At 40.7% G+C, this 57,671-nt stretch carries 48 protein-coding genes (2 of these 48 cut by a window edge); 24 read left to right on the top strand and 24 right to left on the bottom strand.

Translation table 11 applies throughout. The annotated features are described in order from the left end of the window. On the top strand, positions 1 to 1,919 hold the 3' portion of the coding sequence (locus IM793_RS12715; protein WP_193421878.1) for a SusC/RagA family TonB-linked outer membrane protein. 1,270 nt of this gene lie to the left of the window's left edge; 1,919 of the gene's 3,189 nt are visible here — the last part of the coding sequence; its start codon lies beyond the left edge, outside the window; it ends in the stop codon at positions 1,917 to 1,919. A gap of 12 nt (positions 1,920 to 1,931) precedes the next feature. After that, positions 1,932 to 3,287 (top strand): RagB/SusD family nutrient uptake outer membrane protein, encoded by a 1,356-nt coding sequence (locus IM793_RS12710; RefSeq protein WP_193421876.1) that lies wholly within the window; start codon positions 1,932 to 1,934, stop codon positions 3,285 to 3,287. A 37-nt stretch (positions 3,288 to 3,324) separates the two neighbouring features. On the opposite strand, the gene IM793_RS12705 is transcribed toward IM793_RS12710, so the two are convergent. The 3 genes from IM793_RS12705 to IM793_RS12695 all read right to left on the bottom strand — a co-directional run bounded on the left by IM793_RS12705 (position 3,325) and on the right by IM793_RS12695 (position 4,919). Beyond that, the gene (locus tag IM793_RS12705; protein WP_193421874.1) at positions 3,325 to 3,642 is read right to left on the bottom strand and encodes a hypothetical protein; all 318 of its coding nucleotides are present in this window, start codon (positions 3,640 to 3,642) and stop codon (positions 3,325 to 3,327) included. A 128-nt stretch (positions 3,643 to 3,770) separates the two neighbouring features. Next, entirely contained in the window at positions 3,771 to 4,208 is a 438-nt protein-coding gene (locus IM793_RS12700) for a MauE/DoxX family redox-associated membrane protein (RefSeq protein ID WP_193421872.1), read from the bottom strand. A 132-nt stretch (positions 4,209 to 4,340) separates the two neighbouring features. Then, a complete protein-coding gene (locus IM793_RS12695) occupies positions 4,341 to 4,919 on the bottom strand; it encodes a hypothetical protein (protein WP_193421870.1) in 579 nt (192 codons plus the stop codon). 979 nt (positions 4,920 to 5,898) lie between these two features. On the opposite strand from IM793_RS12695, the gene IM793_RS12690 reads away from it, so the two are divergent. The 12 genes from IM793_RS12690 (at position 5,899) to IM793_RS12635 (ending at position 19,883) form a co-directional block, all read left to right on the top strand. Then, positions 5,899 to 6,177, top strand: coding sequence for a helix-turn-helix domain-containing protein (locus IM793_RS12690; RefSeq protein ID WP_132402259.1), 279 nt, complete (start codon positions 5,899 to 5,901; stop codon positions 6,175 to 6,177). Positions 6,178 to 6,554: 377 nt separating this feature from the next. Further along, entirely contained in the window at positions 6,555 to 7,193 is a 639-nt protein-coding gene (locus tag IM793_RS12685) for a DUF6266 family protein (RefSeq protein ID WP_193421868.1), read from the top strand. A gap of 63 nt (positions 7,194 to 7,256) precedes the next feature. Continuing rightward, on the top strand, positions 7,257 to 7,631 hold the full coding sequence (locus tag IM793_RS12680; RefSeq protein WP_193421866.1) for a hypothetical protein: 375 nt from the start codon (positions 7,257 to 7,259) through the stop codon (positions 7,629 to 7,631). Further along, positions 7,550 to 8,113: a peptidoglycan-binding protein gene (locus tag IM793_RS12675; RefSeq protein WP_227256239.1), complete on the top strand. Its 564-nt coding sequence runs from the start codon at positions 7,550 to 7,552 to the stop codon at positions 8,111 to 8,113. Before IM793_RS12680 ends, IM793_RS12675 begins: the two co-directional genes overlap by 82 nt. Next, entirely contained in the window at positions 8,100 to 8,585 is a 486-nt protein-coding gene (locus IM793_RS12670; protein ID WP_193421863.1) for a hypothetical protein, read from the top strand. The genes IM793_RS12675 and IM793_RS12670 overlap by 14 nt, the downstream gene beginning before the upstream one ends. 249 nt (positions 8,586 to 8,834) lie before the next feature. Continuing rightward, a complete protein-coding gene (locus IM793_RS12665) occupies positions 8,835 to 9,302 on the top strand; it encodes a T9SS type A sorting domain-containing protein (RefSeq protein WP_193421861.1) in 468 nt (155 codons plus the stop codon). Positions 9,303 to 9,321: 19 nt separating this feature from the next. Continuing rightward, on the top strand, positions 9,322 to 15,897 hold the full coding sequence (locus IM793_RS12660) for an RHS repeat-associated core domain-containing protein (protein WP_193421859.1): 6,576 nt from the start codon (positions 9,322 to 9,324) through the stop codon (positions 15,895 to 15,897). Beyond that, positions 15,884 to 16,285, top strand: a complete 402-nt coding sequence (locus IM793_RS12655; RefSeq protein ID WP_193421857.1) for a hypothetical protein — start codon at positions 15,884 to 15,886, stop codon at positions 16,283 to 16,285. Before IM793_RS12660 ends, IM793_RS12655 begins: the two co-directional genes overlap by 14 nt. 46 nt (positions 16,286 to 16,331) lie before the next feature. Beyond that, positions 16,332 to 16,748 carry a hypothetical protein gene (locus IM793_RS12650; protein WP_193421855.1) on the top strand — a complete coding sequence of 139 codons (417 nt, stop codon included), beginning with the start codon at positions 16,332 to 16,334 and terminating at the stop codon, positions 16,746 to 16,748. 119 nt (positions 16,749 to 16,867) lie between these two features. Beyond that, on the top strand, positions 16,868 to 18,034 hold the full coding sequence (gene porV / locus IM793_RS12645; RefSeq protein ID WP_193421853.1) for a type IX secretion system outer membrane channel protein PorV: 1,167 nt from the start codon (positions 16,868 to 16,870) through the stop codon (positions 18,032 to 18,034). 529 nt (positions 18,035 to 18,563) lie between these two features. Then, complete coding sequence (locus IM793_RS12640) at positions 18,564 to 19,151, top strand: Crp/Fnr family transcriptional regulator (RefSeq protein WP_193421851.1); 588 nt, start codon at positions 18,564 to 18,566, stop codon at positions 19,149 to 19,151. A 66-nt stretch (positions 19,152 to 19,217) separates the two neighbouring features. Then, positions 19,218 to 19,883, top strand: a complete 666-nt coding sequence (locus IM793_RS12635; RefSeq protein ID WP_193421849.1) for a hypothetical protein — start codon at positions 19,218 to 19,220, stop codon at positions 19,881 to 19,883. 123 nt (positions 19,884 to 20,006) lie between these two features. On the opposite strand, the gene IM793_RS12630 is transcribed toward IM793_RS12635, so the two are convergent. The 8 genes from IM793_RS12630 to IM793_RS12595 all read right to left on the bottom strand — a co-directional run bounded on the left by IM793_RS12630 (position 20,007) and on the right by IM793_RS12595 (position 30,838). Next, positions 20,007 to 20,831 (bottom strand): glycerophosphodiester phosphodiesterase family protein, encoded by an 825-nt coding sequence (locus IM793_RS12630; RefSeq protein WP_193421847.1) that lies wholly within the window; start codon positions 20,829 to 20,831, stop codon positions 20,007 to 20,009. Then, complete coding sequence (locus tag IM793_RS12625; protein WP_193421845.1) at positions 20,828 to 22,120, bottom strand: metallophosphoesterase family protein; 1,293 nt, start codon at positions 22,118 to 22,120, stop codon at positions 20,828 to 20,830. The genes IM793_RS12630 and IM793_RS12625 overlap by 4 nt, the downstream gene beginning before the upstream one ends. A 24-nt stretch (positions 22,121 to 22,144) precedes the next feature. Next, positions 22,145 to 23,617: a SusD/RagB family nutrient-binding outer membrane lipoprotein gene (locus IM793_RS12620; RefSeq protein ID WP_193421843.1), complete on the bottom strand. Its 1,473-nt coding sequence runs from the start codon at positions 23,615 to 23,617 to the stop codon at positions 22,145 to 22,147. 11 nt (positions 23,618 to 23,628) lie between these two features. Then, positions 23,629 to 27,081 (bottom strand): SusC/RagA family TonB-linked outer membrane protein, encoded by a 3,453-nt coding sequence (locus IM793_RS12615; protein ID WP_193421841.1) that lies wholly within the window; start codon positions 27,079 to 27,081, stop codon positions 23,629 to 23,631. A 97-nt stretch (positions 27,082 to 27,178) separates the two neighbouring features. Next, complete coding sequence (locus IM793_RS12610; RefSeq protein WP_193421839.1) at positions 27,179 to 28,204, bottom strand: FecR family protein; 1,026 nt, start codon at positions 28,202 to 28,204, stop codon at positions 27,179 to 27,181. Positions 28,205 to 28,298: 94 nt separating this feature from the next. Further along, complete coding sequence (locus IM793_RS12605) at positions 28,299 to 28,856, bottom strand: RNA polymerase sigma-70 factor (protein ID WP_193421837.1); 558 nt, start codon at positions 28,854 to 28,856, stop codon at positions 28,299 to 28,301. A 1,173-nt stretch (positions 28,857 to 30,029) separates the two neighbouring features. Then, positions 30,030 to 30,584: an STM3941 family protein gene (locus IM793_RS12600; protein WP_193421835.1), complete on the bottom strand. Its 555-nt coding sequence runs from the start codon at positions 30,582 to 30,584 to the stop codon at positions 30,030 to 30,032. Positions 30,585 to 30,607: 23 nt separating this feature from the next. Continuing rightward, positions 30,608 to 30,838, bottom strand: a complete 231-nt coding sequence (locus tag IM793_RS12595; RefSeq protein WP_132402219.1) for a hypothetical protein — start codon at positions 30,836 to 30,838, stop codon at positions 30,608 to 30,610. Between the two features lie 334 nt (positions 30,839 to 31,172). Between IM793_RS12595 and IM793_RS12590 the strand changes: the two genes are divergently transcribed. Beyond that, positions 31,173 to 32,090 carry a GlxA family transcriptional regulator gene (locus tag IM793_RS12590; RefSeq protein WP_193421832.1) on the top strand — a complete coding sequence of 306 codons (918 nt, stop codon included), beginning with the start codon at positions 31,173 to 31,175 and terminating at the stop codon, positions 32,088 to 32,090. A 233-nt stretch (positions 32,091 to 32,323) separates the two neighbouring features. After that, positions 32,324 to 32,950 carry a DJ-1/PfpI family protein gene (locus IM793_RS12585; protein ID WP_193421830.1) on the top strand — a complete coding sequence of 209 codons (627 nt, stop codon included), beginning with the start codon at positions 32,324 to 32,326 and terminating at the stop codon, positions 32,948 to 32,950. 132 nt (positions 32,951 to 33,082) lie between these two features. Here IM793_RS12585 and IM793_RS12580 read toward each other — a convergent pair whose 3' ends face one another. After that, positions 33,083 to 33,634: a hypothetical protein gene (locus IM793_RS12580; RefSeq protein WP_193421827.1), complete on the bottom strand. Its 552-nt coding sequence runs from the start codon at positions 33,632 to 33,634 to the stop codon at positions 33,083 to 33,085. A gap of 430 nt (positions 33,635 to 34,064) precedes the next feature. Here IM793_RS12580 and IM793_RS12575 point away from each other — a divergent pair, with 430 nt between their 5' ends. The 3 genes from IM793_RS12575 to IM793_RS12565 all read left to right on the top strand — a co-directional run bounded on the left by IM793_RS12575 (position 34,065) and on the right by IM793_RS12565 (position 38,057). Continuing rightward, on the top strand, positions 34,065 to 35,237 hold the full coding sequence (locus IM793_RS12575; protein WP_193421825.1) for a glycoside hydrolase family 88 protein: 1,173 nt from the start codon (positions 34,065 to 34,067) through the stop codon (positions 35,235 to 35,237). A 22-nt stretch (positions 35,238 to 35,259) separates the two neighbouring features. Continuing rightward, a complete protein-coding gene (locus IM793_RS12570) occupies positions 35,260 to 36,726 on the top strand; it encodes a glycoside hydrolase family 30 beta sandwich domain-containing protein (protein ID WP_193421823.1) in 1,467 nt (488 codons plus the stop codon). A gap of 494 nt (positions 36,727 to 37,220) precedes the next feature. Beyond that, a complete protein-coding gene (locus IM793_RS12565) occupies positions 37,221 to 38,057 on the top strand; it encodes a VanW family protein (RefSeq protein ID WP_193421821.1) in 837 nt (278 codons plus the stop codon). 167 nt (positions 38,058 to 38,224) lie between these two features. On the opposite strand, the gene IM793_RS12560 is transcribed toward IM793_RS12565, so the two are convergent. Beyond that, complete coding sequence (locus tag IM793_RS12560) at positions 38,225 to 39,583, bottom strand: toxin-antitoxin system YwqK family antitoxin (protein ID WP_193421819.1); 1,359 nt, start codon at positions 39,581 to 39,583, stop codon at positions 38,225 to 38,227. A gap of 1,066 nt (positions 39,584 to 40,649) precedes the next feature. Here IM793_RS12560 and IM793_RS12555 point away from each other — a divergent pair. Beyond that, complete coding sequence (locus IM793_RS12555) at positions 40,650 to 41,465, top strand: hypothetical protein (protein WP_193421817.1); 816 nt, start codon at positions 40,650 to 40,652, stop codon at positions 41,463 to 41,465. Between the two features lie 234 nt (positions 41,466 to 41,699). On the opposite strand, the gene IM793_RS12550 is transcribed toward IM793_RS12555, so the two are convergent. The 8 genes from IM793_RS12550 to IM793_RS12520 form a co-directional block, all read right to left on the bottom strand. Continuing rightward, positions 41,700 to 42,209, bottom strand: a complete 510-nt coding sequence (locus IM793_RS12550) for a hypothetical protein (RefSeq protein WP_193421815.1) — start codon at positions 42,207 to 42,209, stop codon at positions 41,700 to 41,702. Beyond that, positions 42,209 to 42,334 carry a hypothetical protein gene (locus tag IM793_RS24975; protein ID WP_255512023.1) on the bottom strand — a complete coding sequence of 42 codons (126 nt, stop codon included), beginning with the start codon at positions 42,332 to 42,334 and terminating at the stop codon, positions 42,209 to 42,211. Before IM793_RS24975 ends, IM793_RS12550 begins: the two co-directional genes overlap by 1 nt. A 101-nt stretch (positions 42,335 to 42,435) precedes the next feature. Beyond that, positions 42,436 to 42,621 carry a hypothetical protein gene (locus tag IM793_RS12545; RefSeq protein ID WP_193421813.1) on the bottom strand — a complete coding sequence of 62 codons (186 nt, stop codon included), beginning with the start codon at positions 42,619 to 42,621 and terminating at the stop codon, positions 42,436 to 42,438. 252 nt (positions 42,622 to 42,873) lie between these two features. Next, the gene (locus tag IM793_RS12540; RefSeq protein WP_193421811.1) at positions 42,874 to 43,782 is read right to left on the bottom strand and encodes a hypothetical protein; all 909 of its coding nucleotides are present in this window, start codon (positions 43,780 to 43,782) and stop codon (positions 42,874 to 42,876) included. Between the two features lie 195 nt (positions 43,783 to 43,977). Then, complete coding sequence (locus tag IM793_RS12535) at positions 43,978 to 44,169, bottom strand: hypothetical protein (protein WP_193421809.1); 192 nt, start codon at positions 44,167 to 44,169, stop codon at positions 43,978 to 43,980. A gap of 68 nt (positions 44,170 to 44,237) precedes the next feature. Continuing rightward, positions 44,238 to 45,320, bottom strand: a complete 1,083-nt coding sequence (locus tag IM793_RS12530) for a TlpA disulfide reductase family protein (protein WP_193421807.1) — start codon at positions 45,318 to 45,320, stop codon at positions 44,238 to 44,240. 56 nt (positions 45,321 to 45,376) lie between these two features. Further along, positions 45,377 to 45,553, bottom strand: coding sequence for a ComC/BlpC family leader-containing pheromone/bacteriocin (locus tag IM793_RS12525; RefSeq protein WP_193421805.1), 177 nt, complete (start codon positions 45,551 to 45,553; stop codon positions 45,377 to 45,379). Positions 45,554 to 45,624: 71 nt separating this feature from the next. Next, positions 45,625 to 47,205 carry a vitamin K epoxide reductase family protein gene (locus tag IM793_RS12520; protein WP_193421803.1) on the bottom strand — a complete coding sequence of 527 codons (1,581 nt, stop codon included), beginning with the start codon at positions 47,203 to 47,205 and terminating at the stop codon, positions 45,625 to 45,627. 372 nt (positions 47,206 to 47,577) lie between these two features. Here IM793_RS12520 and IM793_RS12515 point away from each other — a divergent pair, with 372 nt between their 5' ends. After that, the gene (locus IM793_RS12515; RefSeq protein ID WP_227256238.1) at positions 47,578 to 48,282 is read left to right on the top strand and encodes a class I SAM-dependent methyltransferase; all 705 of its coding nucleotides are present in this window, start codon (positions 47,578 to 47,580) and stop codon (positions 48,280 to 48,282) included. Positions 48,283 to 48,972: 690 nt separating this feature from the next. Here IM793_RS12515 and mnmE read toward each other — a convergent pair. Further along, positions 48,973 to 50,331: a tRNA uridine-5-carboxymethylaminomethyl(34) synthesis GTPase MnmE gene (mnmE, locus tag IM793_RS12510; protein WP_193421801.1), complete on the bottom strand. Its 1,359-nt coding sequence runs from the start codon at positions 50,329 to 50,331 to the stop codon at positions 48,973 to 48,975. A 546-nt stretch (positions 50,332 to 50,877) separates the two neighbouring features. On the opposite strand from mnmE, the gene IM793_RS12505 reads away from it, so the two are divergent. Together IM793_RS12505 and IM793_RS12500 are read left to right on the top strand one after the other, a co-directional pair. Beyond that, entirely contained in the window at positions 50,878 to 52,002 is a 1,125-nt protein-coding gene (locus tag IM793_RS12505) for an AI-2E family transporter (protein ID WP_193421799.1), read from the top strand. Positions 52,003 to 52,494: 492 nt separating this feature from the next. Next, the gene (locus IM793_RS12500; RefSeq protein ID WP_193421797.1) at positions 52,495 to 52,917 is read left to right on the top strand and encodes a DUF5710 domain-containing protein; all 423 of its coding nucleotides are present in this window, start codon (positions 52,495 to 52,497) and stop codon (positions 52,915 to 52,917) included. Positions 52,918 to 53,133: 216 nt separating this feature from the next. Here the strand turns inward: IM793_RS12500 and IM793_RS12495 are convergent, their stop codons facing one another. After that, entirely contained in the window at positions 53,134 to 54,264 is a 1,131-nt protein-coding gene (locus IM793_RS12495; protein ID WP_193421795.1) for a BamA/TamA family outer membrane protein, read from the bottom strand. Positions 54,265 to 54,468: 204 nt separating this feature from the next. Here IM793_RS12495 and IM793_RS12490 point away from each other — a divergent pair, with 204 nt between their 5' ends. Then, positions 54,469 to 57,057, top strand: coding sequence for a phosphatidylglycerol lysyltransferase domain-containing protein (locus tag IM793_RS12490; protein WP_193421792.1), 2,589 nt, complete (start codon positions 54,469 to 54,471; stop codon positions 57,055 to 57,057). Between the two features lies 1 nt (position 57,058). Here IM793_RS12490 and IM793_RS12485 read toward each other — a convergent pair whose 3' ends face one another. Beyond that, a protein-coding gene (locus tag IM793_RS12485; protein WP_193421790.1) for an AcvB/VirJ family lysyl-phosphatidylglycerol hydrolase crosses the window boundary here: on the bottom strand, positions 57,059 to 57,671 show its 3' portion. It continues 62 nt past the right edge of the window; 613 of the gene's 675 nt are visible here — the last part of the coding sequence; its start codon lies beyond the right edge, outside the window; the stop codon is at positions 57,059 to 57,061.

The raw sequence follows: 57,671 nt of genomic DNA, 5'->3' as shown, positions 1-57,671 counted from the left end.
ATCCTCTGGCTATGCCAAAAGACAGGCGCCCTGTATTTTTTAATTCTATTGCCAACGGACTTCTGGGCGACTGGGCTTATTACCCGCTAACAGATAACAGGCATGTAACCAATAAAATCGCTACTACTGATCTGAATCTTAATTTCGGGTTTAATTATAAACTTCCGCTGGGCTTTTCGGTTGATTTTAAATACCAGTACGAGAATCAGGAAAAGAAGAATAGCCTCCTTTATGATGATCAAAGTTATTATGCCAGGTACCTGGTAAACGATTTTGCGCAGTTTTCAAACAACACTATTGTGTACAAAGTACCTAAGGGCGGCATTTTAGACAATACAAACAACTCGTTAATGGTCCATAATGTAAGAGGGCTGCTCAATTACATGCTGTTAAAATCAGATCATAGTATAAATGGGCTGCTCGGTGCTGAAACCAGGGATGTAAGGGGCGATGCAATCAGTTCAAGGCTGTATGGGTTCCGTGATGATATTATTACAGCGGGAAGCGTTGATTATACAACCCTTTATCCCTCGTTGATTACCGGGAACAGTTCATTCGTTCCCGATAGAAATGGGATTCAGAAGACGACAACGCGCTTTGTATCATTATTCTCCAATGTTGCGTATTCCTATAAATCAAAATATACCTTTTCGCTTAGTGGCAGAAGGGATGCCTCAAACCTTTTTGGGGTTTCTACAAACAATAAATGGAATCTACTATGGTCATCGGGTGTTTCATGGAATATTGAGCGCGAAAGCTTCTTCAAAGCTAGCTGGGTTTCATTATTGAAGGTTAGGGGAACATATGGCGTATCGGGCAACGTTGATCCCTCCATGTCTGGCCTTACCACAATAACCTATGCCGGTAATTCTATAAACCTGGGGCAGCCCTTTGCCCGTTTCAGTAATTATGCCAATCCATTATTGCAATGGGAAAGCTCAGCGATGCTAAATATCGGTGTCGATTTTTCAGTTTTAAAGGAAAGGATAACGGGGTCTTTTGAATTTTATAAAAAGAAGGGCAGGAATTTATTCGGCCGCGAGAGTTTAGATTATACAGGAGGTGTTGGGCAATCGATCGTTAAGAACGTAGCAGAGATGAGTGGAAATGGTATTGAGTTGCAGCTAAGTACCTTAAATATTTCAGGAGCGTTGAGCTGGAGAACTACATTTAACTATAGCCGTTACCATGACAGGATCGATAAATATCTGATTTCGATCGGGCAGGGAAGCAATTTTCTCGGCACCGCAGGTTCGCCGCCTATATCGGGGCTGGTCGGAAATCCTGTTTATTCCGTTTATGGCTACAAGTGGGCAGGTCTTGATCCCGTTAACGGAGATCCATTGGGGTTTCTTTCTGGCGAGGTGAGTAAAAATTACAGCAGTATTGTTGGTACCGGAACACACTTAAACGATCTGGTCTATTATGGTTCTGCTGTTCCACGGGTTTTTGGTACAATCGGTAATTCCTTTCGTTATAAGAATATAGAGCTTAACGTACAGGTTAGCTACAAGCTGGATTATTTTTTTCGCAGAAATTCTATCCAGTATTCCAACCTGTATAGCAATGGCCTTGGCCATGGCGATTTTGCTATGCGCTGGCAGAAGACTGGCGATGAGGCTTTTACGAACGTTCCCTCCGGTGTTTATCCTGCTGTCGGCGCAAGAGATAATTTTTACCGCGGGGCAGAAGTGCTGATATCAAAGGGAGACCATGTGCGCTTACAATATGTAAATCTAAGCTACTCGCCAACCCTAAGCGGCAAGTTATTGCGCGGCATTACGTTTTATGCTACGCTGTCTAACCTTGGCTTGTTATGGATGGCCAACAAACAAGGGATTGATCCCGAATATGAGATAAATGGCACCGGTATCGCTCCATCGAAAACAATTTCACTTGGGCTAAGGCTTGGGCTATAAATAATAAACAATATGAAAAATACAATAATATTTGCCCTTATGCTGTCATTAATGGCTTTCGGGTGTAAAAAATTTCTGGATGAAAAATCTGACGCAAAACTGGCTGTACCTCAAAGTCTGGAGGATTTACAGGCAATTTTAAATAATGAAAGTTCAATCAATGGTGTAGACCCAAGTGCACAGGAGGTTTGTTCTGATGATTACTATGTTTTGGATGCAGATTTGAACAGCCTCTTTCTGGAGCAGGAACGCAGGCTATACACCTGGCAAAAAACAAATCTTTTTGCAAACACTGGGGTGGCTAACGAATGGCAGGGCTTATATTCGCTCGTTTATGCCGCCAATACCGTTCTGGAAAATCTCGAAAAAATCGGGCGTACGCCAGAGAAGGTCAGGGAATTTGATAATATTAAGGGCCAGGCGCTGTTTAATAGGGCACGGGCTTACTATAATATCCTCCAGGTGTGGTCTGTAGGCTATAACAGGGAAATTGCCGGTAATGCACCGGGAATGGTAATAAGGACATCGACAGATTTTAATGAAATTTCTGTCAGGTCGTCCCTTCAGTTAAGTTATGATTATGTGCTTTCAGACCTTAAGGCTGCATCAGCTCTTCTGGCGCCTACAACTGTTAATCCTGTAAGGCCTTCTAAGCAGGCAGCCCTGGGTTATTTAGCCAGGGTATACCTGGGTATGAGCGATTATAAAAACGCATTCTTACATGCCGATTCGTGCATAAGGATGAAATCTGTCCTGTTAGATTATAATACGCTAAACAGCTCGGCAACTTTTCCGATCCCGCGTTTCAATGTAGAAGTAATTTATGATTGTGGGAGTATTTTACCGCAGATACTGGGCAACACACGTGCTAAAATCGTGCCGCTGTTATATAATTCGTACCATGATAACGACTTGCGTAAGCAGCTTTTTTTTAGAAATAATAACAATGGCAGTTTTGGATGGAGGGGTAATTACCGGGCAGGGCAGGGAATGTTCCCCGGACTGGCAATCGATGAACAGTTTTTGATTAGGGCAGAATGTAATGCAAGGCTCGGCAATCGGCAAAATGCATTAGATGATCTTAATTCACTGCTGATCAAACGGTTCAAAACAGGTACGTTTAAACCATATGGACTTGCCACCATTGCGGATTTAAATGAACTGATTATGTTGGAAAGGAGGAAAGAACTGTTAATGCGGGGTTTAAGATGGGCCGATCTGAAAAGGTATAATTTAGATGGGGCAAATATCGAGTTGTTAAGGACGGCAAATGGCGAAAACTATAGCCTGAAAGCCAATGATTCGAGGTATGCTTTGGAAATTCCGCAGGATGTAGTATTGCTTAGCGGTATAAAACAAAATCCCTGAATTAAAACAAATGGCCGGTTTTAGGCCGGCCATTTTATTATTGATATGGTGTTCTTCCGGTTGAAAGATCAAGAATATCATCACTGCTTTTACCAACAAAAAATGCCTGCAGTTCTGTTGGTGTATCGTACTCTTCCGGAACAGCTATCACACATGGAAGCGGTGCCTCCAGTTCCGTACATGATTCATCCGGTGTAGACGTATGAACATATTTTGTATAATCCAGTGCATTGTTCCCACTGTTCTGCTGGTATGCCCAGTTTGTTGTGGTTCTTGAGTTAAATGCACTGGTTGTAAAGATAAGACCGAACCCTAATACTAGGGCTACAAGGCCTAAATTGATTTTTTTTAACATGGTATTTAGTTTAAGTGTTCTCCCTTGCTTTTTTTTGGGGGAGGGTTGAAGATCTGATCTGGTGCTTTGGTCTGGCGATCGGTTGATTTTTTTTTCTATCGGGATATGACCGGTATCCATTGTGGCGATTACTCTTTGTCACGTACCTCCCGCTTTAGGTGAATAGTTAAGGTAATTATTGTTATTGCGGTGAATACAAGGTTGAAAATGAGGTGCGATTTCCAGCCAAGCATTTTTAGTACACCGCCACAACTGCAGGGCACTTTGCTGAAATAGCCTGCCAGGATGAGGGCGATGTAAAGGGCGAAAGCAGTAATTAACAGGAGCGATGCAATGAGGCCATATAACCTGGTTTTGTTAAAGGCAAGCAGGGTAGCGGCAATAAGTTCTGCGGCTGGTACGGCTATCAGTAAAAATGCAACTAAACTTTCGGAGAAAACCTGTTTGGCCAGTTCGGTTTTAAATTCCTCGAGGTTGCCTAATTTGCTTGCGGCGGTAGTGCCCCATAAAATAATCAACAGGAGGTAACCTATATGATATGCGCTTTTACTTAAACTTGCTTTCATAACCTGATCATTTTTAATTGAGATATTTTACTATCCTTTAAATCCGGTATAAAGTTCGGTTCAGTTTAGGCTAAGTGAAGGCTATATAAGTTACCAACTCGCAAATTCTTAATAGAATTGGGGTAATAAATGTTACCTTTTTACTGCTTTTGCCCTTAAACGGCTCAAAACTTTTGGATGGATGCCTAAATAATTTGCAATTATTTTGAGTTCGCAGAGGTTAAACAGTTCTGGTTTTGATTTCATCAGGTTGTTGAAACGGGCGGTGCTGCTCAGATGTGCCAGTGATGTGGCGTACAGGATTAACTCCGCAATCTGTTGCTGGTAAAGTTTGTTGATGAGTTCCCTGTATTCCGGGAACACTTTGTAAAGGTTGCCGGTATATATTTCTTTATATGCGATAATGGCAGAATCTTCCAGAAATTCTACATACATTTCTTTTCCCGCATATTCACCCAGCATTAACAGCGATGTAAGAAACCGGTCTTTTTGCCAGAACAGGATAGTCGTTTCCTCTTTTTCTTTAACAGCGTATAGCCTTAATGTGCCTTTACTGATGAAGATTAGGGGAGAGCTGTATAACTCAGACACCTTAACGGTTTGTTTCTTATTGAACCTGCGCTCATGAAGAGAATGGTTTAGATAACATTTTAGCACATAAGAGGGTTTTAAGTAACATTCAATTTTTTTAAAATAGCTTTCATTTTCCATAATATATTTTTAGGGCAAAGAAAGAAGCTTTCGTGCTGTCGTCAAGTTGCTGGCTTAGCAACCCTGGCAACCCTGACCAAATCTGGGAAGTAATTGTTTTTGATAAAATTGCTAACTAAATTTAATGGCGCCTGTTTCTGCCTTTTGTGCTGAAAAGATTTTTTACGGCAATTAGACCGGAGGGTTTAACAAGTAATGAGCATTTGGCCGGTTAAAACGGATGAAGGGAAATGGATATTTAGACAGTTATGTTTTAATAAAATTGAATGTTATACTGCCTGGTGAGATAGATGAGTGAAATATTTTTAATATACCAGGCTTGCTGCCCGGGCAACTTTCAGGCAAATAACAGGTATGGGCTAAATTGTTTTATTTGCCTGCATAAGCTGTTTTTTTTGCCAGGCTCAAATTTTTAATGTTCCGTTTGTATTGACATTAAAGCCGCCTGGCTGCAATAGATTGCTGTTTTTGATATACGATTCGATATAAATTGCCGTTATACATGGCATTAAACGTAATAATACTACGTCTTTAATTACTGATAAAAATTACACATGATGGAAAAATTAACACCAGTTACTTTTTCATCCCTATCAATTAAATTATTTACTACAGTGCATAAATTTCCCGTTTATGCACGGCAAAACCGCCCACAGCGGGTGGCTTGTATTATTTTTAACCTGGGGCTTATCTGCCTTAGCAGGGGCTACCCATAACTTTGGGGGCATTTGCCCCCGCAATAAATTTGAATTTACATATCTACAATTAACTTGAATATTATTGGGATTGTTAAACAGCTTTTGGTGCTGTTTGGCGCTAAAATTTACAGGTAAAAACCACCTTTTATACTAATTTAAGCCGCTTCAGTACCATGGGTTTAACCGCCCGAATAACAGCACAGAAACCTCTTCCGGATCTGGTTGCGGAACGCCTCATCAGCCTTTCGCAAAATGGTTTAGTGTTTTAAATTTTACGCCTTATGAATCATCTCGAAGCACTGGTACAGGTCATGTACAATATTTACCTCGTACTCAACAAAGAACAACTCACCTTTACTTTTATCGATCTTTTCGGCGACCCTGATGCGCAACTCACCCGCCAACAGGTTAAAGATTACTTAAACATTAGCGAAAGCACCTACAAACGTAAGGTAAAAGATGGCACGTTAAAGCCTGTAAAACTACCTGGTGGCGATCGTTTTTACCTGAAGGATCTGCTGGCCGCCTACCTGGAGAGCCAGCGAAAAGGCCGTATCTGATTACCCTTTCTTTACCTGTTGTTTACCCTTTCTTGCTACCATGTTAACCCCAGGGTTACCCCATGCTTACCTATTCTTTACCTTTTGGTTACCTAAAAGGTAAAGCCAGGCTTTGTTTTGGCTAAACGGCACCACTCGTTATGGTCATGCTGCCCTTAAGTTGGCTGCCACCGGCGCCCCGTTTTTTGCACCGCCTGGCAGTAATCCGATGGTCCATTACGGCTCAAAAACGCCAGGATTTGGCTCAATTTAGCTCATTTCAGCTCAAAATGAGGTGATAATGCCGCCAGGCCGCTAGGTTTGAGCATGGATTTAAACATACCGGTATAAACAGAAATCCTTTGTACAAACATTTTTTCACTTAAAAAAACAAAATTATGGCAACTTATTCAAAAGGCGCAAATGGCGCATTCTCTGGCAAAGTAGGCAGTGTAATTGGCAGCAACTGGCGCAGCATCGATTACCTGAGGGGCTTACCAAAAAAAAGCAGCAAACCCAGTACCGAACCCCAACTGGCCCAGCGTGCTAAATTTGCGCTCGCCGCACTCTACCTGAGCCCTATTAAAGACATTTTAAACATTGGCTTTAAAGACAAACAGCTGAACAAGATTACAGGTTACAATGCCGCGGTAAAAATCTTCTTAAACCAGGCAGTTGGTGGCAGCTACCCGGATTTTGCAATCGATTTTTCGCAGGTGGTGGTTAGCAAAGGTCCGCTTTCGGTTTTTCATGGCCTTAATGCAAGCCTGCAAGGGGCAGATCTGGTACTGAACTGGCAGAGTATTTTAAACCGCTACAATTCTTTTACTGATGACTCGCTTACCGTAGTGCTTTTTAACGCTACCAAAAGCATGTACCTGGTGTACGAAGATGCGCAACGCGCCACAATGACTTACACCGCGGTAATTGGCGCCGGCTTTAGTGGTGATATTTTTCACGGATGGGCTTTTGCAGTGAAACGCGATGCCATGGCCGTGGCAAACAGCCAGTACCTGGGTACCTATACCATTCCTTAATTTAATTCATCACCCGCCCAAACCATGCAGTATTGCAGGTTTGGGCTATTTAACAGAAAAGATATGAAAACATTAAAACTGGCTTTAATGGCGCTAACGCCAAAAAGGCAACTACTCGAAAAACTGATGCTGGCCACCATCTTAATTCTGGGCTGGCTTACCCTCCCTAATTTATTAAGAACCTTCGAACCTACCGCTGCCTTGCTCGATGCGGGTATTTGGCAACTGCTTTTGCTTGGCCTGTTGTGTTATGTGGCCCTAATGCAAATCTCCTGGTGGCTTTTGTACCGCTTTTGGCTCGGCCTTGGGCTGCTTAATTTAACAGATATGGTTTTACGATTTAAACAACTCACATCATGGCAACAGTTAAGATTTTTTTGGGCATCGTTTGCTTTGCTCTTTTTAGCGGGCATAGCCTGCCTGGCCGCTATAACATAAACCAGGCGCCTAACACGGCCATGCCCGATAGGGCAAAGCTGTTGTGCATTGCGAAAAACGAAGTGGGTGTGCGCGAACTTTCCGGACACAACGATGGGCCGCGGGTAGCCGCATACCTGCGTTATACAGGTGTTGAACAGGGCAGCCCCTGGTGTGCAGCTTTTGTAAGCTGGGTTTTTGGCCAGGCCGGCTACAGCGCTCCACGTAGCCCCTGGAGCCCGGCCTTATTTCCATTCAATAAACGCACCGAACAGATACGCCCTGCAGTAGTATTCGGCATCTACTTCAGCCACCTGAAACGCATTGCTCATTGCGGTTTAGTGGAGCGGCAGGAAGGCGGTTGGCTTATTACCATAGAAGGGAATACCAATATGGAAGGCAGTAGAGAAGGAGATGGGGTATACCGGAAACGGCGGTCAATAAAAGTGGTCAAATACTTTGCCGATTGGACCAATAGGAAAGGAGCGGATGATGAAAACTGAGTTGAACCTATTGGTGGCCTGTAGCATGCTCATTACAGCTTGCGGAAGCTTAAAAAGCAACGAGACGCTGCACACGCAAAAGCTTCAATCGAATAGCCTGAACCGGGAGAATACCAACCAGCAAAGCTGGGCAACAGAAAGCACTTTACTAATTGACACCAGTAACAGCGAATATGTGGTGCAAATTACACCATTGGGGAAATTTTTCTACAGTGCTGAAAATGGTTTCGAAGGCATGGCCGAAAAAGTTGTGCTAAGCGGAAAAGCCGATAAACGGCGTATCATCCATCAGCAACAGCAAACCGGCCATCAGCTTCAGCACCAAAAGCACAGTCTGGAAAGCACACAGTTAGCAACCAGGGTGCAGCGCATTGATAAAAGCAGAAAGCCAGCTTCGGCCGTTTGGTGGATAGGGCTGGCAGTGGCACTTGGCCTTGCTTACTGGCTAATAAGAAAATGGCGCTTCGCCTGAATAGTAAAAATGCTCCCTTTAAACAATTTAGGGGAGCATTTATATAAGTCATTCAATAAGACAGCGCTAAAATTGGATGTTTTACGAAACTGAATGAGATTTTATTTTTTTTAATTTTTTGGATAAATACAGGCTTTGGTGTAATAAACCAGCGGTTTCGTGTAAAAAAATAGACAAATTTTTGTAGTTTTTTCAATTTTAATAAGGTAACGGAAACTAAATTAAAACGACTCTAATTATTTCGCTCAAATGGAAAAAGTCTATCTTTCTCTTTTACTGGTAGGGTTATGTTATCTCCCCAATAAAGCATTTTCCCAAAAATTAAACTTCAGCTATGACGCCTCAGGAAACCAGTCGGAAAGACGGTGGGTCTGTATCAATTGTCGCCCAGCCCAAGGCCTTAGTGTTGTAAACAAGATGTCAACAGGCTTGCCACCGGGTGAGACAGGCGAGGGGGAAATCACTGAAAAAGTACTTAAGGTCTTTCCAAATCCGATTAGTGAAAGTGTCAACGTTTCGTGGGTGTTGCCCAAAAAGGCCTATGTTAAAACGATGGATGTTTTCGCTATGGGTGGAAACAAGGTATTTAGCGGTAAATATAAACCTGAAGAGAACAGTACCCAGATCACTTTGAACAAACTTCCGCCCGGGACTTATCTCCTTGTCATCAAATATTCAGACAACAATTCAGAATCAATTAAGCTCATAAAAATCTAGTTCAAAACGCACTACGCTCATGAAACAATTCTTGCTCTCAACCGTTTTTTACATTTTTTTCATTTCCTTATGTTCTGCGCAGTCTTCAGCAGACGGTACCAGGCAGTCATCAGATTCAATCCGTAAAGACTCACTTTCGAAGAACCCGGTTCTTTCGAAAGAAATCATCTTTGTTAAAGGCGCCATCCCAACAATATCAAGAGACAGCATGCCGTTGCAGCGCGTTAGCGGTGCCAGGGCTGCGCTTAGAAATACCAATAAAGTAGTGGCACCCGGTGACCCAGGCGAACCCGGATATCCTCCGATTGATCCTGTTGACCCTATAGATCCCGTAGATCCTGGAAATCCACCAATCGGCGGAGTTACCCTTGATGCGGGCAGAACGGCTGGTAAACTGGATGTAAGCGCTACAGGAGGGGCAACCTATACGGTGCCGGTTTCACTTCCGCCGGGCCTTGGCGGTTTTATGCCCCAGGTTTCACTATCCTACAATAGCCAGGGCGGTAAGGGGGTTGTTGGGCTTGGATGGGAAATCCTGGGCCGTTCGGCTATTACGATGATCTCTACTACACGCTTTCATGATGATAGAATCGATGGGGTAAACTTCAATACTTATGATCGGTTTGCTCTTGATGGACAGCGTTTATTGCTAAAAAGTGGTGTTTATGGTACAGACGGAGCAGAATACCAAACGGAAAACTACTCCAATATTCGGATCATATCCCATGGGGTATCACCATATGGCAATAATATTGGACCCGAGTATTTCGAAGTGCTTTATCCGGATGGTTCAAAAGCTTTCTATGGCAATAGCTCTTCTTCAAGATCACCATCTGAATATGCAATTACCTACAAGGAAAATGCAATAGGCGCGAGGATCAGTTTCCAGTATATCAACAATAACAATACCCTGCTTCTCTCTCAGATTGACTATGGTGGGATGGGTACCGCACAGGCAATCAACCAGATTGTTTTTAACTACGGTTATGCCTACCGGGCCGAGCATGGTTATATTGCCGGTACTCCCTTCTATCAGTCGAGTTTATTACAGAAGATAAGCGTGATTGCAAATGGGAACAATTTTAGGAATTATAAACTTACCTATAACACAGTTTCTACGCTGAACTATCAACGACTTTCAAACATCCAGGAATTTGACGGTACAGAACTTAAGGCACTCACTCCAATATATTTTACATACGGTGCCACTAATGATGTTATGAGCATCAGTGTGATCGGAAACCTAAGCCTTTCTGGCATCGCAAGCAACAATTCGGATATTGTAACGGCCGATTTTACCGGTAACGGTTCGATGGATTTCCTTTTATACCCAAAATATTCCAAAGACAAATTCTGGGCATTCTTTGACGTAGAGGCGGGATCCCCGTATTACCAGTTGGGCTACCAGGTTAATGTTGGTTATTTCTCTGATATATTTCCGGCTAACTGGCTAACGTGGAACAACAAGATCATAGCCGGGCAGGGAATGCTTGTGGTGAAGGGTGCTTTGGATATTCCGAAATTTGAAATGTATTCCTCCGGAACTACTTCTCCGGTCTATTATCAATACGAAAAAACCTGGACGGATTTCCCCAGGGGCCCAAGTTATTATTCGGAATGTGATGGAATGACGCATGATGGAGCAAAATTGGGAATGACTTATGTTTCAGGGGATTTTAACGGAGATGGACTAACTGACCTGATGGCTGTGAACGACGCGCAAACTGTTGTGGGTGAGCGTTATGTGTATTATCAGGATCCTGTTGATGATAGGGCAAGTTATTGGGCCTGCGAACCGGACTATGGAGAGGTAACCTCGTCTGCTTATTTTATTGATATGGATAGAAGGCTTACTTCAAACTACATTACCAGTCTGGGTAGCCTTGCAGATACCTATCATTACTATGAAAAGTTGCTAACAGGTGATTTTAACGGAGATGGCAGGGCCGATATCCTTCACGTCAAATCTGGCTGGATGGGTGTGTATAGCATGAACAGTTCAAATTCGCTTGAACTGCTCTGGAGCCTTCCCGATAGCAGGATCAGTTATAGTCAACAGATTCTGATTGGCGATTATAATGGGGATGGAAAACTGGATGTGATGTTTACTACAGGAAACAATTCATATTTTGCTACATTTTTATCGACAGGAAAGTCTTTTATAAAACATGAACAGTACCAACCCTTTAGTAACACTGCAGGAACCTGGAACGGAGCGCCTCCTGGTACATTGAACCTTTACTACCTGATGCCTTCTGATGTAGACGGTGATGGAAAGACCGATATCATCTCAGCTCAGACCACTACATATAATAATAGTTCAAACGGCACCATTTATGCAACTGTATATTATAATTCAGGTGCATCATCAAACGGTCAGCCCAACTTTACCTATGGACAGTCTTCCAATTGGAGGCAAGCCAACTTAAAACACTATCCGATTCCTGTCTTGTTGAATACGACCAGGCTTAATTATAAGCTGGAGTTTGGGTTTATGAGCGACAATAGTATCTCCCTGTTCAAGTTTGAGAAAGATTTTAAAAAAGAATCCCAACTCACTTCGGTCGATCATGATGGCATTACCCACACCATAGCGTATAAAAGTCTGGATAATAGCCAGGATTATTCAAGTGATATCCAACTCTATCAATCAGGTTACGAACAGACCTATCCATATGTTGATCTACAGTCCATACCCGGATTAAATGTCGTGAGTAAAGTAAGCCGTTATTATAACGGGCAACAGCTCAACCAGGTTTATGGCTACGGGAAAGCGGTAAGCCACGCCGGTGGTCTCGGTTTTCTTGGCTTTGGGGAACTCATAAGGAGTAACTGGTTTGTTGATAGCTATGATAATAACCGTATTTTTAATATTGATGTCTTTGACCCTTTACTTAGGGGAGCTCCAGTGCGGAGTTTTACTTCAAAGTCTAGTTACATCAATCCGGCAATAAAAGATTATGTGGTAAGCGCCCTGCCTTCATCTGCTGTTTCAGACGGCGCCTCTATAAACGATTATATTACACGATCAGATAAGGTTTACAGTACGCAGCTACAGGCGAATAGAACCTTTATAAATGTTCCTGTTGCATCGGCATCGAAAGATATGCTCAGCGGTACCTACCATACAGAAGCTTTAGAATATGACAGTTATTTTAACCCTGTCAAGATCACTGATAATATCAACGGGGCAGGTACTAAGATTACCGAGATTAGTTATGCAAATAACCCAAGCGGATATTTTATTGGCAGGCCTTTGACCAATAAGGAAACCTTAAGCAATGGAAGTGATGTTTTTTCTACTGAGGAGGAATATACCTATAGTGGCGCGCTGCCTATACAGATCCGGAGAAAAGGGAATAACACCGGCTGGATGACCGAAAACATGGGCTATGACGCATTTGGAAATGTATCACAGAAAACAGTGACGTCGCCAGATGGAGCGCAGAGATCAGGATCAATGGTTTATGATGCCACGGGCAGGTTCCTCGTGCAATCTACCGACGCTGAAGGCATGATTGCCAGTAAATCCTATGACAATTCAACTGGAAATATCTTAAGTTCTACCAATCCTTTTGGACAGACAGAATCTAACCAGTATGACAGTTGGGGAAGGCTCGTGCTGATGACCGACCATCTGGGTAAGTCGAGCCATAAAGCCTATGACAGGGCGCTCCTTGGTGGAATTACAATTTCCTCCAGTAATGATGAGGGGCGGTCTTCAGTCAAATTTATCGATGCATTTGGCCGCGACAAAGGTGGCTATGAAAAAACAGTATTGGGAGGCGATGTTGCAAACGCGGTTGAATATGATGTGTACGGACGTTTATATAGACAGAGCAAGTTGGCGCCGCTTGGTTCTGCAAGCCAATGGAATTACACTACCTATGATGAATATGGGCGTACCAAACAGACCGTCAGTTTTACAGGAAAAGTATCTAATTATACTTATAGTGGACTTACCACAACCGTCAATGATGGAACAAAATCTGTTTCGACAACCAGGAATGCTTTCGGTAAAGTACAGAGTTTGCAGGATCCTGGCGGAACGATAAACTATACCTATTTTGCCAATGACAATCTTAAGACTGCGGACTACATGGGCATTGTGCTCACCATAGAACAAGATGGATGGGGAAGACGGAAAAAACTTGTCGACCCATCTGCCGGAGAGTACCAATATCAGTATGACGGATGGGGGCAGATGATCAAGGAAATTAACCCTAAAGGTTTTACAGAATACGAATATGATGCAGTAGGTAAAGTGACCAAGAAAAAGCTGGTAGGAGATGAAACCAATATGGTGTATTTTTATACCTATGATTCGAACAGTAAACTGTTGACCAACCTGTCTCTCACCAATTCGGATGGCAACAATACCAATTATACTTATCAGTATGACTCCAGCCATCGACTGAGCAGCACAACAGAAGACAATCTGCAGGCAAATTTTGTAAAGGGTTATACTTATGATGGTTTTGGAAGGATCAGTACCGAAAGTTATTCCGCAACCAATAAGGCAAATAACCTAACTGCACAAAAAACAGTCGAAATTCAGTATCAGAATGGCGAACCCCTTCAGACGAGTCTACAAGGAACAGGCCAGATTCTCTGGAAGCTAACCAATCTGGATGGTGGTGGAGCAGTAACAGAAGCTATACAGGGCGGGGCTATCAAAAAAACATTCCAATATGATACATACGGATTTCCACAACAGGATAAGACAGAAAATGTATCATCCACCCCGGTTACACTGATGAATTTGGGCTATAGCTTCGATGCCCAGCAAGGCCTTCTGAGCAACCGTAGCAATAGCGCCTTTAACTGGAGTGAAAGTTTTAGTTACGACAGCCAGAACCGAATGACCAATTTTAATGATAATAATGGTAATAATAGCCAGAGTTATGATAATAGGGGACGGATTCTGAACAACAGCCAGCTAGGAGACTACAGTTATGATAGCGGAAGTTATAAGCAGACCGAGCTTTACCTGAGTAACAATGTAACAGCGAATGCTTACTATCAACAGGATCATGCACTTCAACAGGTTACTTATAATATTTTCAAAAGTCCGGTAGAGATTTTTGAACAGGGTAAAGAGCGCATCGGTTTTGAATATAACGGAGCACTATCCAGATCGCATATGTATTATGGTGATGAGCAGACCGACAAAACACTTAGGCGTTACCGGAAACACTATTCGGAAGACGGGGGTATGGAAATTACTCATGATACACAGACAGGCAAAACGAGTTTTGTTTTTTATCTCGGAGGTGATGCGTACGCCGCTCCGGCAATCTGGAAAGAAGTTCACGAAGGAACCCAAAGCACACAGAATCTTTATTTTCTGCACAGAGACCACATTGGCAGCATCGTAATGATCACTGATGACCAGGGAGGTGTAGTGGAAAAACGGGCATTTGATGCATGGGGTAATATCGTGAAAATACAGGATGGTTATGGCAACAATCTGGCAGCATTTGTTATTCTGGACAGGGGGTTTTCGGGGCATGAGCACTTACTGGGGGTTGGGTTGATCCATATGAACGGGCGCCTTTACGATCCCAAACTACACCGTTTTCTATCACCAGATAATTTTGTACAGGATCCATATAACACCCAAAATTATAACCGATACGGCTATGCAATGAATAACCCGTTAATGTTTGTTGATCCGAGCGGAGAGTTTTTGTTTTTTGCACTTTTGGCGCCAATCGTCGGAAAGATAGCGGCCGCAATTATAGGGGGTGCGATTCTTGGGGCAGCCGTCGGTTCTGCGACTTATACTATTGCCAGTCTTGCCACAGGGAATTTTTCCTGGGGAGGCCTTGGGAAATCCGCACTGATCGGAGCAGTTTCTGGCGCGATATCGGGTGGCCTGAGTTCGATTGGGAGTGCCGGCGCTGCAGCAGGCAACGCAAGCAGCTTCTGGCAGTCATCAACATGGGGGCTTTTAAGGACAACAACTTCACAGGCAGCTACCGATATTATATTTGGAAATAAACTTACATGGGGAGGAATTGCCGGTGCAGTTGCAGGAGGATTCCTGAGCGCCCGCTTACCAAGCTGGAAAGCCGTAGAGGGAAATTGGTTCGGAAATGCTGCAGGAGAGATTGCACATAACACAGCAAGAGGAGCATTAACCGGACTTGTATCAGGTGGCATCAGTGCAGCTGTTGATGGTGAAGATATCAAGAATGGGGCATTGTTGGGGCTTAGGAACGGGGCACTGGGTGGTGCAGCACAGTCTGTGGCAATGATTACCACTTTTGGCGCTACCTATAAACCAAAAGTACAGGGACTTAATATTCCAAACGGTGTCGTTTTCAGGGAGGGCGGGCTTTATCAGTTGTTTCCAGGAGCCAGGGAAGTTACCTGGGGCAACAACATCGTTACAAATGAAAGTAATTTTACCACATACAAGCATGAGCTTGTGCATTATCAGCAATATTTAAGGCAGGGGTGGGCTATATTCCAGGGCCGTGGATTTTACGAGCAATTTCTTGCATCATTTAAAATTTTAGACCCATACGATGATTCATTATACAAATTACGGTTCCAAGAATCAGAAGCAACTTTTTATGAAAACAAATAAATTTAAAATGCTGGCAATATTTTGTCTTGCTATATCCTCAATGGGCTGCTTGGTACCAGGTGCGCCACATCACTTTGGATTTAGATCTATTAGCCATGGTAAAGATTCCATAGATATGATATCGTATTCCAATAGAATTCGGTACCGCCTATTTTTCGAGAATAAACAGATTGATAGTGTATTTGTGCTTGATCCGATAGCGAATAGTTATAAAAAGATGAAGCTGGATACCGCGTTCGGAGATTTTCGTTATGCGGGCTGGCAAAAGGCTAAAGATGTAAAAGAAATCGAAAAACTTGATACTATATCCATAAAATTTTTCGAAAGAAATCGAGTTTATGAAAAAAAATTCAAAGCTTCTCCTGCTGTGCCGGGTAACTTTAGATGAGATATTAGCATTAATAACGGATTGTTAACCGTGTGAATTTAGCCAGGTGGATATCAAGATAATCAACAAACAGCTTGCTGCGCTTATTGCGGTAATGGTAATTATAGGAACTTCCGGATGCCTTATGCCTGGAGCGCCGCACCATTTTGGGTACAGGTCAACTATGAACCCTAAAGATTCTATAGATATAGCTACAACAAGCTATCATGTTGTATACCGTCTCTTATCGAAGGGGATGAATGCAGACAGTATTTTCGTCCTTTCTCCAATTGACAATAAATTCAAAAAAATGAAAGTCGATAAGGATTTTGGAGAAGTTTACTATACAAGCCCGAGGTATAAAGTTCGAGATGTAAGAAAGATTGAAAAGACTGATACAGTAGTGCTGAGGGTTTTTAAAAAAAACGAACCGCAGGATAGGATATACCAGGCCGTACCTAAAATCAAAAAAGAACATAAATAGCGCAAATGGATAGGTGAATGGCTTTAAATACGCTGAAAGACAGTTTTTCAATGTTTAGGTATTCAGGCAGAGGTATTTTAGACCGGTTTTTAAATCCACCGCACAGAAAAATTCATATGATGAATAGAACATTTGTTTACATTATCTTATGCCTTCTGGTTGTTAGCAAAGCAGATGCACAGTATATTTCGGGCTATGGGACTGATGGCAGCAGGCAGGCGAACATCTATACCGCTGTACCATTTCTTTTGATCATGCCTCACCCGCGGTCGGGAGGAATGGGAAATGCCGGGGTTGCATTAAGCGGGGATGCAAATTCTACAGCAATAAATACCGCTGCGCTCGCTTTTCTTCCAACACAGCACTATGGTTTTTCTGTTAATTACAGTCCATGGCTAAAGCAACTCGTCCCTGACATGAGCATCTCTTACCTGAGCGGTTATTATCGCCTGAATGAAAGAAGTACGGTATCTGCATCTCTGAGGTATTTTTCTATAGGAAATGTGTCTTTCAGTAATGAAAACAGTCAGGAACTGGGTACCTACAGCCCCAATGAATCGGCATTTGACATTGGTTATTCGCTACAGCTGGGGCCTGAGTTTGCTCTGGGCGGTAATTTGCGTTACATTAATAGTAATCTTTTGGGTGGAGGGAGTATCAGTAGCCGAAGCAGTGGTTCCGGCAATGCTGTTGCCGCTGATATATCCGGCCTGTACCGGACGGAAGTTGCCCTTTTGGGAACCAACTCCAGTTGGAGCGTGGGACTAAGCCTATCCAATATAGGAACCAAACTGGTTTATGGAAATACAGGGAAATCTTTTTTTCTTCCTGCCAATTTTAAGATGGGTTCAGCGCTTCAGTTTGGTAAGGAGGAAAGCAGGGTGACCATAGCATTGGATCTTAATAAACTTATGGTGCCAACTCAGCCAATTTACGATCAGCAGGGCAATATCATAAAGGGAAAAGATCCTGAACGGTCTGTACCCTCCGGTATTTTTGGTTCCTTTGCCGATGCACCTGGCGGTTTTAAGGAAGAGCTTAAGGAGGTAGGTATATCAACGGGTGCTGAGTTTTCCTTTAAAGAAAAGTTCTTTTTTAGGGTAGGCTATTGTTATCAGCATCCCGATAAGGGAAATATTTCCTACCTCACTACCGGCCTTGGGTTTAAATACAATGTCCTTTCACTTGACCTATCTTATCTGATCGGGACGCCCTCAAATAATCCAATGGCAAATACGCTTCGATTTGGCTTGCAAGCGAACTTTGGTAACACAAGGCAAAAATAAAGAGGTTGTCTCAAAAGTAAAATCTAGCAGTTAAGTTCAGAATTTCATTTCGTTTCCCGTCATTCTCGCGCAGGCGGGAACCACGAAGTGCTCAGCGAAGCTAATCTTAAAGCGCGCTGTAATAGCATTAGGATTCCCAATTAAATTGGGAATGACGACTCCTCAAAATATAATTTGCTTAGTGGGCCAGCATAAATATTTTTGATACAGCCTCTTTTAGGCAAAAAACTAGGGATAACAAATAAAAGTAAAGTTGCTACAGCTCAAATAAGACTAATGCCTGCAACCGGGCTTTTATACCAGAGAGAATTGTTTCATAATAGCTTATAGCTTACTTACTGTCTTTATTATGCTAACCACAACTAAGTGACCAGAGCGGCGAGTTATATTTTTTAAATCACCTTTAATTCCTCAGCTGGTCATTAGTGGCTAGTTATGCTGTTTCCAAAATCTTTAAGCGTAAATTATGTAGTTTAGCGCACATGTTTACACTGAATACATTAGATTGATTTCAGGCAAAATAAGTAAAATGGAGACAGCACATGATGAGTATAAACAAGGTTTTATTGACTTTGTAAACAGCCTTAACAATTTGGAAACTGAGGTAGCCGGTGTATTGACGCAACAGTTAGAAACGGTTTCATTTAAAAAAGGGGAAGCAATATTGGAACAGGGCAGTGTATGCAGGTATGTGTACTTTATGAATAGCGGATTGGTTAAAACTGGTTTCGAAAGTAAGGAACGTACTTTTATTATGCGTTTCTTTGCGGAAGGCAACATGTTCACGGTTCTTGACAGTTATCTTAGCCGGCAAGCATCTGCTTACCAGATCCAGGCGCTGGAAAATACTGTGGTTACGCGTATATCACGATCAGCATTGGATGATTTGCGGACGCGTTTTCATTCCATGGAAACCTTTTTTAGTAAACTGCTGGCCATGGCATCGGTTAACATGATGTGGAGGATTGGCGAGATCCTTGAAGAGCAAGCCTCGGTGCGTTACGCAAACTTCATCAAAGAAAATCCGGGTCTGGTGCAAAGGATCAGTCTCGGCGACCTGGCCGCTTATTTAGGAATCACCCAGGTTTCTTTAAGCAGAATCAGGGCAGGAAGATAGTTTTTTATCATTTGATAAATTTTCGACGGCGCAGACGGGCTAATTTTGATGCATTAATTTAATGTGATGAAAACAAAATTCGCTATTTCGCAAAAGTTAAGCCTGATTATTGCGGTTGTGTTTACGGTTATTGCACCGGTAATGGGTTATTTAGCTATAGGATTACCTCCCGTTATTATTGTGGGCGGATCTGCATTAACCGGATTAGGATGCTGGTATTTTACTTATCTTCAAAAACCGGTAGACCCAAAAATTATTTTACCGCTTTTTTTGTTAACCGTGGCCGGTCTTCAAATCCACATTATAGAAGAATATTTAACGGGTTTTGCCCCTGCAATGAGCAGGCTGTTTGGCATTCCATGGACTGAAAAAAGTTTCCTGATGGTTTTTGCGCTGGTTGGCCCTGCCATTTATACCCTTACAGCCCTCGGTTTGTACCATCGGGTTCCGATTGCTGGTTTTGTAGCCTGGTTTATTTTTATAGGCCCTGGTGTAGCGGAGTTTACACATTTTATCTTTCCGCTGATTAAGCCGGAATTGAATGCAACGGCATTGAATCCACTTAGTGCAACCATTGATGGAACACTGATTGCCAATATGCGCAATTATTACCTTGGTGCTACCGGAACTTATTATTTTCCGGGCATGTGGACGGCAATATTGCCCATGATACCCGGGATTTATGCCATTTATCGTTTATTTAAGTTGAACAGATTGGAAAGGGTAGAATGAAGGCATTTGCATACGCCGGCCTGATAGATTGAATACCTGCGAAACCCGGCCAATATTGATTTTTTTTGATCGAGATCAAAAACGGCTCCCTTTTGTACAGAACAGGGAGCCGTTTAATGCTGATTAGTTCGGCCTTATCTTCTTTGCTTTAAGGTATTTGATCAGTGCTTCCGGATGATCAGTTTGTAATCCCTGAACGCCGGGTTTTATCGCTTTGTCCCAATTTCCAGGGCTTTCAGTGGCATTTTGCACATCAGGAAAAATACTGATCCCCATTCCTTTTAACTGGGGCAGCAGATCTTCGGCCGGAACACGATCAATTACCTCCAGGGGTGCTTTTGCAAAGACCTCCGTTAGCGCTTCCTTTGTGGTAACCGACTGTGCTAAACTGGCTATCAATGGCATTTGGGGTGCAGTTTTTCGCCACGAAGTATAATCATTGCTGTTACCCACATAAACCAGCACCTGGTGCTCCATATTTTCTTTTTTAATGGCGCTGTAGGCTTTTTCCGCTTCGGCCGATTTAAAATCTAAATAAATATTGATTTTGTTTTTGCAGGCTTTTAGGGCTTCATCAAAACTGGCAATTTGATGTAAACTGCCGTCTTTGCCTTTGAGTACAAGTTTTTTTACGTCCTCAAAATCAAGGTCTTTTATCAACCCCTTGCCATTGCTCACCTGGTCTACCCCTTCATTATGTAAGAGTACCAGCTGCCCGTCTTTTGTTGTCCGCAGATCCAGTTCCACATAGTCGGCCCCTATAGCAATGGCATCCTCAATAGAAGCGATTGTATTTTCAGGCTTGATTAAGTGGCTTCCACGGTGGGCAATCACCATAAAAGCATTTTTGCTTTCAGGTAATGGCCGTAGCGCATGCTGTGCAGCTACCGGGATCCAGAAACTGCTCAATAACATGATGGTGAATGATAGGCCTGCTTTAATGCTCATGGTTTAGTGTTTTTTGCAGGGTTCAAATCTGTAAATGCTGCAGCATGGTCGCGGTCTGATTTTTTTAACGAAAAAGCATCAAAAAGTTCGCCCGAAGTTTTATAGGCTTCAAATTTAAGGTTGGCTCCATCAACATGGATCACCTGGAAAAGCTGTGTATTTTCTAACGATACATCCATCCATTTTGCACCATCTACCTGGTACATTTTAGGGCCTGCAACCGAAACCAGGTAAACCGGTCCGTTTACTTCCCGTCCCGATAGTCCCCTTGGCAGGTTCTGTCCGCGGCTATAGGTATGGTCGTGCCCTTGTAACACCAGATCGACATGGTATTGATCAAACAAGGGTTTAAAACGTTCCCTGAATTCCTTGTTGTCTCTGCTTTTTGCCGTAGAGAAAATAGGGTGGTGAAAGGTGATCACTGTCCACCGTTTTTTGTTTTCTTTCAGTACTTTTTCGAGCCACTCATATTCAGCTTTGGCCGAATTTTCGTCTAATATAATCATTTGTGAATCGAGGGAAATGATGCGCATATCCTGGTAATCTACATAATAAACCGATTCTTCCAATCCCTTTGGTCCGTTGCCGGCAAAGGTGTACTGTACGCCCCAATGTGGATCAAGTACCAGTTTTCTTTTGTCATCCCGTACATATTCGTGGTTTCCGGGAGCGGGCAGGCTGGGAATCATGCCATTGATAAAACCACCTCCATAATGCCATTCGCCCCATTCCTGGTCGTTATTGGAACGGTTAATCAGGTCGCCGGCATGGATAATAAACCTGGCATCAGGCTGGTGTGAAAATGCCTTACGGATTACCCGCGACCATTTTGAACGGATATCGTTTTGCGCATCGCCCAGGTAAATGAAAGAAAATGGCTTATTTTTAACCGAAGCGGTGGTAAACTGGAACCACTCACTCCAATGTTCGCCCGACCCCACACGGTAGGCATAAACCGTTTCCGGTTTAAGGTTGGTAAAAGTAACATGGTGGTATTTGGCGATTTCGTAATTATTTCCGCTTCCCAACAGGGTAGAAGTTGCCTCATAGCTGGTAATGGATTGTTCGAGTGCCGGATTGGAGTCTTCAGCCTTGATCTGTGCTTTTGAAGCTTTAATCGTTGTATCAGTACGCCAGTTAACGGTCTGGCTGGTGGCAGGATCTGCGGCCCAGGTTAAAATTACGCGGTCGGGAAAATGCCCAGGCTTAAAATCCTGGGCATAAGTTTTAACCTCAATAGCTAAAACAGAGAGTGTAAATAGAAAAAGAGCTTTTATATATAATTTCATTGTTGTAATGATTAAGAATTTAATTTATTTAAGGGACCACATTAAGGTATACTGATTATCAGCACCGAAAACAGCAACCGCTTTTTGATAATTGACGCGATTTTTTGCGCTTTCCGAATCGGGGTAGGTATACCTTTTGGGTATTCCTCTGCCGGCCGCAAGCGGACCGGTAACAAAAGCAGGATAGCCGGTGCGGCGCTGATCAAACCATCCTTCTGAGCCTTTAAATAACATGGCCAGCCATTTTTGGGTAATTAACTGTTCAAGCGTAGCATTATATTTCACCAATTGCTGATCATAGTAAGTTTGTGGGGCGGTTATGGCATAACTGCTCATCGATTCCCTGATGCCTTTATAGTACAGCGATTCTGCCGTTTCGCCGGGCACGGTAAGTTTTCCTTTTTGTACGGCTTCCGCTAAAATAAAACACTGCTCGGTATAAGTGATCAGGCTGGCTTTTAACAAGGTGTTAGAAGCGCCCCCGTTTTTTCTGAAAAAAGCAGAGGAGAAAACCGAAACATGATCTTCGCCACCGTTATAGGCCGATGGTGCATCAATGGCATTGGGTACGCCCACATATCGGTTCAGATCTACCGTAGCACCTGTGGTACTTTTTACCGGTTCTACCCAAACAGCAAGTCTTGGGTCGGTTCTTTGGATCAGCCTGTCTACCAGTTCTTTGCTTACTTTGGTTTTCTGGTAATCGAAATCGATCATCGCCAAAGGCCCACCAGGCCAGCTATAGGCGGCAATATTGCCTAAATAGGCCATTTCGGCATTGTCTGCACTGCTTTCGAAGATAGGATATGCTGTTTTATCGTTCACGATTTCCTGCATCTCGGTAAAGGCTGGTGTATAGTTTTTCGAGATGCGCAGCAACATCCGCAAGCGCAGCGAGTTGGCAAACTTCCGCCAGCCAAGTGTTTTTCCTTTGAATAGTACATCGCCTTTGGCGTTTATTTCCTGACTGTTGCCTTTCAATAGCTCGTTCGCTTCCCTCAATTCTTTCAACAAATCAGGATAGATGGCCTGTTGCTGATCGTATTCAGGGTAGATGAGGTTAGCTTCTTTCGATTTTAAGGCCTGCGAATAGGGGATATCGCCATATAAATCGGTAAGGTAACCAAAGTTAAAAGCCTTCATGATTTTACCGATGGCAACATACTGGTTCTCTGAGCGTTTCTGTGCAGTTTCCATAAAGGTTTTATTTACTGCTAAGCGGGCATAAATGTCATCCCAGTCAACCGGGCCCCAATCTAACAGATCGTAACCGGTATTTCGCACCAGGGTAAGGTAGCGTGCTGCCGAAGCCGGTCTCCTGTCAACCGCATTTTCCTGATAGGCATAAGCGGTAGAAACCAATACATCCGAGAGTAAAAACTCGGTATTGGTAGTTTCAGGTGCATTGGGGTTGGCATTTATTTCTTCAAAATCTTTGGTACAGCTTGTGATCAGTGCAAGCAGCACGAAGAGGACTGTGGTATATTTGAATTTCATTTTTGTACAGGTTAAAAGTTACAACTTAGTTTAAAACCGAATGAGCGTGTACCCGGTAAGGTCCAGTGGCCTACGCCGAGTTTAAAGCCTTCGGTAACACTCATGGTCGTTTCCGGGTCATAGCCCAGTCCGTTGGCGGTCCAGGTGTACAGGTTCCGTCCGATAAGTGATAACGACAGGTTACTGATGGGCAGTTTACGGGTCAGTTTTTTATCAAACACATAGGTTAACGAAGCTTCCCTGATCTTCAGGAAGGAAGCAGAATACGTTAATCTTTCGTAGTATTTATTATATGTGTTGTTATAAAAGTCAGAAGCTGCAATAATCACGGTGTTTTGGCTCAGGTTACCATTTGCATCAGCAATATAACCCGGAATAATCATCCCATCGTTCCGCTTTTTGCCTTGCGAATCTGTCCATGGTAAACCACCGGTTTCCGCATCCCTTCCAGCCAGGGTATTATCGGTTAAACCGGCATTGATCAGGCTTTTAACCACGTACGAATAAAAATTACCGCCTTTGCGCCAGTCTAAAAGCACATTTAAGCTAAAGTTTTGATAACTGAACGTATTGTTAAAGCCGATGGTAAAATCAGGGTTATAATTTCCCACCTTGATGTATTCGGTATTGTTGCGGATATAATGCCCGGTTTTATCCAATAAAGCCGCCCCCGCATTTGGTCCGCTGCTTACTTTGGTATAACTCGGGGTATAGAAGTCGCCGATTTTTGTACCTTCCTTAATCAGGTAACGGATGTTGTCCCCGTCGGCACTGCCCATTGAATATTCTTTTAAACCTGCTGATAACTCAATAACCTTATTTTCATTTTTGGTGAAGTTGACATTGGTTTCCCATTTAAAGCGGCCATCAAAAGGAACCGCATTTAGGCCGATCTCCCAGCCGCTGTTCTGGATATTTCCGGCATTGATTAAGCGGTTGGATGAACCTGATGAAATGGTGGTGGGGATATTGATGATCTGGTTCCTTTTATTTGTTTTATACCAGGTTACATCGATGCCCACACGGCTTTTAAAAAAGCGCAGGTCTCCGCCAAACTCGTAAGAAGTGGCAATTTCAGGTTTCAGGAAGTTGTTTTTAAGGTTGAACTCAATTGTGGCTCTTTTTACATCGCCCCAGTCCTGGTTAAACGGGATGGTATTGTACAATTGGTAAGGATCGGTATCACTACCCACCTGCGCCCAGTTGGCCCTTAGTTTAACAAACGACAACACATCTGATTTGATCCTGAACACATCGGTTATGATGGTGCTTAAAGATGCGGAAGGATAAAAGTACGAATTGTTGCCGGCCGGGAGCGTGCTCGACCAATCGTTCCTTCCGGTAAGATCAAGGAAAACCATGTCCCTGAACGATACCTGGCCGAGACCATAAACACTGTTGATGCGTTTGCGTGAATTGTATTGCGAATTTACGATGGTGCCTGCCTGTGCGTTGGCAATATTGTAAACACCCGGAATACTCAGGCTCTCTGTTTTCTGCGCGGTTGACCTGTTGGTTTGATTCATTTGGTTACCTCCGGCAGAAAGACTCAAAGACCAGTCCTGATTTAACAGTTTTTTATAGCTCAGTAAAAAATCGGTGTTCTGTTCTTTAAAGAAGGAATTATCTACACCATAACCACCAAATTTAAACCGTTTCGAACTAAAAGGGCGTTTGGTTTCGTGTTCCTCGTTGTACATATCGAGTCCGGTACGTACCATTAAACTTAAGTTTTTAGTGATGTCGTAAACAGCCTGTACATTTCCGGTTAACCGGTTCCTGTCGTAGCCGTTGGTATGCTCATAAGCTACAAAATAAGGATTGTCGGAATCATCTGCTGAAAACTGCTCGATGTTTTCCCGTCCCGGTTTCCAGTAGTTTTTCAGGTCGTTGATGTTCATATTCGGTGGCAGCGAATACAACATTTGTGTAACACTTTCCCGATAAGCCGATGGCCTGTTGTCGCTTTTATTGTTTACATAACCAATATTGGTGCTGATCTTTAATTTAGGATGCAGCACATAAGTGGCAGAAAGGTTAAGCGTATTCCTTTTCAGGTCGGTATTGGGTACAATCCCTTTATTGCTCAGGTTGGTGTACGATAAGCGGTAATTACCATCTGCATTTTTTCCGCTGATGGAAATATTGTTGGTATAGGTAGCACCGGTTTCATAAAAATCCTGTGGATTGTTAGGATGCGATACCCAATCGGTAGCCATTGGTTTTCCGCTGGCATCCATAGGGCTGTTCCATTGCAGGTGTTTTGTACCTGCATCAAGCCGCGGCCCCCAGGCAGAGGTGGTAGAAGATGCAGGGTCGTCGGTATATTCGCCGCCCCCAAAGGTATGCTGGAAATGCGGGAACATCCAGGCCTGATCGTACATGGCATTGGAGTTAAAGTTTATCCCTAAACCCTTTTTGTTTACCGAGCCACTTTTTGTAGTAATCAAAACCACACCACTTCCGGCCCTGCTGCCGTATAATGCGGCGGCACTTGCACCTTTTAATATGGTGATACTTTCTACATCATCCGGACTGATATCGGCAATCGGGCTACCATAATCAACCGATGAGCGGCCAACCTCTGATGTTGCACGCAGCGAATGTGCTACCGGAACGCCATCTACCACAAATAAAGGCTGGTTATCTGTAGCAATGGAAGATTGCCCCCGGATGGTGATAAATGAACTTGATCCGGGATCAGCACCCGTGCTTACCACATTTACACCCGCTACTTTTCCGGCCAGTGAGTTGATTACATTCACCTCTTTCACGGTATTTACATCACTGCCTTTTACGGTAGCAATGGAATAACCAAGGGCTTTTTCTGCACGTTTAATACCTAAGGCGGTAACCACCACATCGGAGAGGGCTGTTTCATCAGCGGAGAGACTAACCTTTAATTCAGTTTGGCCCTGAAGAACGATTTCTTTGCTTTGATAACCGATCATCCTGAAAATCAGGGTTGCCGATTGATCTGTAACATTGAGGTTAAAATCTCCGTTAAGCCTGGTACTGGTAGTGTTGCTGCTGCCTTTTTCGATTACATTTACCCCGGGTAAGGGTAGCCCTTTTTCATCGGTTACTTTTCCGCTCACGCGGATTGATTTTTTAATGATGACCTGGTTCTTTTCGATCAGGTAGGTAAGCTGCATCGGGGTTAAAATCCGGTTTAATAAGCTGCCCACAGTTTCGTTATCGGCTTTTAAAGCGCTAATGTGCTGTTGCGCTACGGCATCTTTATTAGAATACACGAAATAAAGGCCGGTTTTCTTTTCCAGGGTTTTAAAAAGATCTGTTAAATTTCCCGGTTTTAAATTGATACTTACTTTGGTGTTTAATTGTTGAGCATTTACGGGTGATGCCTGCCCTACAAAGAGCATAATGGAGAGCATGATGTAAATAAGGATAAAAAAACGCATTGCGCTAAAAATTAATTGACCAGTCACTGCTGACTTTTTCATAACTTTGTTTGTTTTAATCTTGATGGGTTAAAATAAAATTTAAAATTTCTTAGCTGCGGCATGCGCCAACATGCTGCAGCTTTCTTTTACGGCTTGTTTAGTTACATTTACCTCCTTTTATATAAATAGTCTGTTTGTTTATGGTGTAATGGATATCAAATGTGAGCCCGATGGTTTTCATTACCTCGCTTAGCGCCACATTGTCGAATTTTGCTGTGAGTTCGCAGTTTTTGAAAGACTCGTCGGTAATAATCTTAACTGCATATTTACGTGATATGCGCTGGAATACCTCTTCCATAGGGGTGCTTTCGAAATTCATCTTTCCTGTTCTCCAGTCGACCGAGGTTCTGGCATCATCAACGTCTTCGCGCAGCAGGCGGGCCAATCTTACATCGTAAACTGCTTTCTGATCGGGCAGGAGGTGAACCGCAGATGATTGTACACCGGCAGAATCTCTTGAAACCGCTACCTTTCCGGTAAGTACGGTTACTTCCGGCCGGGAGCCTTTCCAGGCACGGATATTAAAACTGGTTCCCAGTACCCTGGTTTGGATATGCTGGCTTTTGACTATAAAAGGATGAGCAGGATCTCTTTTTACTTTAAAGAAAGCCTCTCCGTTGAGTTTAACTGTTCTGATGCTGGCATGTTGCAGGTTTTGCGGAAAGCTGATGCTACTCCCTGAGTTTAACCAGATCTCGGAGCTATCCGGAAGCAATACATTAATGATTTTACCGGGTGCTGCAGTTTTGGTTGTCCACACCACCTGATTTTGGTTAACAGTCAATGGCTTATTATCTCCGGCAATAAAAAAGATCAGTGCGCCAATAATTGCAGCAGCAGTTGCCGCCGGCCACCACTTTAATATTTTGAATTTTCTGGCCGGAGCCTGATTGATCTGTTCTTTGATGCCGGCAAAACTTTCCTTCCACAATCCATCATCCGGTAGTTGCGCGGTATCCTGCCATAACAATAATACCTCTTCCAGCTGCTCCTCATGGTCAGGATCTTCACTTACCCAATCCCTGAGCTTTTTTTCCAGCAGTGCAATTTCAGCTTTGCTGCTGCGCAAATCTTCCTTTACGGCCAAATATTCGAGTACTAATTTCCAGGTTTCCTGATCCATTCCCATGCTTTTGTATTTACAGAGACAAGAAAATGCAGGAGCACTACGGGCCGAAAGCTGTTAACTTTGTATTAACAAATTATTAAGCGGTGCTTTACCTGAATTCAGCGCTGTTTTGCAATACTTTTTGCTGAAGAAACTGAAAGCCTTTTACCAGGTGGTCTTCTACGGTCCTCACAGATATATCGAGTAAAGCTGCAATTTCTTTATAACTAAAGCCATCAATCCGGTACATGTAGAAAATAAGCCGCCGTCTTTCGGGCATCTGATCAATCAGTGCATAAAGTACACGGTTCCGGTCTTTGTTCTGGAAAGCCTGTGACGGCGTTTCTTTCAGGTCGATAATTTCCGGGCTTTCGTCTTCACTATCAATATGCAGGAAACTGGCTTTGGGGATTTTAAGGTAGTTGATGGCGGCATTTTTAACGGCGCGGAAAAGATATGCTTTTTCGTCAGCGATTAGGGTGCTGTTTTTCCAGATGGCTATAAATACATCATTTAGAATGAGCTGTGCATCTTCTATATCCTTTACCAGGTAAATGGCGTAATTTTTAAGCGTGGGGTACATACGGCGATAAAGGTCTTCGAAAGATTTTTCATCAAACCTCTTTTCCTCATTGTAGTTAAAACCGGCAGTATTGTTTTCGCCCATAAAATTATCGCGTCAAAATTAAAATTCAGAAACGATACGCATATTAACTCAATATTAAATACGCGGGTTATTTTGCGTTCAGGTACTGATGGTCTGAGAAGAAATATTAAGCATTGGACTCTGTTTTAAACCTTTTTTTAAGGGATATTTAATTAGTGTTAAATTATAGGATCAGGAAACTAAATAAAACTGAAAGGTTAAAATGCCATCAAGAATCTTGATTTAAACCTCATGTAGATTTAGTAAAATACAATAAGAGGCTATATCACAAATTGTAATTCATTGTCACATTGAGCTCAGCCTGTACTGAGCTTGACGAAGTATCGAAACGCCTTGTAAGACATTTAAACAGTCCCTTCAACTCCGCTATCAATGACAGATTTAAAAAATCGTCGTCATTTCGACTGAAGCGCAGCGAAATGACGCCCCTTGTATACTTTCATCAACCCTCCGATGTATTTGAAAAATTCTAACATCTACCATCGACAGACTCCAAAAGAGGTCGTCATTGCGAGGCGCGAAGCTAACCGAACGATTGAGCTCATGAATACCTTTAAAAACAACAGCAAAAATGAATAATCTTAAAGCCCACGCTGTTAGCGATCGTTGTAAGATTGCTTCGTCGGCTGAAAAAGCCTTCTCGCAATGACGTTTATGTAAACAACTGATATTTAGTGTTATTTTTTTGACCATATAAGACATTTAAGTACCATATAAGCTTATATGGTGTGAAAGCCTAAAGGATTACTTAATGAATTAGATGTTCTTAGGTGTCTAAGGTGGTTAATTAAACTGCATAGTCTTTAATTTTTACGACTACCTTAGACATCTTAGCTCAATGAGTTTTGCAGGATGCAAAATCTTAAACCTAATACGTTAGAAAGCGCATATAGGACGTCATTCCTATATTTTTCAGGCCACAGACCTGATGGTTACTCGCAATGACGATTCCTCGCCGGAACATAGCTATAGAACCCTCTGTTAATCATATTGATTTTTATAAAATAAATTATCTCTCAAGATGACAATTCTATATTTATTAGACAGCCTCTTACTGCTTTTCGGGCAAATGCTTCCCGTCAAAAGTTATTTACTGCAATCCCAGGCAGGTTTCTAAAAGGTATAGTTACATCAACCGGCGGTTAAGATGTTTATGAGTGATTTAATCAGCTCTTATTTGAATTGGTCATGTTGGAGGTGATCACTTCCCCTAAGTGTTTTGCGATAGTCCTGGATTATTGTCAAAAGTTCATTTGCGTTTATATCCAGTTCTGATGCAGTCAGAAAGATCTGCAGGTTCCCGGATGGATCCTGTATGCCGCTGACCGCCATAGCATATAGTTTTTTTTGAATGATAGGCATATAATGCGCTGCGCTGCCTACACTTAGTACCACCAGGGTATCCCATCCGGCTTTCGTAATTGAGATGTCCAGTATGTCTTTCCATGATATCATGCCTGATGCCTTGCTCACTGCGGTAACTTCTGAGTATATTCCTTCGCTACTGAGTATGAGTAGGGGAGCTGAACGGTTAAGGGAGATCAGCATCCTGATGATGACAATGAGCAGGATGATTCCTAAAACGGCCGACACCCCCGCAAGTTTAGTGGCAATATTACCAGTGAATAATCCGATGCTGTATAAAAATACCGCCACAAGTGCAATCAGGATGCCTGAGCAGATAAAGATAAGCTGCGCTGATTTTTTTTTATTTCTGTAAAATTCCATTTATTGTATTTGAATTCAACTGTTTAATGTTGTAGATAGTTCACTTCAAAGCTGCCATACATCGCCATTTCAGCGCTGTGGGATATGACAAGTTTTAGCTTTAATTTTTCTATTACTTCTTTCGCGAAACTGATGCTTCTGTTCAGGTCCTTAATCCCGCGGACTTCAATTCCCCGTGAAAGCATTTTGAACTTTGAGGGTTCGAATTTTTCGATGAATTTTTGAATATCGGTTACTTTTTTGTTATCTGACATATTTTGATTTTTAGTGCTTATAACTTCGAAAAAAGCTTTTTGTTTGCCCTCTTTTTGCACAATACTTCTTTAAAATCGTCTCCTGCTTTGATGTTTTTTTTCTTAACGCTACATTTTCTCTTTTTATGTACCAATGCTGCAGGGATTTAGGAAGATCGTTGAATGCCTGTCAGCACCTTAATCAGGATCTTGTATTTTACAGATATTTTTTTTAACAGGCATTTTGAGAACATATCGCTGCTGTCTGCTGATGAGGCCCCGTGTATCATTTGGACTGAGCCTATTGTTCACTATCGATGGAATACACATTATACTAAAACACTAACTTTGGAAAATGAAGCCTAACCGAGTTATATTTTTCATATTTAATAATGTTCACCTTTTAGATCTGGCCGGTGCGGTAACGGTTTTTTACGAATCGGGATGTTGCGGAAAGCAGTATGATATGCGTTACGTTTCGCCGTATGACAATCCGGAAAGTTCATCCGGCCTTGGATTTACAAATGTTGAACCGCTCAGTTCCATTGCTGTTAATCAGCACGATATTGTAATTGTAGCCGGAATGGAAATTGAAAAATGGAACAGGGCAGATGACCATCTCTGGATACCCTGGCTGCAGTCTGCTGCAGCAACTGGCGCTACGATATCTTCAATTTGTACAGCAGCCTTTGCCCTTGCTGCCGCCGGGCTTTTAAATGGTCAAAACTGTACTACGCACTGGGCATGGACTACAGCTTTACAACAGAGATACCCCCTGATTAAAGTGATCGAGAATAAACTATTTGTGCAGAGTGGCAGGATTTTTACCAGCGCGGGGATTGCTACTGGGATTGATCTTGCGCTCTACCTTGTTGAAGAGCAACACGGAGCAGCTTTTGCATGTCTTGTGGCAAAAGATATGGTTGTTTATATGCGCAGGGATGGAATGGAGGCGCAAAATAGTATTTACCTGCAGAACAGGCAGCATATTAACCACCTTATACATCAGGTACAGGATTATATCACCAAACAGCTGCATCAAAAAATAACAATAGGTGAACTGGCCGAGTTGGTTTTTATCAGTCCGCGTAGCCTTACACGCCTGTTCAAATCTGCCACAGGAATCACCATCGGGCAATATATTCAATCTTTAAGGATGGAAAAGGCAAAACACCTGCTTAAAACCGGAGAGAAGGTAGCCTGGATAGCAAAAGAATGCGGTTATAACAGCGCTTCCCAGCTGAGGAAATTGACTAAAGCAATAAAAGATTAACATTTCATAATAGATTGGCCGGATTGTGACTATGGCTGTCCTGATTTATTAGCTGTATCCGGTTAATTTTGGATTTAAATAATACGTTTATGAAACAGTTGTTACGCTTAATCTTTTTCATTCCCTGCTTCGCATTTTCACAGGTCTATGCAAACACTTATGTATGTCCGCCATGTAACCGTCCGTGTGATACCGCGACTTATCAGCAGCCCGGTATTTGTACACAGTGCGGGATGAAACTTGTAGAAAAAAAAGCATCCTTGCTAAAGGATAAACAAATAACGGTCTGCTTTTACCTATATGATGGGGTGGAGATACTGGATTTTGCGGGCCCTATGGAAGTATTTTCCTATGCAGGATTCAAAATCATCACTGTTGCAAAAACCAAAGCGCCCCTTTTGACACAGGGCATTTTGAAGATTATACCTGATTACAGTATTAAAGACGCTCCGCAGGCGGATATCTTTGCGGTATTTGGTGGCTCAGATGAAGTAGCAACAAATGATCCTGAAGTTATTTCCTGGATAAAATCAAGGGACAGCGCTACTAAAAGCTATTTTTCGGTCTGCACCGGAGCCTTTATTCTCGGGAAAGCTGGCTTGCTTGATCAGCTTACCGTGACCACATTTCATAAAAGCATAACCAATCTTCAAAAGGCTTTACCGAAAGCTAAAGTACTTGCAAATGTTCGTTATATTGATAATGGCAAAGTAATCACGACCGCAGGAATATCGGCTGGTATAGATGGTGCACTGCACCTGGTTGCAAAATTGAGGGGTAAAGAAGTAGCGCAAGCAATTGCAAAACAAATAGAATATGATAAATATGTACCTGGACAGGGGATGGACCTGTCTCAATAGAAATTGAAGGAAATGTATTGACGTTGTGTTTTTTTTGATTTAACTTTTAAGTAGCGTTTTGGTGCAACCTGTATTGAAGTAAAATTTGAACCCGCCAATATACAGGTTAGGTGAAATGTTAACGCTTAATCTTCATTTTTTAATTAACCGTATGTACTTCGCATTACACTCTTCAATTTTTACATAATAATTCATAACATTACCTGTATTTTGGATGGTAATCTGATTTTTATCCAATAGGCCTCCAATCTCTGTTGGTAAAGTTATATCGGGATCAATTGGCTCACCTTCATCATCTAATGTGCCTTCGTTTTCACTCCACTCGATATTTTTCAGCGTAAGATAGTAGCCGTCCTTACTTTCGTTAAGTTCTATTTCAGCCTTATCCGCTAAAGTTCTTGTATTGGTAGTTAACTTGTAGACCAGTTGATCTGCTTTGTAGGAGAGCATTAAGGTCATTTCACATGCCGCATCGTCGTTTTCAATCACATAGGTTCCTTCAATCGGAAATATGGTCTTTTTTATGGTTGGTTTTGTTTTAACTACAGTATCAGTTTTTGTTTGCTTAGGCTCAGCATTAACTGTTTTTTCGATTTTCTTTTTGCTTGCATGTTTTTTTTTATCATGGCTCTGGCAGGACATAAAGCAAAATAAGCAGAAGAATACTGAAAGTGGTCGCATCATAATTGTGGATTAAAAATAACAGAAATGACGGATAAAAAAGGATTTTAACCGATTTTAAATTTTAGAGGAGACCACGAAAGTCAATAATAGTGCGACGATGCAAACATTTAAATGTACCTAAAAGATCTATACGCAGTAAACCCTAAGATTAACCCGGAAAAACAATAACGCTCAGGAATTCATTGCTATTCAATACCAAGGTTTTCCTGGTGCGCTTAAAAAAGCAAATCGTAGCGACTTTCAATCAGCTGGTCCAATTTCAATGCATAATTGAGAAAAAAAACACTACATTTCAAACGTTTGAAAATGTAGCTTAAGTGGATTTTATTGCGTTTTGACCTATTTAAAACGTTTTAATATTTATAACTTTATAATAGCTAACCAAATATATACCAATGAAAAGAATCATACCCATTAATCTGGTTATAATATGAACTTAAAAATAACAATAACGGTGCTAAGCATATTGTCTGTCAGTATAGTAAAGGCACAAAAAATAGACATTAAAAAAGCATTCGCATCAGCAGCGAAACAAACAGAAGTATTGATCAAAAATGTAGATTCGGCCCGGAAAGTAAAGCCTGATCTGGTTTCACCAAGAACGGTAGAAAACGGAGCGTTTAAAATGGTGGTGTCGAAAGATTGGACCAGTGGATTCTTCCCGGCAGAATTATGGTATTTTTATCAATATACCAACGACAGGAAATGGCTCGGTTTGGCTAAGAAATATACTGAGGATATTAAAAAGGAACAATTTAACACAGGAACGCACGATTTAGGGTTCATGATTTATTGTCCATTTGGAAACGGATACCGTTTAACAAACGATCCGGCTTATAAAGCGGTAATTATTCAGGCGGCAAAATCATTGTCTACAAGATTCAACGTCAAAGCAGGGGTGATAAAATCCTGGGATCATAATGGCGATAAGTGGAAGTACCCGGTCATTATTGATAACATGATGAATCTTGAGCTGTTATTCGAAACCACTAAGTTAACAGGCGATTCATCTTTCTATAAAATTGCGGTAACACATGCCAATACTACGATGAAGAATCATTTCAGATCTGATTTTAGTTCCTATCATGTGATCGATTATGACACCTTAACAGGTAATGTGCGCCAGAAATTAACCGCACAAGGTTACGCCAATGAATCGGCCTGGGCACGCGGACAAGCCTGGGCATTATATGGTTATACCATGTGTTATCGTGAAACTAAAAATAAAGCATATTTAGCTCAGGCTGATGGTGTTGCGGGTTTTATTCTAAACAGTAAAATTACGCCGGCTGATGGCATTCCGTATTGGGATTATAACGACCCTAAAATTCCTGATGTTTCCAGAGATGCATCTGCTGCATCAATCACAGCCTCGGCGCTTTACGAATTGGCAAAGTACAGTATCAATGGCAAAAAATATAAAGCAGCTGCTGATAAAATCTTAAATTCGCTCATTACAAAGTACACCAGTAAAATTGGCGCAAATTACGGCTTTATTTTAGAGCACAGCACAGGACACCGCCCGGCGAAATCTGAAATTGATGTGCCGATCAATTATGCCGATTATTACTATTTAGAGGCTTTGTTAAGAAGTAAAAACTAAAATGAAGTTTAAAAAGATAATAATGAAACGAAATCTAAGCATCATATTGATTTTGGTAACTGTATTTAATGTGTCTGCCCAAAACAAAAAAGGGATTAAACCGGTACAAAATTATACGGTTGCCAACAAAAAAGTAACGGTTTATACTACAGCAGATAAATCTGAATACCGCATCAGTAAAACAGAAACCTTAAGTTTTGCTGAGCATAAGCAACCTTTTGAAACAGAGCCCTGTATTTTTGTAGATCCGACTATAAAATACCAAACGCTGGTGGGAATTGGCGGTGCTTTAACCGATGCCTCGGCAGAAACATTTGCAAAGTTATCTAAGAAAAACCAGCAGGAACTTTTAACGGCCTATTACAATAAAGATAAGGGTATTGGCTATACTTTGGCACGTACGAATATTGCCAGTTGCGATTTTTCGAGCGGAAGTTATACTTATGTACAGGACAATGATAAAGACCTCAAAACTTTTAGCGTAGCGCACGATGAGGAATTTAAAATTCCTTTAATTAAACAAGCCATTGCCGCATCAGGAGGTAAATTACCTTTGTTTGTTAGCCCATGGTCGCCACCAGCATGGATGAAAGATAACAACAGTTTAATTCAGGGCGGGCATTTATTGCCTGCATATCGCCAAAGCTGGGCCAATCATTACGTAAAATTTATCAAAACTTACGAGGCGATGGGTATTCCGGTTTGGGGTTTAAGTGTTCAGAACGAACCTATGGCCAAACAGAAATGGGAATCTTGTGTGTTCACGGCCGAAGAAGAACGCGATTTTATTAAAAACTTCTTAGGTCCAACCTTGCAGAAATCAGGGCTCTCATCAAAAAAACTAATTGCCTGGGATCATAACCGTGACCAGATTTTTCAGAGAGCCAGTACCATTTTAAATGACAAGGATGCGGCTAAATATGTTTGGGGTATTGGTTTCCACTGGTATGAAACATGGACAGGGAGCGGAATGCAGTTCGGTAATGTGAAACAAACACATGAAGCTTATCCGGATAAAGCCCTCATTTTTACCGAAGGATGTAAAGAAAAATACGATGTAAATAAACTGGATGACTGGACTTTGGGCGAGCGGTATGGCTACTCCATGATTAACGATTTTAATGCCGGAACTGCTGCCTGGACGGATTGGAATATTCTTTTAGATGAAAAAGGTGGGCCAAACCATGTCGGTAATTTCTGTTTTGCTCCCGTACATGCCGATACAAAAAATGATAAATTGATTTATACAAATGCTTATTATTATATGGGGCATTTTTCTAAATTTATCCGCCCGGGAGCTAAAAGGATAGGGGCAGCATCCAGTCGCGATAAATTGCAATCAACAGCTTTTTTAAATCCCGATGGTAAATTGGTTGTAGTAGTAATGAATCAATCGGATGATAAATTAAAATACAGTTTATGGATAAAAGGGGAGGCTGCAACCACAACCAGTTTGCCACACTCCATCACAACATTAGTAGTAGAATAAACGCCAAGAAAAAAACGAAACTGAGCGAAAGTTAATGATACCGGCAAACAAATTTCGAACCTGATAAAATGTGTTGGGTTAGCCATTGTATATGATACTCAATCGTCATCAATTTGGGTTTCCGGGGATTACATACCAGACAATAGTTGCGATCATTACTATTCTCTAAGGGCATAAGTTATGATAAGAAAAATGATAAAGTTCGAACCAGGAAATTAATTTTTTATTTTTGTATCTTTTTTATTTTCAGTAGCTTACCATAAAAAAAGTATTACTGTTTTAGCAGGCATATGTCCTCATGCCGCGGCGGAGCAAACCGGTGGAAGGATGTTTACCATTTCTCCCATCACAATTGATAGCCAGTTTTCTGGCTGGAATTCACCAGGCCGACCGATTTAATAGAAATCGTTTTGCTATGAATTCTGTGTATGGAGCGCTTAAGCATTAATGATACATTTAAATAAAACTACCGCTATAAGGAAATTTTAGAAGCATTGAGACAGAGAAAATTATTAAGTCAACGACACCCGATTTTATACTTTTTAGCCGTTTGGGCAAGACGGTTCAGACGTTATGCCGACTGGTATTTCGACAATAAAAAATATGCTTATCAGCTAACAACCAACAAACTTGCTTTTAGAGTAAAAAAGCACCAGTCTGTACTGCTTAAAAAACTAGGTGACAGCGATATGCAATTACAGGTTAACAAAGTAACCAACTTAAAAATTGCGGTCAGGCGAATTGACGGCATACTCGTGCGACCAGGCGAGACATTTTCGTTTTGTAAACTCGTTGGTTTACCGACAAGTCGAAAGGGATATTTGCATGGAATGGAACTGACATTTGGTGAAGCAAGAGCGGGAATTGGCGGTGGCATTTGCCAAATCTCCAATTTGATACATTGGTTGGTTATTCACAGTCCGCTGACCGTTACCGAGCGCCATCATCATTCGTTTGACCCGTTTCCAGACGATGGGCGGGTTTTGCCATTCGGGAGTGGGGCAACGGTTTTTTATAATTACCTTGACTACCAATTTACAAATCATACGGAACACTCTTTTCAAATCAACCTGTGGTTCACAGACAAATGCTTAGAAGGCGAACTCCGCATTAACACTGAACTCGACTACGCCTATCACATCATTGAAAAAGACCATCAATTTTTAAAGATAGATGGAGCATTCTACAGAAAAAATGAAATCTGGCGAGATAAAATTCTCAAGTTTAAAAGCGGAGCAGTTGTAGAAACAGAACTCATCACCAAAAACTTTGCAAGGGTTACCTACACACCTGACGATTTTACTGATCTAGGATCAGCCAACCACCATTAGGTGAACTAAGAAATGTAGGAATTAATGTAACACTTACAGGATTTTAACCATTTTCAGGAATAAAACTCTTTAAAGAAGCCTGCTAAAAGTTGGCAGCATCATAAAAATCATATTAATTATGGCAATTGTTATGCTATAGCCTGCAATGCTATTGCAGGCAAATTAAGCTAATTAGCAAGTTCAATAAGGGTACCGCATATTGTCCAGATACTGCATGCAAGCCCAAATAACAAGCAGTACAATACAATGTCGATTTCCTTTCTCAGCCTGATCTTAAAGACGGCAACAAACATCAGCGGGCAAGTTGCCATAAAGATGAAAATAATGGTCGCCAGCGTCTCAAAGATATCAGGGCTGTAATTTATGAGCAATATGTTCAAACCCAGGTAGGATAGCCAGACAAAAATTGGGGAAAGCAGGCACAATAGCCATTTCCAGCCCATTTTGAGCGTAAGCTGTTCAGGAAAGGTCTTGAGGTAATTCCGGCGCAAAAATAGGATAATACCAACCATGCACAGTGCCAGCATTCCGATTTTGATGTAGATATTCCTGATGCTGTCTGCCCGGGTATTGATACTGGTTGAGGAAACCAGCTTACCATCCCGGAACTGTTCAACACTGGTTCGCTCCCCGTTCACAATGGTCTGCTTAATTACCGCATTGCTGGTGCTATCCTTAAAGGTCCAGATGGAGTCTTCAATGCCCATCTTATAGAAGCCTTCAATCATCAATTTACCGTTTTTTGTCCTGGTGAATCTGCCGTCGAGCCGCCCGCCCTTAAACCTTAAAGCATCTCTGCCCTGTGGGGTCTCTATGGTCAGAACAGTGATTTTTCCCGGTGGCATCAAGCTTGTACTATCTCCAATCCGCGCCATTGTGTTAGCATCAAGATCTTCGAGGGAACGGTTCTTGTTGAAATCATCGTCCAAAACAGGCCGGCTAATGTACTGGTGGTTAACCTTAACCACGAGTAACGAACCTATCTTGTAAAATTCAAATTCATCATAAAGCTTAACGTCCGGAGTTAAAGCTGATCGTAAAAGCACATATTGGGGATGGTCAAAAGATTGCACATACCGCTGTTGACTGGTGGCGCAGAAGGAAAAAATGGTAACGAGGGCGATAAACGCCGTGGCCAGCCGCGGCAATAGAGATTTGCCCAATGCGAGCTGAGGTCTGCCTTTGAGATGCAACCAGCCCAGCAACAACACCGGTAAGGCCAGCAAATCGGTGGGGTCAACAGTACGCTCGAGCGGAAAGAAGGTATTCACCAATTCAATCAATCCGGAAGCATATTCACTTTTCCAGAAAATGAACAGTATGCCGCTTAGGATAAAGATCCAGGATTTAAATTTGGGAAAGAGTGCACACCAAAAAATAGGGAAAATGAACAGTCCACAGAAGTCGGATAGCTTGCCGGTAAACACATTATGAAAAGTGGCTTTCAGCAGGAAGTCGTTGAGAATCAGGAGCACAAGGCAAAAGATGAAAATCGGCGACAAGAGATTTTTTAAACGGTTATACATGCTTACTGAGGTTTGTATATTTATTAATACGAATTACGCCGTTTGGTAACCTATAAATAGAAAATCTATCATGCAAATATGTTTTAGCGTGATTTCTGTATACCATTTGCGCATATAGGTAAGGACTATCTATAAATTTAGAAATCCATGTCTAATATCAATCCTGCAAAATTCTTGTATATTCGGTTATTAACTCCCTATTAAATTGTTAGATACCCGGGTTTACCTATAGTTTTATGACAGCACCGTTTCCGAAGAAAATAACATTGTTTTTTGTAATCAGTATAATTTCAATACTGGGAATTATAGTTTCCTCCTTAATTATGATAAACCAAAATGGAATGAATGAAAGACTGCAGGGGTGGGTAAACTTACTCTGGTTGCCGTTGCCCGTTTTAATAATAATTATTGACAGAGTTTGTATTCGGAAATTCGAAGCGAAAAATGTTAACAGAATCCAGTTCTACATTTTGGGAACGTTAATTTTTCTTTTTATCATTAATTTGATTAGACTGCAGCTACAATAAGAAATTATTATCACACTTACGTTTTTATCCGCTACGGTAAATGTAATCTTATCGAGCTGTGAATAGCTGCGAAATTTCAGGCTTACCAAGCATGTCGGGTTGTAAGCTGTATCTAATATGATGGTCGCTTCGTCATATCATTTAATATACACTAAACTCAGGAAAGAGACAGCATTTGTGATAATATATCCAATACTTCCCACCAAACATTTTATTAAAATAATTCTAACTACTTCGTTGTATTTTCAATCAAATGACTGTTTTTATCAAGTTATTAAACTGTAATTTTTCTGATCTTTTTCAAACTCTTAAATACAAAAAGTATAAGAATTTTGTCCTAACAAAGTAAGCAACTCCAATTTGGCCTTTAGCTAGATACGTCAATAGTTGATTAAATATCGGCCGTCCGCTAAAATTTGTATTTTTACCAATAGTTAACTTTATTGTTTCGCAACTTCAAATGTAAACTAACGGGTTGACGCTAGCGCCAATCTTCTTCTAATTTTCCGGAAAAACAGTGATAATTAATATTAAACTAAATGAAAATAACTACCAAAATTCTTTTTTTTCTGATGCTTACAGCTATTTTTAGCGCAAAAGCCCAACAAATAAAATTCCCCGAAAACTTCAAACTAAACTTATCCGTAATACCCGGTTACAGGATAATTAAAGATGCCGGTACTACAAAAGGACAAAATACTGAAAATGTTAAACAAACCGATAGCCTTTACATACAACGTTTTGAAAGTGCAGGCAAAAGGAATACTATTGAAGTTTATGTTTATCAGCTTAAATCAGAAGAGATGTTTAGTGAAAAAGAATTTATAGAACGGCTGCAATTAACGCAGGGTTATTTGCAGATGTTAGGAACAGGTGCTTTTGAATTTTTGAAAGTTAAAAACTATCTCATTCAAGTTCAAAGTATAAATCCTAAAGCAACTAACAAAAGCGCTGGCAAGATAGAATTAGATAAGTTAGCTAATTATTATAAGAAAAAATTAGGAGCAGTCACCTTTAAAATCCCAGCGATACAAAATGCTAATAAGATTTCAGAAAGCACAAATAGCGCAACAAAAAGTCCGGATTATAAAAGTTTAAGACGTTGGGTGGCAAACAATTTTGGTCCGGATTTTTACAAACAATATATTCACGAGGGTTCGGGTAGAATTACACTGATATTGAATTTTGATGAACAGGGTAAAACGACAGTTAAAGAAATTAAAGGTACAGGGAACGAAAAATTGATCAGAGCCATAAAAGAAAGAATTGAAAAAATGCCATTGTGGACCAAAGATCAAGCTACTTATTCATCTACATTAAGTTTGCCATTAGAATTCAGAGATGTTGAGCAATAAGAATATTTTTAACACTGTTTAATGAAACATAAATATATCCTCAATATTGAAAACCTTTGCCAAAAAGCGCAATGGGCAAGCATGACTAAAACCGGGGTAGGTAGGCTAGATTCACTTTCATAAACATTTTACTGGGTGGGCATCATGCTTGTGGGTTAACTATGGGAGTGGTATCCCCCGATTTTTATTTGCCCAAATTTATTTTCCGCAACCGAAACTTGCTAATCTAAAATCTTAACTCGGATGCAAGTCGGACCCTTGGATATTTAGCTTTACTTTTTCTAGTATTTCTTGCTTTTCAGTTCGCTTTAATACGCCTAAAGCAGTTAACGGTTGTAACGCCAGAATCCAGGGTAAGATAAAGCTGCCAGCCAGCAAAAACATAGCAGTTGCCAATACCGGTGCTAAGAATGTAACTGTAGCCTGCTTGTTCCAGTGTTTATAAAAACCAGATGGCAATTCCTGATATAAAACAACAAATCCGTAGATGCACATGCAAAAAGCACCGGCAAACATGGCCCCAAAAATCAGGTAACGCCAGAACGCAATGTAAGCCAATAAAGTGCCATCGGGTTTCCGTTCCAGATTACCAGTAGTACCAATAATACCAGGACTGATATTCAAGTGACTCTTTACCTTTTTGTTAATCATGAAGATTACAACAACAAGTATAGCCGTCACCGCAAAAGTGGTGATGATCCGCTCAAGCGGCGGCAGACTTTCGTAAGATTCCCAAATATCCATTAAATTAGTTCGTTAAGTACAGCAGGCATAATTTTTAATAATACATTATTGGCGATATTGTAGGCAAGGACTATTAATTTAGCATTGTTCTCCCTAATCTGCATGCCTACCATTACACCTTTCATCAACTGAATTTTGCAGAAAGTAGTTAATAAACTACCAGATCAAATTTATAGCTTCTATATTCTGAAATGTATGGAGAAGTTCTCACACTATTCCTGAAAATCTACCAGTTATTATAATTATCAATATCGGTTAATACAATGACTTGTGGAAAATCGTTTTCAATTTCTTTAATGGTTGTTGGAGTAACTTTTACCGAATTTATAGTTTTTTCAAACAGCAATAATCCTTTTTGGCTATTATAAAACAAACCAAATTTCTCATTTTCTTCGGTTTCAACAAAGCCCAATAGAAATTTGCATTTAAATTCAAATCCTTACTTAAAGCAATGTTTCGAATATCGTGCCATTCTGTTAATAAAAGATTAGTTAGTTCCTTTACTTCTTGTTTATATAAATTGATATCTATCATATTACTTCTTTTTTAATGGAGTGGATACTTTATGAATTAAGCCTTCTTCACGGTATGCATCTTGGCACTTGCCACACATATTCCATGTTGCTCCAATGTCATTTATTGAGCCATTGGCAGGTGTATGAATTTAGGTCCAGCCTGCTTTAAATCTGCCTTTATAAGTACGTATAAGACTTTCTAACTCGCTGCGTCTTGCGTAATCGGTGACCTCTATATTGACCAGGCCTCCAGTATAATGTATCTGAAGGGTGTGTTCTGCACCCCGCTTTGCATGATTAATGACGGTTATTTTAATATTAAAAACATCGTTCCAGCTTATAAAGCCGGCTTCTACAGTAAAGATTCCCCGGTCATTCAGGATGATACGGGGCTCATGCCGTGATATATCTATCACATTGCAGACAATGCTGTATAAAGAATAAGAAATCCATACTGCTCCGATTATAATCACGAAGGTTGATGGTTTATCTGACCTGAAATCAAAAATCTCTGCTCCAATGCCCGCAGCAAGGAAGATCACATAGAAAAAAATATTGAGCAAAAGCCTTGGTCTGGAATAATAAATAATGGTTTCCGAATCGGTGCCGGCGTCATCAATAAAAACGTCTGGTGCCCCGGTTCGTTGCTGCAGCCTGCGCCACTGGTCCCGTTCCGAAGCCGACTGTAGCTGAATGTTATCCAGGAAGCTACCATAGCCAGAGCAAAGAGAAGCTTTTCTTGCAGCTCTCCTTAACTCTTCTACATCATTTACATGGCTGAATGCCCAAAGCTTCCAACGCGTGGTGCGCTTGCTCCAAAACCGAAAAGGCAGGTAAAAAAATATAAAGGAAGTAACGATCAGTACCGAACCAAAGACCAGCAAGGTTTTCGTAGTTAAAGCATGCTCTCCTGTTACGGCTATGAAAAATAAGGCAAAGGGGAACATAAAAAAGAATAGCCCTATAATCATTACTATTCTTGGTAGAAGCAACATCTGCCGCCCTTTCGCCAATGCCTGATCAACTGAAATTAATTCGGAATTTTCGTATTCGTTCATAGGATTATTTTTGCTTATAACAGAATACTACAGATGTATCTTTTCCGAGTAACATTACACTTGACGTAAACAATAGGAGGATACTTTGGGTTGATCCCCGCTACTACAACGCTCAGGTCAAATTAAGAAAATATATCATAATGTGAAACAGAATTATGCTTATTCAGAAGCTGGTTTGTCATATTTGATATGAAATTACTGAGCAGGCATTCTTACAGGGCTAGAAGTAAATGCCATTAAAATCAGGTTAATAAAAATTTCTATTTTCATGGCATCGGTCTTTTGATGCGGATAATTGATGATTGCTTTATCAATTAATGCAGTGATATCGTTATCCGTTAATTCCCTGAAGTTTTCACGAAAATCATCTTTAACTTTGATAATCAATCATGGCCAAATGCCTCTCATTCTGATTACAAATTGATGGAGAGGGGCAGATAAGTTGGTTTGTGTATTTAATTATCATCAAACTTTTCTTTCAGCAATTTGGCAAGATCATCAATGCTAATATCCCTTTTGATTACTTTGCTGTCAGAATCAAGCAAAAATGTAGTTGGAAAGTTTTTAATTAGTAGTTTTTTGGTTATTGTTCCATTTTCATCTAAAAAATGAGTCCAATCAAGTCCATAATCTATAATTCTTTTCTGCAAAAGCCCTCTTTCACTTGCCTTGTCTGTTGATATACTTACAATGTTAAAGCCTTTTGACCTATACTTATCTTGCAGTTTTTTTAATTCAACGTATGCTTCTAAACAAGGTTTACATCTGCTAAACCAGAAATCAACCAAAGTGAGTTTTGCAATAGGAATTGATAATCGTTTTTCGACATATGCAGTATCCATAACCATCGGTGATGGAAATACCACTCCCTCTTTTATGGCAATTGCGTTAAATTCATCACGGAGCTTATGCCATATCCCTCCTTTTTTTATTTTGTCTGAGAATGAATAAAGGGTTTTTTCCCGTAATGTTGAATGACCGAATCGTGTGAATCTATTTACAACTTCCCATAGCGCAACATATGAATAAGGATATTTTTTCACATATAAGTATACCAATGAGTCAAATTGTAATTGCTTACCCTCTTCAATTACTTCCATATCCCGTTTTGCACAGCTGTAAGTCCCGATTTTTTGGAAAATAAATGGAATAAATATTTTTTGATATTCTGCATTAGTTGATCCATCAACCGAAACACATTCTGTGTTTTTCAAATCCGATTTAATTACTTTTGTGCTATTGTCAAGAAAATAACGGCCAGCCCTCCATATCATTTTATTCTTATCGCTTGACAGGACCATTCTAAACATTACCGGCTCCTTAAATGAACTCTTAAGCTTATATTTTCCAAACAACACTTCGGAGCGTATGTTTTTCATTTCATAGTACTGTTCACTAATCTGACCTCCGAAAAAAATCACGGTATCTGTTTTAACACTGCTATCAATAATTTCTCCGTTGATATAACCAACATTACCTTGACTATATACAGATATGTTGGCAAGAAGCAGAATTGTAAAAAAGAATAATTTTCTCATTGTTGATTCTTAATGTGATTTCGATAGTTATAAACTATCGAAATCAACGGTACTAATTATTTGTCTTGTGTTTCTGCATAACAGCAAGTATTACATACGCCGTCAGTAGCACAACCTGATGCACAGCCATCAGTTGCATAACAGTCACCTCTAGCCACGCTTGATCCACCAAGTACACTTTTCAATTCATCTCTTGTTAAGCTTTTAAAGCTCTTTTTCAAATTTGTTTTCATGTTGTTTTTCTAAAGTTTATCTTAGCTGTTGCTACTAAGCGGTTCTGGTTTTTTACTGAGACAACATCACTTTACAGTGACCCAGCCTTGCCAAGATAGTGATTTAATTGTGGAATCAAATACTCTAAATCCCTTAAATTATACCTTGTTGGCATTTTTCTCCCATTTAGGAATATCGTTGGAGTATACGTTATTCGATTCTCTTTCATCCAAATGTAGTGATGCTTTTTTTGAACTGATACATCGTTCAACCCAACTTTTCCGCATTTTTTTAACCAATTCTCCAAATTCATTAATTCGAACCAATCAGTTAAAATTTTAGCTATTTCTGTTGGATTGGTGCAGGATGCTGCATTCAAAATTGATTCTGTTGCTTCCGTGAACTTATCATTTGTATTAAGCATTGGGCATAATAATTTAATATCCAACTCGATCATTCCCGGAAACTTATCCATTAACCTATGAATATCTTTATGTGCAGTAGCACACGGCTTGCAATAAGGGCTGCAAGCTATTGTGAGTTTTATCGGTGCATCTGTATTCCCAACAATTAAAATATTTCTAAAAGAGGAATCGGAAACCATCAATTCTTCATTTTGCAACTGAGATAAAAAAATCGAAGGGTCCGCTTTCCATTTTTTAAATTCAAGTAATTGAGTAGTTGCCCATATTTTGAATGAGAATAACCTGCTCAACATCATCAAAGGATAAACCAATACCAAAAAGATGGCGGAAAATACAAAAAACGGTAAGGGCTCAAAGCCAAGCTGGGAACTATTCAGAATTATTAGAAGCTGAACTGATAATATGCATCCTACTCCAATGCATAAGGCGCACCAGTCTCTAATTATAAAAGCCTGAGCATAAATACTTCCAATTACAATAATGCCTGCAACACATGCTGGAATTATTGTAATACTTATCAATGTGAAGTTCGGTGTAATAAAAATATATGCTACAAATTGCGTAGTAAAATAAGTTAACGAGCCCAACGCCGGTGTAATTCCGAAGATACCTCTTGCCAGATTATTGCTCATGACATTTTCACAACCACTTTTACTAAACGCTCCACACACTTGCCTAATGATCCTAGAGTGGAACCCGACTTCATTTGATAACAAAAATACGCTCAGGAAAAGTCCCAACATACCAAACAATCCAATGAGTATTTCTTCAACTGATTTAATGTTGTGCGATCTAAAAGTGAATAAAGACAAAAGAATAATTGAGAATATCCATAAGAAAATTTTTTGGTCCCTTTCTTTTAGGGCAGCATTACTATTCTCTTTAACCTCCCATTTCGAATTAACCTCTGGAAAAATGACAATGCCACTCCAGTCTGAAAGAATCTCACGATATTCTTCCCAATCGTTTATACTGTTAACGATATACATATAACTGTGTTCCGGTTTTTTAATATGGGCCAGGGCTGGGTAGTTTAGTTCACCGATAGAATGGAGATCAGTTTCCACGGCGTAAAATTCCATTCCACCCTGTTCCAAAACATCAGTCAATGCGGTTAACGACGGATAATCTGGGTGTGTTGTAATCTCGTCTCTGAAATAAACTTTATTTGGGAAACTTCCGGCTTGCTTAAGCCAATTATAACTTACCTTCCAAAGTTCTGAGGTTTTCTCTTTTTCTATTAACATATTGATTTCTCTTACCCCCAAGATATTATTTATACCTTAAAATTTATCAATTAATTTAATACATAAAGGTTTTAAATACGCCACATCAGTAAAGATCGTCCCTCAGGTTAAGCCGTTGGTGATTACTGTTGGCGAAAAGAAAAACTAAATCTATACTTGAGTCAGTGACATCTTGAAAAGTTTCATTCCTTTAATTATAGCGTATCTGCAGCTATTAAGGCAATTATAATTGTAATCGCTGGGTCAACTAAATCTCCAAGCTGGCATCATTTTTACAGGGTGGAAAATACGCTAATTTACGCTGAAACACTAATCATCATAGCGTTTTTGAAAGAAATCCAAAGGTTTGCGTAACTTCATTTTATAAATTCTATGTTTAAATTTATAAAGTCAAATAATTGCAAAAACAATGGTCAACAATTAGATTTTCATCCCAGGCAATTTGTAATTATCTTCGCTCCAGAGATGAAAAGCGAGCATATACAGGAAACCTTCGGAAACATTGATATTTATTTATTCGACCAGTTACTAAAGGGTACCTATGATGGGTGCAAAAGTGTTTTGGATGCTGGATGTGGAACAGGAAGAAACCTGCTTTACTTTTTAAAAAGTGGCGCACAGGTTTATGGGGTAGATCAAAATCCTGAAGCTATAGCACAGCTTAAAAATCTGGCAAGTGCCTTTCCCCATATCAATCCCGAAGAAAACTTCAGAATAGGGCTGGTAGAAGAATTACCATTTGAAAATGAAAGTTTTGATCTGGTCGTTAGTTCTGCTGTACTCCACTTTGCAGAAAACGAGGAACATTTTGAAGCGATGTTAAGCTCTATGTGGCGCGTACTTAAACCCGGTGGATATTTCTTCTGTCGCCTGGCCTCAGAAATCGGTATTGAATCACTAGTCCGTTTTATCGGAAATGGCAGGTATATTCTTCCAGACGGATCAGATAGATTCTTAGTTAACCAGGAAATGCTGGTTAGATTCACCAATAAACTTGGCGGACAACTTCACGAGCCCATTAAGACCACCAACGTACAGAACATGAGAGCGATGACCACCTGGTGCGTGCGGAAATAACATTTTATAAAATATTTGATTCAATGCTGATCTGAGTACATAACTGAACTTTCCGCTACTGAATACTTCAAGATCATTTCGTTTGATCAGGTCATGAAGTGCTTTTTCTGATATGCTAAAATGCTGATAAATTATCCTTTCACTACAATCAAGTAGGCTAGCAGCCTGTTTCACAGTAAGGAACTCTGCCGGCTGGTCATTGATAGTTTTACGCAGATACTAAGCGTCTGTTCATTGCTGGCAGAAATCTTTAGATTACGGATTTTTTGTTTGTAATGCAGCCTGTTACAATTCAAGCTGCAGTACTTAGTGACCGTAGTTTTTGCCAAGAATGTCTTATTGCAGTGTTCGCAGATTCGCTCAACCGTTATATTGCTACTCATTTCATCCTTTTTTGCTGCATCTGCTGCAAGTCGACAGGAATTTAGACGCCTAAACATCAGTGGTAGTTTCCCCTAAAATAGTGGGTTATTAGTAGTGTTTAATGTTTTTTAGTGTCGATAAGCGACATCATTTCACCCATGATTTTTTGGGGAAAAATTTCAGTCGATCGAGCAACAAATGAGCAACAAAAATGCGAAAAACGGTGATAAACTTCCAATAAATTCATTTGGAAATATTAAAATAACTTATTAACAATCAGGCGGTTGATTGTCGTAAGTTATCGAAATTAGTGGTTGTTTTCAGGGATTATTTGCCGATACAAAACTTCGTAAATATATTCTCAAGCAAATCATCGGTGGTTACCGTACCGGTAATCTCACCAAGATAATGCAGCGCCTGTTTAATATCCATTGCTAAAAAATCGGAGGTAACCGGATTATCTACATTCGCCAAAACGTTTTGTAAAGCATGTTCTGTTTGTTTCAATGCTTCTACATGGCGGATATTGGTTACCAGTGTTTCGCTGGTATTAATATGGTGCAAGTTAACCTGCTCCAATAAAGTGTTTTTTAATTCGTCGATACCCTGTTTCTCTTTGGCAGAGATAAAAACAACATCTAAAGCTTCGAAAGCTTTACGTTGCGCATCGGCAAGGAGATCGGCTTTATTGACTAAAATTAAATAGGGGATAGCCAATTGTGCCAAACCCCGGATCTGCTCTTCAATTTCTGATGTACTTTGAGCGGCATCGGCCATATAAATGATCAGTTTAGCCTGTTTCATTTTCTCCAGCGTGCGTTCTACTCCTAAAGCTTCGATTATATCTGCTGTATCGCGGATTCCGGCGGTATCGATAAAACGGAAAACAATGCCACCTATGGTGAGTTCATCTTCAATGGTATCGCGAGTGGTGCCGGCAATATCAGAAACTATAGCGCGTTCTTCGTTCAGGAGGGCATTTAACAGGGTAGATTTGCCTACATTAGGTTTGCCTGCAATCACAATGGGAACACCATTTTTAATTACATTTCCCATTTCGAAAGAAGAGATTAAACGTTGTAAAACGTAATTGATCTTGTTCACCAGGTTTTTCAACTGCTCACGATTGGCAAATTCTACATCCTCTTCGGCAAAATCGAGCTCGAGTTCGATCATGGAGGCGAAATGGATTAATTGTTCGCGTAATCCTTTTAATTCGTTGGCAAAGCCACCGCGCATCTGTTGCATGGCCACATCATGCGAAGCTTTAGAATTGGAGGCAATTAAATCGGCAACTGCTTCTGCCTGACTCAGATCGAAAGCCCCGTTTAAAAAAGCACGTAAGGTAAATTCGCCGGGTTTGGCGGCACGGGCACCTTTGCTGATTAACAGGTTAATAATCTGCTGAATAATATAATTAGAACCATGGCAGGAAATTTCTACCACGTTTTCTTTGGTGTAGGATTTGGGGGCAACAAATAAACCCGCTACCACTTCATCCACAATATGATCGCCATCTTTAACCAGGCCGAAATGTAAAGTATGTGAGGCCTGTTTTTCTAAATCTTTTCCTGCAAATACGGCATTGGTAAGGGAAATAGCCTCCGGACCAGATAAACGGATTACGCCAATGGCGCCAGAACCTGAAGGGGTAGATAAAGCAATAATGGTATCTTGATTGTTCATGTGCGGTATTAAAGCTGCAAAAATAAGGCTAATCTATGGGTAATACCGTGTAAGGGAAGTAATTTTTTTCATTGGTCTCTAGTTCATAGTTGATTATCTGGCGGATATTCGACTTCAGGTTACAGGCTTAAAATGATGAACCAGCAGAACGACCTATTAGCCTTTCGACGCCACTCAGTGTAACACACTAAGGGAAAATAATTAACATTAAGCATGGTTTGGAAAGTACATTACAGGCAGAAAACTTTCATTATAAACCCGATAATAGTGGACGCCGATCCTTCATCGGCTGAAACGAATAGCGGGACTACCACAGCCCACGAACTACTGACATTCATTTCCAAAACCTAAAAACGTCATTTACATTGATTTTTATACAATAAATTATCCATCAGAGTGACCTATTGAGGAGAAATAGATTAATTTACTCCCAACTTATTAATCGTTTAGACTTCGGACTCAAGACTTATGACTCCTGACTACAACTAATTATTTAAAACATTTTAAAAGCGGCTGTGTTTAGAATTCAAATCAGAATAAGCTTTTATGACAAATAATTTACCCCTGACCGTAAAACGATCGATAGAATTATTGGGGCTAATGGCCATTGCAGCCGTGATGGTAATTGGTCGAGATATTATTATGCCAATATTAATGGCTTTTTTCATCAGCATCATGTTGCTTCCATTGTATCGCTTTTTAAAAAGAAAAAAAGTACCCGAATCTTTAGCCATTATCTTACCAATTTTATTAGTGGCCCTGTTTGTAGCATTGATTATTTGGTTTTTTTCGAACCAGATCGGCATTTTGGTTAAAGATTTCCCTCAGATAAAGGCAAATGTAACACAGCATATCAATTCTTTAAGCGATTGGATCAGCCGCATTACCCATTATGATGATAAGCAGCAAAAAGCATTTATACAGACCAAAAGCGACGATTTAATGAATATGGGCACCTCGCTTGCGGGCGGTGCTGCAGTTACTTTAAGTGGTATTTTTGTATTTATCGGGTTGTTGCCTATTTATATTTACCTGATGCTCTTTTATAAAGATATTATATTGCGCTTTATTTTTATGTGGTTTAAAGCAGATGACCACCCGAAAGTGAAAGGAGCGATTTATGAAACCGAATCGATTATTAAAAGTTACCTGATCGGGCTGTTAATTCAGATTACCTATATGACCATTTTATTGGGCGGCATATTGATGTTAATTGGTATAAAACATGCCTTGTTAATTGGGGTTATTTTTGCCATATTAAACCTGATCCCTTACGTGGGTGCCTTAATTGGTAACTTGATAGGGGTATTGCTAACACTTACATCGTCGCAAGAGTTATGGCCTGTGCTTACGGTTTTAGGGGTAATTGCATTTGTTCAGTTTTTGGATAACAACATCCTTATGCCGCGTATTGTGGGTTCCAAAGTAAAAATTAATGCTTTATTTTCCATTCTCGGGGTATTTATTGGCGGCAGCATAGCGGGTGTTTCGGGGATGTTCCTGGCATTACCTATTGTGGCTGTGCTCAAAATTATTTTCGATCGTACAGAATCATTCAAACAATGGGGTGTGTTACTTGGAGATGAACGTCCGGCTAAAAGTCCGATGACTTTCCCTGTTTTTAGAAAGAAAAAAGCAGTGGCTACCAAATCGGGAATAGAAAAAGGATAGAGATGGGAAATGTAAGATGGATGATGTGAGATGTAATGAGTTCTGCACGATCAGCGTAATCTGTGGGAAATAGTTTTAGGTGATGGAAAATATAAAATGTCATTAGTTCTGCGGTAATCAGTGTAATCTGCGGGAGGCAGTTTGATGTGTAGGTTAGATCAATGTCATTAAGTTAAGCGGTAAATCGTAAAAAGATGTTACCCTGAGCGTAGTCGAAGGGGCATTTAGTTGCGTTTTATCAATCTGACGACCGCGGTGCTTAAATTAATGATATTTAGGTTAGGGTAGCAGATGGAGAGTGTAAGATGCAAAGGCCCAAGTGGCGCACTCTTTGTATTTCCCTTTGCGTGTTTTTCGGTTAAAATTTTGCTTTCTCATGGCGTCATACCAACTAATGCGCCAATGACCAATAAACATTTTCCAACGGTTAAAATTCCACTTTACTAATACCCGGATTTTAATTATTTTCGTCCTGCAAGCTTAAACCAAAACATGCCTTATATCCTTAACGTTCCCTTTGCTGATAAAGACGGGGCCAAAGCGCTCGGGGCTTACTGGCTCACTGAAATCAAAAAGTGGGTTATTCCTGATCACATTGCAGATATCAATCTCTTTGCGAAATGGATCCCTGCCGGTCGTTTAGATTGTATTGTAAGGAAACCTTTTCTATTGGCAAAAGCCACGCGGATCTGCTGGAAGTGCGGACAGAAAACACCTGTAATGGCTCCGGCTGCAGTAAATTATTATCATTTGGAAGAAGTTGATGAGGATAATCCCGAGGGTGAAGGGTTTGCATGGGTTAAAGGCGAAAACCCAACATTGTTCAGTTACGTCCAGAGTGCGGATCTTCCTGCGATGGAACATTTTAAAAAAGTCAATCCGCAGTTTAAATATAGTTTTTCCAAAGCCATTTAATTTTCCTATTGGGCAAACACCTGCAAACGCTGTGGCACATTACAGGGAGATTTTGAACTGCACGATGAACCCGGCGGACCGTTTTTTCCAATCGTTTACGATCCCGGCGATATCGAGATTACGTCCATTGAACTCGAATACGATTATGCTATTGAAGGCGAATATGGCGGTCAGCAGTTTGAAGAAATGGATTTTTCGGAGTTTTTGTAGAATCTGCTAAAATGCCTCTCCAAGGCTGATGTAAAAACCACTTTGTCTTTCTTCGCTTTTTACTTTTGTACCGATGCCATAATCCATGCGTACACTCAATCCCTTCGCTGGATCGAAAAAGTACCTTAAACCTGCACCAAAATCAGGTTTGAAATTATCCAAAGCAAAAGTAGTACGGCCCCAAACTGTGCCTGTTCCGGCAAAGAGCACTGCACCAAAACGGTTATTCAACCGGTAACGCAGTTCGCTCTGCATGGCCAATAAATTCCGATCGCGGTACCTGCCCGAATAATAACCGCGCATCATTTCGTCATTTCCCAATTGTGGCAGGATGTAAAAAGGATAATGCCCGCTTTGTAAACCCTGATAAATACCCTGTGCACCCAGTACAAATTTTCCGCCCAGATTCCAGAAATTACGAACGTTTGCCCCGAACTGGCTCCCTGTAAAATTTGTACCGCCGAAAAAGTCGGGTGCATATTGGTAAGTAACCCTGCCAAAAAAGCCTTTGGTGGGATAGTTGTTCGAGTTGCGGGTATCATAACTTTGAGAAAGGCCCAAAAAGATTACTTTTCCACCCCTTTTGCCTTGAATTTCTGGCCGTTGGGTGAAAATTTTCTCCGGTGACCGGTCATCAAAAACATAATTTTCATATCCTAAAGAAAGGCCTGAATAGAAATTCCTGATAAAGGTTCTTTCCAGGTCGAGTTTTATCTTAAACTGCTGTTGCTGCAGTTTGTCTTCATCCGCTTTTTTGGTGCGGTTGCCAATCCCGTAAAAATTAAATGGCATTTTTCTGAAACGGATTTCGGCAATGGCATGGTAGAGGTTGCCTTTGCTCCAGGCATCGCCCAGGATGCTGAAATTGTATGTTTTTTTAGTAGAGTAAGAGGCTGTACCCGAAAAATTGGAACTCCTGTTGGTGGTATCTTTACGGTCGGCATAAAAAGAAAATAATGCACCCGCTCCAAATTCAAAACCTGTTTCTTGCGTATAACCGAGCACCGGAATAGGCATAAAACTCGATTTCCGTGTGGTATCTTTCTCGTTCGACAACAACTTTTTAATCAGCCTGATCTGCGCAGAACACTGAAACATGATAAGTAGACTCATTGCCGACAGCAGCATCTTTTTCATGGCGCAAATAAAGTGAATTATTTCAGGATTTTTATGAACTGTAAATGAAGACAGACCTGTCTTATTGATTTCTATAACTTATTTTTTTGCTTAGCCGGCTAATTCATTAAAATGTTCCTATTTTTAGGCAGAACTAATTATTGATTAATTTTTATAACAGGCGTTTTACTTATTCGTTATAGAAAAGTAAACAGCTATATTTTTATGCATAAGGCAAAGTCTTTTCTATCCAATCTGGTATACAATAAGTTTTTCTGGCAATTTTTCCTTGCTGTTTTTATGCTCGGTATGGCTGTCTTTTTTATCCGGAACCAGCATGTCGAAGTGATACAGATTACCAGGCAATTGGATACTGCTGTACCGCTTTATGTGGTATTGGGTATTTTGCTTACCGGTGTTTACATTGTGGCACAGGGGCAAATGTATGTACATAGTTTCAAAGCCCTTAATGTTAAAGTTTCGCTGGGCAATGCCATAAAACTTTTTTTAAAACGTAACCTCATCAGTGTTTTTTTGCCTGCCGGAGGTTTTTCGTCGCTGATATTTTTTACCAGGGAAATTGAAGAAAAAGGGATTTCGAAATCCAAAATCCACTTATCATCTACCTTATTTGCATTTTGTGGTATCCTTTCGGTAGTTGTAGTCGCCATCCCTGTATTGGGTATCGCACTATTATCAACCCGGTTGGGGCAGGTAGAAATTATCAGTTTTATATTTCTGTTGCTTTTAACCGCATTTCTTTTTATCACCATTTATTCCATTTCGAAAAAAGGATGGGCTTATCAATATATTTCGAAGATCAGACCTTCATTGGTTACCGTTTTCGATGATATGATCGAAGAACACATCAACAGGAAACAGTTTTGGTTAACCTTGCTGGTTTCTATCGCTATAGAGTTTATCGGTATCCTGCATTTATACATCTGTATGCTGGCGCTTGGTTTTCAGGCCAGTTTGCCAGCTGCGATAGTAGGTTACATCGTCATGGTGATCCTGCTTATTGCCTCACCGTTTTTAAGGGGATTAGGTACTATTGAGGTCTCGCTTACTTTTATATTGGGACAGTTTGGTTTTCCGCTTATTGCTGCGGCAACCATCACACTGATGTTCAGGTTTTTCGAGTTCTGGTTACCTTTAATTGGCGGTATTATCAGTTTTATCCTTAAAAAAGATAGCATTGTACTGCGTGTACTACCTGCTTTTATCATTCTGATTTTGGGTGTGGTAAATATCATTTCCTCGATAACGCCATCTATACCCACCAGGTTAAGATTGGTAAGGGATATCTTGCCGGAAGACCTGATTGTAACCAGTAATGCATTGGTGCTCATTTTCGGCCTCATATTGGTCATGGTGAGTATATTTTTATTACAGGGATCAAAACGTGCCTGGTATGTAGCCCTTTCGCTCACCTTGTTTTCCATCATTGGCCATTTATTAAAAGCTGCCGATTATGAAGAAGCCACATTGGCATTAATTGCGGGGTCTACGCTGTTTTATACCCGCGATAATTATAAACTGAAACCGCATCCAAAATTTGTAAGGGTGAGTTACTGGGTGTTTTTATATGCCATTGCCGCAGTATTTGCCTATGGCGTGCTTGGTTTCTATTTTATGGAAAAAAGGCATTTCGGGGTAGAATTCAAATTTGTTGATTCGGTAAAAGCCGTTTTAAAGGTAATTTTCTTTATTGATGATAAAGCGCTGAACCCACTTACCAAATTTGGCACCCATTTCGAGCAATCGATTTATGCGGCCAGTGGTCTGGTGATTCTTTTTATCATTTTTAGTTTGCTTAAGCCGTATTTTTTTAAGCCTTATAACAGTCCTGAAGATTTTGTTGAGGCAGATACTTTGTTAAGTGAGAAAGGAAATTCGGCACTCGATTATTTTAAAACCTACCCTGATAAGTTTATCTATTTTAACGAGAACCGTACGGCATTTATCAGTTTTAAGATTACCCGGCATTTCGCACTTGTATTAGAAGACCCTGTTGCAGACAATGCGGAAGAGAAAATTGCCATGATCAAAAAATTTGAGCAAAGGTGTAAGGATACCGGATTTATAGCGGCTTATTATAGGGTACCTCACGAATCATTGTGTTTATATAAATCAATGGGTAAAAAGTTTATTCCGATAGGTGAGGAGGCTGTTTTAGACCTTACTTCCTTTACCATTGACGGTGGTAAAATGAAAACCACCCGTAGCGCCATTAATAGATTGAGCAGTGAAGGGTTTATTTTTAAGGTTTACAAAGGACAACAGAAAGAAGGATTGCTGCAAAAACTTCAAACCGTTTCTGATAATTGGCTGAGGGACTTGGATCAGAAAGAAGTGGCTTTTACACAGGGTGTTTTTGATAAAACGATATTGAAAAACCAGACTATTTTGACCATCGAAGATGCAGAAGAGAAAGTGTATGCTTTTTTAAACCTTGTGCCGGATTATGCACCGGGAGAAGCCACTTACGACCTCATCAGAAAGGAAACTGATGCGCCAAATGGTGTATTGGATATGCTACTGGCTAAAACCTTTTTATACCTCAAAGATGAAGGTTTTAAAAGTGTAAATATGGGCCTTGCGCCGTTATCGGGAATAAATGGCGAAGATTTTACGCAAAAAACGATCAAATATGCTTACGATAACCTGAAGGCTTTTGCACAGTTTAAAGGCTTGAGGAAATATAAAGAAAAATTCTATCCATCATGGAATAAGAAATACCTGATATACAGCCATCATTACCATTTGTTACAGGTGCCGAATGCCTTAAAACGGATTTCGGAAGGCAGTTAAACTACAGTCCGGTTTGGATTGCAGAAACTACTTTTTTAGTATCATTGTTAAATTTGTGCGATCCGGTGATAAGGCTTTTGGTGATGTTTTTCTTATCGGGAATGGCTTTGTACACATCACTGTCTTCATCTTCACCAAAAATAAACAAGAGTTTTCCGCTGATTTTATTGATTTCGGGCAATACCTTGTATTTGGCATTTTTACTGCCGAAGCCCATCATATCAGATAGGTGGATCACAAAATCAGTTGAATTTGACGGAGAAAGCAAAATGATGGATTTCAGTTTTGGCTGCAGGTCTTTTGCTAAACGCGGTGTTAAAAACAGGGCAGCATCAGCACCGAAAGAGTAACCCAGAATCGAAAATTCATCTTTATTCCAGTTTTTTAAATAAGATTCTATTACGGCATTCAGGTCTTGTGCCAATTTATCTGGTGTTTTTTGATCCCAGAAATACTTTCTGCTGTCTAAAGCAACTATTGCGTAGTTTTTATCATGGAGCGATTGCAGAAGGCTTTGCGAAAAACTGTTCATGCCACCATCGCCGCTAAGGTAAAAAATAATGCTTTTGGCTGTTGGTTTTGCTTTTGTTGTTAAGGGTAGTTTTGATGTATCC

The organism is Pedobacter sp. MR2016-19 (assembly GCF_014947265.1).
GTDB lineage: Bacteria > Bacteroidota > Bacteroidia > Sphingobacteriales > Sphingobacteriaceae > Pedobacter.
The sequence above is the reverse complement of the archived record's forward strand: the minus strand, read 5'-3'. Positions and strand labels throughout refer to the sequence as shown.

Bases quoted from the DNA above. Each gene is read 5' to 3' on its own strand.
- IM793_RS12680 (WP_193421866.1), top strand. From the start codon at position 7,257: ATGAAAACATTAAAACTGGCTTTAATGGCGCTAACGCCAAAAAGGCAA.
- IM793_RS12520 (WP_193421803.1), bottom strand. From the start codon at position 47,205: ATGTTAATAGAAAAAGAGAAAACCTCAGAACTTTGGAAGGTAAGTTAT.
- IM793_RS12515 (WP_227256238.1), top strand. From the start codon at position 47,578: ATGTTTAAATTTATAAAGTCAAATAATTGCAAAAACAATGGTCAACAA.
- IM793_RS12695 (WP_193421870.1), bottom strand. From the start codon at position 4,919: ATGGAAAATGAAAGCTATTTTAAAAAAATTGAATGTTACTTAAAACCC.
- IM793_RS12670 (WP_193421863.1), top strand. From the start codon at position 8,100: ATGATGAAAACTGAGTTGAACCTATTGGTGGCCTGTAGCATGCTCATT.
- IM793_RS12585 (WP_193421830.1), top strand. From the start codon at position 32,324: ATGAAACTTGTAGAAAAAAAAGCATCCTTGCTAAAGGATAAACAAATA.
- IM793_RS12555 (WP_193421817.1), top strand. From the start codon at position 40,650: ATGAAAATAACTACCAAAATTCTTTTTTTTCTGATGCTTACAGCTATT.
- IM793_RS12495 (WP_193421795.1), bottom strand. From the start codon at position 54,264: ATGAAAAAGATGCTGCTGTCGGCAATGAGTCTACTTATCATGTTTCAG.
- IM793_RS12665 (WP_193421861.1), top strand. From the start codon at position 8,835: ATGGAAAAAGTCTATCTTTCTCTTTTACTGGTAGGGTTATGTTATCTC.
- IM793_RS12675 (WP_227256239.1), top strand. From the start codon at position 7,550: ATGGCAACAGTTAAGATTTTTTTGGGCATCGTTTGCTTTGCTCTTTTT.
- IM793_RS12630 (WP_193421847.1), bottom strand. From the start codon at position 20,831: ATGAGCATTAAAGCAGGCCTATCATTCACCATCATGTTATTGAGCAGT.
- IM793_RS12505 (WP_193421799.1), top strand. From the start codon at position 50,878: ATGACAAATAATTTACCCCTGACCGTAAAACGATCGATAGAATTATTG.
- IM793_RS12635 (WP_193421849.1), top strand. From the start codon at position 19,218: ATGAAAACAAAATTCGCTATTTCGCAAAAGTTAAGCCTGATTATTGCG.
- IM793_RS12590 (WP_193421832.1), top strand. From the start codon at position 31,173: ATGAAGCCTAACCGAGTTATATTTTTCATATTTAATAATGTTCACCTT.
- IM793_RS12610 (WP_193421839.1), bottom strand. From the start codon at position 28,204: ATGGATCAGGAAACCTGGAAATTAGTACTCGAATATTTGGCCGTAAAG.
- IM793_RS12660 (WP_193421859.1), top strand. From the start codon at position 9,322: ATGAAACAATTCTTGCTCTCAACCGTTTTTTACATTTTTTTCATTTCC.
- IM793_RS12615 (WP_193421841.1), bottom strand. From the start codon at position 27,081: ATGAAAAAGTCAGCAGTGACTGGTCAATTAATTTTTAGCGCAATGCGT.
- IM793_RS12595 (WP_132402219.1), bottom strand. From the start codon at position 30,838: ATGTCAGATAACAAAAAAGTAACCGATATTCAAAAATTCATCGAAAAA.
- mnmE (WP_193421801.1), bottom strand. From the start codon at position 50,331: ATGAACAATCAAGATACCATTATTGCTTTATCTACCCCTTCAGGTTCT.
- IM793_RS12540 (WP_193421811.1), bottom strand. From the start codon at position 43,782: ATGAACGAATACGAAAATTCCGAATTAATTTCAGTTGATCAGGCATTG.
- IM793_RS12560 (WP_193421819.1), bottom strand. From the start codon at position 39,583: ATGTATAACCGTTTAAAAAATCTCTTGTCGCCGATTTTCATCTTTTGC.
- IM793_RS12570 (WP_193421823.1), top strand. From the start codon at position 35,260: ATGAAACGAAATCTAAGCATCATATTGATTTTGGTAACTGTATTTAAT.
- IM793_RS12530 (WP_193421807.1), bottom strand. From the start codon at position 45,320: ATGAGAAAATTATTCTTTTTTACAATTCTGCTTCTTGCCAACATATCT.
- IM793_RS12690 (WP_132402259.1), top strand. From the start codon at position 5,899: ATGAATCATCTCGAAGCACTGGTACAGGTCATGTACAATATTTACCTC.
- IM793_RS12500 (WP_193421797.1), top strand. From the start codon at position 52,495: ATGCCTTATATCCTTAACGTTCCCTTTGCTGATAAAGACGGGGCCAAA.
- IM793_RS12575 (WP_193421825.1), top strand. From the start codon at position 34,065: ATGAACTTAAAAATAACAATAACGGTGCTAAGCATATTGTCTGTCAGT.
- porV (WP_193421853.1), top strand. From the start codon at position 16,868: ATGAATAGAACATTTGTTTACATTATCTTATGCCTTCTGGTTGTTAGC.
- IM793_RS12705 (WP_193421874.1), bottom strand. From the start codon at position 3,642: ATGTTAAAAAAAATCAATTTAGGCCTTGTAGCCCTAGTATTAGGGTTC.
- IM793_RS24975 (WP_255512023.1), bottom strand. From the start codon at position 42,334: ATGAAAGGTGTAATGGTAGGCATGCAGATTAGGGAGAACAATGCTAAA.
- IM793_RS12620 (WP_193421843.1), bottom strand. From the start codon at position 23,617: ATGAAATTCAAATATACCACAGTCCTCTTCGTGCTGCTTGCACTGATC.
- IM793_RS12490 (WP_193421792.1), top strand. From the start codon at position 54,469: ATGCATAAGGCAAAGTCTTTTCTATCCAATCTGGTATACAATAAGTTT.
- IM793_RS12600 (WP_193421835.1), bottom strand. From the start codon at position 30,584: ATGGAATTTTACAGAAATAAAAAAAAATCAGCGCAGCTTATCTTTATC.
- IM793_RS12605 (WP_193421837.1), bottom strand. From the start codon at position 28,856: ATGGGCGAAAACAATACTGCCGGTTTTAACTACAATGAGGAAAAGAGG.
- IM793_RS12710 (WP_193421876.1), top strand. From the start codon at position 1,932: ATGAAAAATACAATAATATTTGCCCTTATGCTGTCATTAATGGCTTTC.
- IM793_RS12550 (WP_193421815.1), bottom strand. From the start codon at position 42,209: ATGGATATTTGGGAATCTTACGAAAGTCTGCCGCCGCTTGAGCGGATC.
- IM793_RS12525 (WP_193421805.1), bottom strand. From the start codon at position 45,553: ATGAAAACAAATTTGAAAAAGAGCTTTAAAAGCTTAACAAGAGATGAA.
- IM793_RS12580 (WP_193421827.1), bottom strand. From the start codon at position 33,634: ATGATGCGACCACTTTCAGTATTCTTCTGCTTATTTTGCTTTATGTCC.
- IM793_RS12625 (WP_193421845.1), bottom strand. From the start codon at position 22,120: ATGAAATTATATATAAAAGCTCTTTTTCTATTTACACTCTCTGTTTTA.
- IM793_RS12685 (WP_193421868.1), top strand. From the start codon at position 6,555: ATGGCAACTTATTCAAAAGGCGCAAATGGCGCATTCTCTGGCAAAGTA.
- IM793_RS12700 (WP_193421872.1), bottom strand. From the start codon at position 4,208: ATGAAAGCAAGTTTAAGTAAAAGCGCATATCATATAGGTTACCTCCTG.
- IM793_RS12640 (WP_193421851.1), top strand. From the start codon at position 18,564: ATGGAGACAGCACATGATGAGTATAAACAAGGTTTTATTGACTTTGTA.
- IM793_RS12655 (WP_193421857.1), top strand. From the start codon at position 15,884: ATGAAAACAAATAAATTTAAAATGCTGGCAATATTTTGTCTTGCTATA.